At 65.6% G+C, this 56,391-nt stretch carries 57 protein-coding genes and 2 pseudogenes (1 of these 59 only partly in view); 41 read left to right on the top strand and 18 right to left on the bottom strand.

Features of this window, described 5'->3' with window-relative positions; translation table 11 throughout:
- The 3 genes from OGL88_RS05420 to eno form a co-directional block, all read left to right on the top strand.
- A protein-coding gene (locus OGL88_RS05420) for a fluoride efflux transporter FluC (RefSeq protein ID WP_055960823.1) crosses the window boundary here: on the top strand, positions 1 to 176 show its 3' end. It extends 196 nt beyond the left edge of the window; the window shows 176 of its 372 coding nt (coding positions 197-372); the start codon falls outside the window, past its left edge; the stop codon is at positions 174 to 176.
- Between the two features lie 26 nt (positions 177 to 202).
- Positions 203 to 688, top strand: coding sequence for an inorganic diphosphatase (locus OGL88_RS05415; protein WP_055960822.1), 486 nt, complete (start codon positions 203 to 205; stop codon positions 686 to 688).
- Between the two features lie 145 nt (positions 689 to 833).
- Positions 834 to 2,168, top strand: a complete 1,335-nt coding sequence (gene eno, locus OGL88_RS05410) for a phosphopyruvate hydratase (RefSeq protein ID WP_083413811.1) — start codon at positions 834 to 836, stop codon at positions 2,166 to 2,168.
- Here eno and OGL88_RS05405 read toward each other — a convergent pair.
- Both OGL88_RS05405 and OGL88_RS05400 read right to left on the bottom strand, forming a co-directional pair.
- Positions 2,153 to 2,806, bottom strand: a complete 654-nt coding sequence (locus OGL88_RS05405; RefSeq protein ID WP_263090508.1) for a LysR substrate-binding domain-containing protein — start codon at positions 2,804 to 2,806, stop codon at positions 2,153 to 2,155. The genes eno and OGL88_RS05405 overlap by 16 nt on opposite strands.
- Positions 2,807 to 2,875: 69 nt before the next feature.
- Positions 2,876 to 3,085 (bottom strand): annotated as a pseudogene (locus tag OGL88_RS05400) (helix-turn-helix domain-containing protein); the annotation flags it as partial.
- A gap of 165 nt (positions 3,086 to 3,250) precedes the next feature.
- Between OGL88_RS05400 and OGL88_RS05395 the strand changes: the two are divergent.
- From OGL88_RS05395 to OGL88_RS05370, 6 genes are all read left to right on the top strand, one after another.
- Positions 3,251 to 4,315: a TDT family transporter gene (locus tag OGL88_RS05395; protein WP_240614499.1), complete on the top strand. Its 1,065-nt coding sequence runs from the start codon at positions 3,251 to 3,253 to the stop codon at positions 4,313 to 4,315.
- Between the two features lie 140 nt (positions 4,316 to 4,455).
- Entirely contained in the window at positions 4,456 to 4,884 is a 429-nt protein-coding gene (locus OGL88_RS05390; RefSeq protein WP_228506156.1) for a uracil-DNA glycosylase, read from the top strand.
- 140 nt (positions 4,885 to 5,024) lie between these two features.
- Positions 5,025 to 5,627 (top strand): recombinase family protein, encoded by a 603-nt coding sequence (locus OGL88_RS05385; RefSeq protein ID WP_055960814.1) that lies wholly within the window; start codon positions 5,025 to 5,027, stop codon positions 5,625 to 5,627.
- A gap of 6 nt (positions 5,628 to 5,633) precedes the next feature.
- A complete protein-coding gene (locus OGL88_RS05380) occupies positions 5,634 to 7,037 on the top strand; it encodes a Mu transposase C-terminal domain-containing protein (RefSeq protein WP_071301383.1) in 1,404 nt (467 codons plus the stop codon).
- Entirely contained in the window at positions 7,034 to 7,846 is an 813-nt protein-coding gene (locus tag OGL88_RS05375; protein WP_055960810.1) for an AAA family ATPase, read from the top strand. Before OGL88_RS05380 ends, OGL88_RS05375 begins: the two co-directional genes overlap by 4 nt.
- Before the next feature lie 142 nt (positions 7,847 to 7,988).
- The gene (locus OGL88_RS05370; RefSeq protein WP_263090305.1) at positions 7,989 to 8,558 is read left to right on the top strand and encodes a recombinase family protein; all 570 of its coding nucleotides are present in this window, start codon (positions 7,989 to 7,991) and stop codon (positions 8,556 to 8,558) included.
- Positions 8,559 to 8,607: 49 nt separating this feature from the next.
- On the opposite strand, the gene OGL88_RS05365 is transcribed toward OGL88_RS05370, so the two are convergent.
- Positions 8,608 to 9,900: an MFS transporter gene (locus OGL88_RS05365; RefSeq protein WP_263090303.1), complete on the bottom strand. Its 1,293-nt coding sequence runs from the start codon at positions 9,898 to 9,900 to the stop codon at positions 8,608 to 8,610.
- Between the two features lie 56 nt (positions 9,901 to 9,956).
- Here OGL88_RS05365 and OGL88_RS05360 point away from each other — a divergent pair, with 56 nt between their 5' ends.
- From OGL88_RS05360 to OGL88_RS05340, 6 genes and pseudogenes are all read left to right on the top strand, one after another.
- The gene (locus OGL88_RS05360; RefSeq protein WP_263090302.1) at positions 9,957 to 10,913 is read left to right on the top strand and encodes an ArsR/SmtB family transcription factor; all 957 of its coding nucleotides are present in this window, start codon (positions 9,957 to 9,959) and stop codon (positions 10,911 to 10,913) included.
- A gap of 223 nt (positions 10,914 to 11,136) precedes the next feature.
- Positions 11,137 to 11,412 carry a helix-turn-helix domain-containing protein gene (locus OGL88_RS18150; RefSeq protein ID WP_374114424.1) on the top strand — a complete coding sequence of 92 codons (276 nt, stop codon included), beginning with the start codon at positions 11,137 to 11,139 and terminating at the stop codon, positions 11,410 to 11,412.
- Positions 11,373 to 11,816 (top strand): annotated as a pseudogene (locus OGL88_RS05355) (IS30 family transposase); the annotation flags it as partial. The gene OGL88_RS18150 and the pseudogene OGL88_RS05355, both read left to right, overlap by 40 nt.
- Before the next feature lie 51 nt (positions 11,817 to 11,867).
- Positions 11,868 to 12,893, top strand: a complete 1,026-nt coding sequence (locus OGL88_RS05350) for a S66 family peptidase (RefSeq protein ID WP_263090300.1) — start codon at positions 11,868 to 11,870, stop codon at positions 12,891 to 12,893.
- Positions 12,894 to 13,068: 175 nt separating this feature from the next.
- Positions 13,069 to 13,461, top strand: coding sequence for a hypothetical protein (locus tag OGL88_RS05345; RefSeq protein WP_263090297.1), 393 nt, complete (start codon positions 13,069 to 13,071; stop codon positions 13,459 to 13,461).
- Positions 13,462 to 13,494: 33 nt separating this feature from the next.
- Positions 13,495 to 13,884 carry a helix-turn-helix domain-containing protein gene (locus tag OGL88_RS05340; RefSeq protein ID WP_263090296.1) on the top strand — a complete coding sequence of 130 codons (390 nt, stop codon included), beginning with the start codon at positions 13,495 to 13,497 and terminating at the stop codon, positions 13,882 to 13,884.
- 171 nt (positions 13,885 to 14,055) lie between these two features.
- Here the strand turns inward: OGL88_RS05340 and OGL88_RS05335 are convergent, their stop codons facing one another.
- Entirely contained in the window at positions 14,056 to 14,466 is a 411-nt protein-coding gene (locus OGL88_RS05335; protein ID WP_263090295.1) for a MarR family winged helix-turn-helix transcriptional regulator, read from the bottom strand.
- 122 nt (positions 14,467 to 14,588) lie between these two features.
- On the opposite strand from OGL88_RS05335, the gene OGL88_RS05330 reads away from it, so the two are divergent.
- Positions 14,589 to 15,524 carry an alpha/beta hydrolase gene (locus tag OGL88_RS05330; RefSeq protein WP_263090293.1) on the top strand — a complete coding sequence of 312 codons (936 nt, stop codon included), beginning with the start codon at positions 14,589 to 14,591 and terminating at the stop codon, positions 15,522 to 15,524.
- A 542-nt stretch (positions 15,525 to 16,066) separates the two neighbouring features.
- Here OGL88_RS05330 and OGL88_RS05325 read toward each other — a convergent pair.
- On the bottom strand, positions 16,067 to 16,642 hold the full coding sequence (locus tag OGL88_RS05325) for a TetR/AcrR family transcriptional regulator (protein ID WP_263090290.1): 576 nt from the start codon (positions 16,640 to 16,642) through the stop codon (positions 16,067 to 16,069).
- A gap of 125 nt (positions 16,643 to 16,767) precedes the next feature.
- On the opposite strand from OGL88_RS05325, the gene OGL88_RS05320 reads away from it, so the two are divergent.
- The 7 genes from OGL88_RS05320 to OGL88_RS05290 all read left to right on the top strand — a co-directional run bounded on the left by OGL88_RS05320 (position 16,768) and on the right by OGL88_RS05290 (position 25,122).
- Positions 16,768 to 17,790: an alcohol dehydrogenase catalytic domain-containing protein gene (locus OGL88_RS05320; RefSeq protein ID WP_263090288.1), complete on the top strand. Its 1,023-nt coding sequence runs from the start codon at positions 16,768 to 16,770 to the stop codon at positions 17,788 to 17,790.
- 262 nt (positions 17,791 to 18,052) lie between these two features.
- Positions 18,053 to 19,189 carry a low temperature requirement protein A gene (locus tag OGL88_RS05315; protein ID WP_374114423.1) on the top strand — a complete coding sequence of 379 codons (1,137 nt, stop codon included), beginning with the start codon at positions 18,053 to 18,055 and terminating at the stop codon, positions 19,187 to 19,189.
- A 347-nt stretch (positions 19,190 to 19,536) separates the two neighbouring features.
- The gene (locus tag OGL88_RS05310) at positions 19,537 to 19,752 is read left to right on the top strand and encodes a KTSC domain-containing protein (RefSeq protein WP_263090285.1); all 216 of its coding nucleotides are present in this window, start codon (positions 19,537 to 19,539) and stop codon (positions 19,750 to 19,752) included.
- A 388-nt stretch (positions 19,753 to 20,140) separates the two neighbouring features.
- A complete protein-coding gene (locus tag OGL88_RS05305; protein WP_263090283.1) occupies positions 20,141 to 23,299 on the top strand; it encodes an RHS repeat domain-containing protein in 3,159 nt (1,052 codons plus the stop codon).
- A 4-nt stretch (positions 23,300 to 23,303) separates the two neighbouring features.
- Entirely contained in the window at positions 23,304 to 23,507 is a 204-nt protein-coding gene (locus OGL88_RS05300; protein WP_263090281.1) for a hypothetical protein, read from the top strand.
- Positions 23,508 to 23,660: 153 nt separating this feature from the next.
- Positions 23,661 to 24,719 carry a hypothetical protein gene (locus OGL88_RS05295; RefSeq protein ID WP_263090280.1) on the top strand — a complete coding sequence of 353 codons (1,059 nt, stop codon included), beginning with the start codon at positions 23,661 to 23,663 and terminating at the stop codon, positions 24,717 to 24,719.
- Positions 24,720 to 24,777: 58 nt separating this feature from the next.
- Positions 24,778 to 25,122, top strand: a complete 345-nt coding sequence (locus OGL88_RS05290) for a histone-like nucleoid-structuring protein Lsr2 (protein WP_263090278.1) — start codon at positions 24,778 to 24,780, stop codon at positions 25,120 to 25,122.
- Between the two features lie 89 nt (positions 25,123 to 25,211).
- On the opposite strand, the gene OGL88_RS05285 is transcribed toward OGL88_RS05290, so the two are convergent.
- Entirely contained in the window at positions 25,212 to 28,274 is a 3,063-nt protein-coding gene (locus OGL88_RS05285) for an SIR2 family protein (RefSeq protein ID WP_263090276.1), read from the bottom strand.
- Positions 28,275 to 28,493: 219 nt separating this feature from the next.
- Here OGL88_RS05285 and OGL88_RS05280 point away from each other — a divergent pair, with 219 nt between their 5' ends.
- From OGL88_RS05280 to OGL88_RS05270, 3 genes are all read left to right on the top strand, one after another.
- Entirely contained in the window at positions 28,494 to 29,063 is a 570-nt protein-coding gene (locus OGL88_RS05280) for a recombinase family protein (protein WP_263090274.1), read from the top strand.
- Positions 29,064 to 29,091: 28 nt separating this feature from the next.
- Positions 29,092 to 29,715 (top strand): hypothetical protein, encoded by a 624-nt coding sequence (locus OGL88_RS05275; RefSeq protein ID WP_263090272.1) that lies wholly within the window; start codon positions 29,092 to 29,094, stop codon positions 29,713 to 29,715.
- 576 nt (positions 29,716 to 30,291) lie between these two features.
- Positions 30,292 to 34,638 (top strand): beta strand repeat-containing protein, encoded by a 4,347-nt coding sequence (locus OGL88_RS05270; RefSeq protein ID WP_263090271.1) that lies wholly within the window; start codon positions 30,292 to 30,294, stop codon positions 34,636 to 34,638.
- A gap of 409 nt (positions 34,639 to 35,047) precedes the next feature.
- On the opposite strand, the gene OGL88_RS05265 is transcribed toward OGL88_RS05270, so the two are convergent.
- The 3 genes from OGL88_RS05265 to OGL88_RS05255 form a co-directional block, all read right to left on the bottom strand.
- Positions 35,048 to 36,352 carry a glutathionylspermidine synthase family protein gene (locus tag OGL88_RS05265; RefSeq protein WP_263090269.1) on the bottom strand — a complete coding sequence of 435 codons (1,305 nt, stop codon included), beginning with the start codon at positions 36,350 to 36,352 and terminating at the stop codon, positions 35,048 to 35,050.
- Complete coding sequence (locus OGL88_RS05260; RefSeq protein ID WP_263090267.1) at positions 36,352 to 36,630, bottom strand: tRNA-dihydrouridine synthase; 279 nt, start codon at positions 36,628 to 36,630, stop codon at positions 36,352 to 36,354. The genes OGL88_RS05265 and OGL88_RS05260 overlap by 1 nt, the downstream gene beginning before the upstream one ends.
- Positions 36,631 to 37,258: 628 nt before the next feature.
- Positions 37,259 to 38,107, bottom strand: coding sequence for a hypothetical protein (locus OGL88_RS05255; protein ID WP_263090266.1), 849 nt, complete (start codon positions 38,105 to 38,107; stop codon positions 37,259 to 37,261).
- A gap of 92 nt (positions 38,108 to 38,199) precedes the next feature.
- Here OGL88_RS05255 and OGL88_RS05250 point away from each other — a divergent pair, with 92 nt between their 5' ends.
- On the top strand, positions 38,200 to 38,502 hold the full coding sequence (locus OGL88_RS05250) for a hypothetical protein (protein WP_263090265.1): 303 nt from the start codon (positions 38,200 to 38,202) through the stop codon (positions 38,500 to 38,502).
- 234 nt (positions 38,503 to 38,736) lie between these two features.
- Here OGL88_RS05250 and OGL88_RS05245 read toward each other — a convergent pair whose 3' ends face one another.
- Complete coding sequence (locus OGL88_RS05245) at positions 38,737 to 39,045, bottom strand: hypothetical protein (protein ID WP_263090263.1); 309 nt, start codon at positions 39,043 to 39,045, stop codon at positions 38,737 to 38,739.
- 156 nt (positions 39,046 to 39,201) lie between these two features.
- Between OGL88_RS05245 and OGL88_RS05240 the strand changes: the two genes are divergently transcribed.
- Complete coding sequence (locus OGL88_RS05240; protein WP_263090262.1) at positions 39,202 to 39,351, top strand: hypothetical protein; 150 nt, start codon at positions 39,202 to 39,204, stop codon at positions 39,349 to 39,351.
- Between the two features lie 308 nt (positions 39,352 to 39,659).
- Here OGL88_RS05240 and OGL88_RS05235 read toward each other — a convergent pair whose 3' ends face one another.
- On the bottom strand, positions 39,660 to 40,283 hold the full coding sequence (locus OGL88_RS05235; protein ID WP_263090261.1) for a recombinase family protein: 624 nt from the start codon (positions 40,281 to 40,283) through the stop codon (positions 39,660 to 39,662).
- A gap of 218 nt (positions 40,284 to 40,501) precedes the next feature.
- Here OGL88_RS05235 and OGL88_RS05230 point away from each other — a divergent pair, with 218 nt between their 5' ends.
- The 3 genes from OGL88_RS05230 (at position 40,502) to OGL88_RS05220 (ending at position 43,866) form a co-directional block, all read left to right on the top strand.
- Positions 40,502 to 41,599, top strand: coding sequence for a type I restriction endonuclease (locus OGL88_RS05230; protein ID WP_263090259.1), 1,098 nt, complete (start codon positions 40,502 to 40,504; stop codon positions 41,597 to 41,599).
- A gap of 23 nt (positions 41,600 to 41,622) precedes the next feature.
- Positions 41,623 to 42,645 carry a DUF4263 domain-containing protein gene (locus OGL88_RS05225; RefSeq protein ID WP_263090257.1) on the top strand — a complete coding sequence of 341 codons (1,023 nt, stop codon included), beginning with the start codon at positions 41,623 to 41,625 and terminating at the stop codon, positions 42,643 to 42,645.
- A 321-nt stretch (positions 42,646 to 42,966) separates the two neighbouring features.
- Entirely contained in the window at positions 42,967 to 43,866 is a 900-nt protein-coding gene (locus tag OGL88_RS05220; RefSeq protein ID WP_263090254.1) for a helicase associated domain-containing protein, read from the top strand.
- A gap of 82 nt (positions 43,867 to 43,948) precedes the next feature.
- Here OGL88_RS05220 and OGL88_RS05215 read toward each other — a convergent pair whose 3' ends face one another.
- Positions 43,949 to 44,374, bottom strand: coding sequence for an aromatic ring-opening dioxygenase LigA (locus tag OGL88_RS05215; protein ID WP_263090252.1), 426 nt, complete (start codon positions 44,372 to 44,374; stop codon positions 43,949 to 43,951).
- Between the two features lie 58 nt (positions 44,375 to 44,432).
- Positions 44,433 to 44,774 (bottom strand): histone-like nucleoid-structuring protein Lsr2, encoded by a 342-nt coding sequence (locus OGL88_RS05210; RefSeq protein WP_263090249.1) that lies wholly within the window; start codon positions 44,772 to 44,774, stop codon positions 44,433 to 44,435.
- A gap of 106 nt (positions 44,775 to 44,880) precedes the next feature.
- Between OGL88_RS05210 and OGL88_RS05205 the strand changes: the two genes are divergently transcribed.
- The 5 genes from OGL88_RS05205 (at position 44,881) to OGL88_RS05185 (ending at position 49,703) form a co-directional block, all read left to right on the top strand.
- Entirely contained in the window at positions 44,881 to 45,912 is a 1,032-nt protein-coding gene (locus OGL88_RS05205; RefSeq protein ID WP_263090247.1) for a PDDEXK nuclease domain-containing protein, read from the top strand.
- Positions 45,913 to 46,232: 320 nt separating this feature from the next.
- The gene (locus tag OGL88_RS05200; protein ID WP_263090245.1) at positions 46,233 to 46,565 is read left to right on the top strand and encodes a hypothetical protein; all 333 of its coding nucleotides are present in this window, start codon (positions 46,233 to 46,235) and stop codon (positions 46,563 to 46,565) included.
- 21 nt (positions 46,566 to 46,586) lie between these two features.
- Complete coding sequence (locus tag OGL88_RS05195; RefSeq protein ID WP_263090243.1) at positions 46,587 to 46,964, top strand: helix-turn-helix domain-containing protein; 378 nt, start codon at positions 46,587 to 46,589, stop codon at positions 46,962 to 46,964.
- A 920-nt stretch (positions 46,965 to 47,884) separates the two neighbouring features.
- Positions 47,885 to 48,217, top strand: coding sequence for a GntR family transcriptional regulator (locus tag OGL88_RS05190; protein WP_111085177.1), 333 nt, complete (start codon positions 47,885 to 47,887; stop codon positions 48,215 to 48,217).
- A 535-nt stretch (positions 48,218 to 48,752) separates the two neighbouring features.
- Entirely contained in the window at positions 48,753 to 49,703 is a 951-nt protein-coding gene (locus OGL88_RS05185; RefSeq protein WP_263090239.1) for a helix-turn-helix transcriptional regulator, read from the top strand.
- Between the two features lie 91 nt (positions 49,704 to 49,794).
- Here the strand turns inward: OGL88_RS05185 and OGL88_RS05180 are convergent, their stop codons facing one another.
- The 4 genes from OGL88_RS05180 to OGL88_RS05165 all read right to left on the bottom strand — a co-directional run bounded on the left by OGL88_RS05180 (position 49,795) and on the right by OGL88_RS05165 (position 51,138).
- On the bottom strand, positions 49,795 to 50,067 hold the full coding sequence (locus OGL88_RS05180; RefSeq protein WP_263090237.1) for a hypothetical protein: 273 nt from the start codon (positions 50,065 to 50,067) through the stop codon (positions 49,795 to 49,797).
- Positions 50,064 to 50,342 carry a hypothetical protein gene (locus OGL88_RS05175; protein WP_144757307.1) on the bottom strand — a complete coding sequence of 93 codons (279 nt, stop codon included), beginning with the start codon at positions 50,340 to 50,342 and terminating at the stop codon, positions 50,064 to 50,066. Before OGL88_RS05175 ends, OGL88_RS05180 begins: the two co-directional genes overlap by 4 nt.
- The gene (locus tag OGL88_RS05170; protein ID WP_144757309.1) at positions 50,339 to 50,551 is read right to left on the bottom strand and encodes a hypothetical protein; all 213 of its coding nucleotides are present in this window, start codon (positions 50,549 to 50,551) and stop codon (positions 50,339 to 50,341) included. Before OGL88_RS05170 ends, OGL88_RS05175 begins: the two co-directional genes overlap by 4 nt.
- Positions 50,552 to 50,730: 179 nt before the next feature.
- Positions 50,731 to 51,138 (bottom strand): MarR family winged helix-turn-helix transcriptional regulator, encoded by a 408-nt coding sequence (locus OGL88_RS05165; protein ID WP_186322139.1) that lies wholly within the window; start codon positions 51,136 to 51,138, stop codon positions 50,731 to 50,733.
- Positions 51,139 to 51,646: 508 nt separating this feature from the next.
- On the opposite strand from OGL88_RS05165, the gene OGL88_RS05160 reads away from it, so the two are divergent.
- Positions 51,647 to 52,117, top strand: coding sequence for a MarR family winged helix-turn-helix transcriptional regulator (locus OGL88_RS05160; protein WP_263090230.1), 471 nt, complete (start codon positions 51,647 to 51,649; stop codon positions 52,115 to 52,117).
- A complete protein-coding gene (locus OGL88_RS05155) occupies positions 52,114 to 52,326 on the top strand; it encodes a hypothetical protein (protein ID WP_194673838.1) in 213 nt (70 codons plus the stop codon). The genes OGL88_RS05160 and OGL88_RS05155 overlap by 4 nt, the downstream gene beginning before the upstream one ends.
- A 428-nt stretch (positions 52,327 to 52,754) precedes the next feature.
- Here OGL88_RS05155 and OGL88_RS05150 read toward each other — a convergent pair whose 3' ends face one another.
- On the bottom strand, positions 52,755 to 53,846 hold the full coding sequence (locus OGL88_RS05150; protein WP_263090228.1) for a BLUF domain-containing protein: 1,092 nt from the start codon (positions 53,844 to 53,846) through the stop codon (positions 52,755 to 52,757).
- A 372-nt stretch (positions 53,847 to 54,218) separates the two neighbouring features.
- Between OGL88_RS05150 and OGL88_RS05145 the strand changes: the two genes are divergently transcribed.
- The 3 genes from OGL88_RS05145 (at position 54,219) to OGL88_RS05135 (ending at position 56,228) form a co-directional block, all read left to right on the top strand.
- A complete protein-coding gene (locus OGL88_RS05145; protein WP_263090227.1) occupies positions 54,219 to 54,965 on the top strand; it encodes a PP2C family protein-serine/threonine phosphatase in 747 nt (248 codons plus the stop codon).
- A gap of 223 nt (positions 54,966 to 55,188) precedes the next feature.
- Positions 55,189 to 55,719, top strand: coding sequence for a sigma-70 family RNA polymerase sigma factor (locus tag OGL88_RS05140; RefSeq protein WP_263090225.1), 531 nt, complete (start codon positions 55,189 to 55,191; stop codon positions 55,717 to 55,719).
- 47 nt (positions 55,720 to 55,766) lie between these two features.
- Entirely contained in the window at positions 55,767 to 56,228 is a 462-nt protein-coding gene (locus tag OGL88_RS05135) for a DUF4383 domain-containing protein (RefSeq protein WP_205464314.1), read from the top strand.
- The last annotated feature ends 163 nt before the right edge of the window (positions 56,229 to 56,391 follow it).

The following is a 56,391-nucleotide window of genomic DNA, read 5'->3' as shown; positions in this document are numbered from 1 at the left end:
CGGTGCTCGGAACAGGGCTCATGGGTGGCTACACCACGTTCAGCACCGCCAGCTTCGAGACCGTCCGCCTCGCACGCACTGGCCGCACCACCGCGGCTGCCGTGAACGGGCTCGGGATGCTCGTCGTCTCCGTCGCCGCAGCCGCCGGGGGCGTCACCCTCGGCACCCTCACTTGACCATCCGACTGGGAGACGAACAGCTCATGCACTTCGACATCACGATCGAGATCCCCCGCGGCAGCGGCAACAAGTACGAGGTCGACCACGCCACCGGACGGATCCGCCTGGACCGGGCGGTGTTCACCAGCATGGTGTTCCCGCAGGACTACGGCTCGATCGACGACACTCTCGGCGATGACGGCGACCCCCTCGACGCGCTCGTGCTGCTGCCCCGGCCCACGTTCCCCGGCGTCGTCATCGACGTCCGCCCGGTCGGGATGCTCCGCATGGTCGACGAGAACGGCGGCGATGACAAGATCCTCACCGTCCCCGCCGGAGACGTCCGCTTCGACCACGTCCAGGACATCTCCGACGTCGCCGAGCCGGTCCTGGCGGAGATCGAGCACTTCTTCGCCCACTACAAGGAGATCGAGCACGGCAAGCACGTCACCACCAACGGGTGGGCGAACCGTGTCGACGCCGAAGCCATCATCCGCGCCGCACAGGAACGGTTCACCCCGCACCCCTGACCGGCACCCGCGCACCCGACACCATCCAGTGCGCGCCCTGAACCGCCGTGGGGAGGCAACTGGCGCCCAGTGATCGCCAGGAGGTCGTCCCTCCGCCTCCCCGCGGCCCACACCCGCACGACCAACCCGAAAGGCGACAACCGCCGTGAACGACTACATCAGCAACGTCCACCACACCACCCACCATCAGGGCGAGTACGTGACCCACACCAGCCGCCCCGTCACCATCAGCAGCCTGCACGGCTCCCGGATCCTCGACTCCCGCGGCTACCCGACGATCCAGGTGCGTCTCGAGCTCGAGGACGGCACCGTCGTCACCGGTGACGCCCCCGCAGGCGCATCCACTGGCGCGCATGAGGCTGTCGAGCTTCGCGACGGCGGCAGCAGCTACGGCGGCCGCGACGTGAGCCAGGCACTGCACCTCATCACGACGGACGTCGCACCGATGATCACCGGCCAGTCGTGGACCTCGATCGGGCAGGCCGACGCCGCCCTCGCTGCCCTCGACGGCACCCCGAACCACCGCCGGCTCGGCGCGAACAGTGTCGTCGCGACCTCGATCGCGATGGCACGCGCTCTCGCCGCCGCAGCGGAGCTGCCGCTCTGGCGTTGGATCGCAGACGTCACCGGCAGCACGCCCCGCCTGCCCGTCCCGCACTTCAACGTGCTCAACGGCGGAGCGCACGCAGCGAACGCGCTCGACTTCCAGGAGTTCATGATCGCCCCGGTGAACGCCGAGACCATGACCGACGCGGTTCGGATCGGATCGGACGTCTACCACGCGCTGGCGGCACTGGTCCGGGAACGGTTCGGCAGTCTCGGTCTCGGGGACGAAGGCGGCTTCGCCCCGTCGATCGCCGCGCCCGAGGAGGCCCTCGACCTCCTCGTCGCCGCGATCAGTACCGCCGGTTACGAGCCCGGCGTGGACACCGTCGCGATCGCACTCGACCCGGCGGCGAACGAGTTCGCGCTCGGTGACGGTAGCTACCGGGTCGTGGACCGCCGGCTCGACCGCGCAGGCATGGTCGACTACTACCGCGACCTCATCAGCCGGTATCCGATCCGGAGCATCGAAGACGGCTTCTCCGAAGATGACCACGGCGGCTGGAAGGCGATGTCGTTCGCGCTCGGCGACATGCTCCAGATCGTCGGCGATGATCTCTACGTCACCGATCCGCAGCGCATCCGCGACGGTGGGAAGGACGGGCTCTCGAACGCGGCGCTCATCAAGCCGAACCAGATCGGCACCGTCTCCCAGACCCTCGACGCGATCGGCGTCGCACGCTCGCTCGGGATGCGGAGCATGGTGTCGCACCGGTCCGGCGAGACCACCGACACGTTCATCGCGGACCTCGTCGTCGGCACCGGAACCGGACAGATCAAGTCCGGCGCACCCGCCCGCGGAGAACGCGTCGCCAAGTACAACCGGCTCACCGAGATCGCGGAGAACAATCCGGAGCTGCCCTACGGGCTGCGCTGACCCCGACCGGTCACCTCGTGGGCGACGCGCAGGAAAGCAGAACCAGCTGGCTGAGGCTCTCCCGACCAGATCGCCCGCAACGGCCGGGCAAGTGGCGGCCCAGCGAGCGGGACCCGCACCAGCGACCCGTCGTTGATGTCGGCGGCGACCGTGCGAAGGCTCATCACCGCCGGTGCAATTCCAGCCTGCGCGTTCGCCCGGATGATGCTCGTGGTCTCCAGCACCGCGGCCGGAACCGACATGCTCAAACCGGCCTCCCTGAGCCATGCGGCGAGGGTCGCGCGAGTTCCGGAACCTTCTTCCCGCAGGAGCAGAGCCGTCGCCGCCAGGACCTCCGCAGTGATCCCGGTCGACCGAGCCCAGGGATGTTCCGGCGCAACGACGACCGCGAGCTCATCGTCCGCGATCACCTGCGCGGACACACCTGCCGCCGTCACCGGGGTCTCCGTGAACCCGAGGTTCGCGCCACCCGACTGCACGAGGTCCGTCACCGCGGCGGAGTTGCCCGCGATCAGGCGCACCCGCACGTCGGGTTCGCGGCGGCGGAATTCGAGCAGCCAGCCCGGCAGCAGCAGCTCCGCGATCGTCTGTGACGCTGCGACGACGAGCGAACCCGTGGGAGTCCGCAGCGCAGCCACTCCTGCTTCGAGGTGGCGAGACGCGTCGAGGACCGGTCCGGCCAGCCCGACGACGAGCCTGCCGGTCTCGGTCAGCACCGACCCCGTGGTCGAGCGGTGCACCAACAAGTGACCGACCATGCGCTCGGCGACCCGGATCCGAGCAGACACTGCCTGTTGCGTGACGCCGAGCGCTCCAGCGGCAGCGGAGAGGGAGCCGGTCTCGGCGACGCGTGCGAGCACGTCGAGTGTGTCGAGGTCGAGGGTTCGGTCCGTGAGTCGCCGTAGTGCCACAATCATTGATTGTGCCCTGCCAAGAGGTTCCGGGTACCGCCAGAGGCAGGATTCGCGCAGGCTTGGCCCATGACAACGCTCCGCACGGACCCTGCACCCGCGAACGGTAGCCAGCTGCCCCAACGGCCGCAGACGGCGTTGTTCCGTGACCTGGAGCGGCCAGGCCTGATCGTGTCGAATCTCACACCGAACTGGTTCGCGTCGATCATGGGCACGGGGATCGTCGCTGTCGCAGCTGCGTCACTGCCGCTGCAGTTCCCCGGGCTGCGCCTCGCGGCGACGGTCGTGTGGGCGATCGCCGCGGTGCTCCTCGTCGCCCTCACGACCGCGACGGTGCTGCACTGGATCCGCTACCGGAGCACTGCAGCCGGGCACCAGCTCAACCCGGTGATCTCGCACTTCTACGGCGCACCACCGATGGCGTTCCTCACCGTCGGCGCCGGGACACTCCTGCTCGGCAAGGACTGGGTCGGCCTGCCCGCCGCCGTCACCATCGACTGGGTCCTGTGGACCATCGGCACCATCGGAGGACTGCTCACGGCAGTGCTCGTGCCGTACCTGGCGTTCACCCGCCACGAGAACAAGCCCGACTCCGCGTTCGGCGGCTGGCTGATGCCGATCGTCCCGCCGATGGTGTCCGCCTCCACCGGTGCGCTCCTGCTGCCGTACGCCCCCGCCGGGCAGGCGCGGGAGACGCTGCTGTGGTCCTGCTACGGCTTCTTCGGCCTCAGCCTCATCACGTCGCTGGTCGTGATCACGCTGATCTGGAACCGTCTCGCGCAGCACAAGGTCGGGGCCGCCGGCATGGTCCCGACTCTGTGGATCGTCCTCGGGCCGGTCGGACAGTCGATCACCGCGGTGAACCTCCTCGCATCGAACGCCCCCACCGTTGTCGATGCGAGTACCGCGCATGCCCTGCTGGTCGTGGCGCTGGTGTACGGGTTCGCGATGCTCGGCTTCGCGCTGCTGTGGACCGTCATCGCCCTCGCGATCACCATCCGCACTGCCCGCGAACACTTGCCGTTCAGCCTGACTTGGTGGTCCTTCACGTTCCCCGTCGGGACCTGCGTCACCGGCCTGAACGGGCTCGCCCTGCACTCAGGCCTGACCGTCGTTGCCGTCCTCGCCGTCATCTACTACGCCGGCCTCGTCGCCGCATGGATCACCGTTGCCCTTCGCACCTTTCACGGATCCGTCATCCGTGGCACCCTGCTGGCACCGCCACAGCCGGCATGAGTACCCCCGAGGAACTCGCTGACGTTCGATCGCTGAACGGTCTCGCGGAGACGTGGCGGACCGCGCCCGACGGCAGCCGACGGTTCGTCCCGAGCTTCGACCCACGATCCGGCGGCAGATTCAGCCGTGTCCTGGTCCTGATGCAGTCGCCTGGCCCCCAGACCATCGCCGCAGCGCACGCAGCGATCTGCAGCGAGGACAACCCGGGCCCGACCGCGGCCGCGTTCCGAGCAGCCCGTATCGAGTCCGGACTCGCACGCGGCGAGTACGTCCGCTGGAACCTTGTCCCATGGGAACTGCCCGACCGCGTGCGACTCGAGGACATCGACGAGGGGCGGCATGCCCTCGCCACACTGCTCGCGGCCCTCCCCGCTCTCACTGCGATCGTCACGTACGGGGCCGTTGCCCTCGACGGCGTCATGCGACACTTCACCCTGGACGAGCACCCCCGACTCCTTCCGGTCATCGCAGCACCACATCCGTCTCCCGCCAACGGCCGCCACCGATCGGAACAACACCTCCGTTCCGTGCAAGCACTCCGGCTCGCCGCGCGAGCGCGGCAGACGTAACAAATACGAACGATTCCGCTACAACTATCCGTACCGGCGCTCAGTCCGGGTGCGAGGCGCCGTGTCTTGTAGCGGAACCCAGTCCCAGAATCTACGTGCCGCCACTACCCCTCCTGGTCGAGTTTCGCTACGTTCTCTTCATGGGTCACCTTCTCGGGTATGCGCGCGTGTCCACCACAGACCAGGACGCGTCGCTGCAGATCGACGCGCTCAACGCCGCTGGCTGCTACCGCGTGTTCGTCGACACCATGTCCGGGTCGCTCCAACACCGGCCCGAGCTCGACAAGCTCCTCGACCAGCTCCGCCCCGGCGACACTCTCGTCGTCTGGCGACTCGACCGGCTCGGCCGGTCCATCCGGCACCTCATCGATCAGCTGCACGCTCTCGCCGAGCGCGGCATCGGGTTCCGGTCCCTGCAGGAGACCATCGACACCACCTCGCCCGGCGGCCGGCTCGTGTTCCACGTCTTCGCCGCGTTGGCGGAGTTCGAACGGGACCTCATCAAGGAACGCACCAACGCCGGCCTCGCCGCCGCTCGAGCCCGCGGCCGCACCGGCGGCCGACCATCTCGGCTCTCCGCGGACCAGGTGCGCACCGCACGCCGGCTCTACGAACAGCAGGACATGACCGTCGCGCAGATCGGCGACGTGCTCGGCGTTAGCCGCACCACCATCTACCGTGCACTCGCGAAGCACGCCGAGCCCGTCGCGGCGCGACGAACCAAGCCTTCCCCAACGATGTAGCTGGCTATGGACGCGAGCGAGCGGTGGGGCATCCTTCGACTGCACGTCGAGGACGCCATCCCGCTCGCCACCCTGGCCCGCACCACGGGCGTCGCTGAGCGCACCCTGCAACGCTGGTTGGCCCGCTACCGAACCGGCGGATACCCGGCTCTCGCCGACGGCACCCGCACCGATCACGGCGCCCGACGGACGGCACCGGAACTGGTGCGCCTGATTGAGGGGCTCGCACTCACCAAGCCACGACCTTCGATCGCCACGATTCACCGCCAGGTCGACAATTACTGCACCAAACGAGGTCTCTCAGCGCCGTCGTACTCCGTTGTGCGGTCGATCGTGAACGGGCTTGATCCCGGGATGGTGACGCTCGCGCTTGAGGGGCCCGCGTCATATCGGGACAAGCACGAACTGCTGCTCCGACGTCGTGCGGATCGCCCCAACGCGATCTGGCAGGCGGACCACACGATGCTCGATCTGCTCATCGTCGGACCCGACGGCAAGCCCGAACGGCCGTGGTTGACGGTGATCCTCGACGACTACTCCCGCGCGGTCTGCGGGTACATGGTGTTCCTCGGCGCCCCATCCGCCGCGAACACCGCGCTCGCGCTCCGGCAAGCGATCTGGCACAAGCCGGAACCGGACTGGCCTGTCTGCGGGATCCCAGACGTGCTCTACACAGACCACGGGTCCGACTTCACCAGCCACCGAATCGGCGACACCGCCGCCGTGCTGCACCTCCGCATCATCCACTCGCAGGTCGCTCGCCCCCAGGGCCGCGGGAAGATCGAGCGGTTCTTCGGCACCATCAACACCGAGCTGCTCCCAACGCTCCCCGGCCACCTCGCACCCGGATCCTCGGCGCCGGCGCCGACGCCGGCGCTGGATCTCGCCGGTGTCGACAGTGCCATCAACACGTTCATCCGCCGCTACAACGCCCGCATCCACCGCGAGCTCCGGAAGAGCCCACTGGAAGCGTGGATCGCAGACGGGTGGCTGCCACGAATGCCGGACTCCCTCGAGCAGCTCGACGGGTTCCTGCTCACCGTCCCGACCACGCGTGTCGTGCAACGAGACGGCATCCACTTCGAAGGGCTCCGCTACACCGCAACCACTCTCGCACCCTTCGTGGGCAGCACCGTCAGCGTCCGGTACGACCCCCGCGACGTCACCGAGATCCGTGTCTTTCACCGCGACGCGTTCCTGTGCACCGCGATCAGTACCGCGCATCAGACCGAGACCATCAGTCTCAAGCAGATCCAGGCCGCCCGGAACGCGCAACGAAGAGCCCTGCGCGGGCAGATCCGCGAACGCATCGCGATCGTCCGCCCCACACCCGATGATCACACCCCACCAGCACCCGCACCGGCACCGGATCAACCGCGACTGATGACCTACGAGGAGGACCGGTCATGACGAGCCAGTTCATCATCACGAAGGAACACCGTCGGTTCGCGGAGTTCGCCGACGCCGTCCGGAAGCAGAACACCATCGGCGTCTGCTTCGGCCCCGCTGGCGTCGGCAAGACCCTCTCCGCACGCCGCTACGCCCACTGGGACAGCATCGGCCCGTTCATCGCCAGATGGGCCGCACGCAGCGAAGACGACACGAAGATCTACGCCGCCGCCCACCGAGCCCGCACCGTCTTCTACACGCCCGAGGTCTCCGCCACGATGCGCGCCCTGCAGGACGACCTCCGGCACGACATGCTCCGCACCGAACGCTGCATCGAGGAACACCTCCTGCTCCAGGGTCGCCACTTCGACCACGCACACGGCCCCAACCCGTCCCTGCTCGAGCTGATCATCATCGACGAGTCCGAACGCCTCACCGGCAACGCGATCGAGTGGCTCCGCGACCAGTACGACCGCACCGGCATAGCGATGATCCTCATCGGCATGCCCGGCATCGAGAAGCAGTTCAGCCACTACCCGCAGCTCTACAGCCGCCTCGGTTTCGCCCACCAGTACCGTCCGCTCGGCCACGACGAGCTGCTCTTCGTCCTCGAACGTCAATGGCGCAAGCTCGGCAAGACGCTCGACCCCGACGACTTCACCGACGCGCAAGCCATCGCCGCCGTCGAACGCATCACCCGCGGCAACTTCCGGCTCCTTGAGCGCCTCCTCCCTCAGATCCAACGCGTCCTGAAGATCAACGAGCTCGACGTCATCACCAACGACGTCGTCGAGGCCGCCCGCAGCACCCTCGTCATCGGCACCACCTGACCCGACACCGATCGCAGCGAAAACGACGACACAGAGCGAGGCTGCTCACACGAAAACTCAGGAAAGGTCTAGGTTCGGGATTCTCAACAGCCTGTCCCGTGAAACTGCCCGGGGAGGGTACGGCTGACAGTACAGTTGCGTCGTGCTCATCGGATACGCCCGCGTCTCGACCTCCGGCCAGGACCTCGCGGCGCAACGCGACGGCCTACAGGCCCTCGGGGTTGCGGATCAAGACATCCACGTCGACCACGGCATGTCCGGCACGACTCGAGAACGACCCGGCCTCCGATCGGCCCTCGCCGCGGTCCGATCCGGTGACACCCTCGTCGTGACGAAGCTCGACCGGCTCGCGCGATCGCTTCGCGACGCGACCGACATCGCAGACGAGCTCACGAAGAAGGGTGTGGCACTGAACCTCGGCGGATCGGTGTACGACCCCACCGATCCCGTTGGGCGGCTCCTCTTCAACGTCCTCGGCATGGTCGCCGAGTTCGAGGCTGATCTCATCCGGGCCCGCACCCGCGAGGGCATGGCGATTGCGAAGGCAGCCGGCAAGCTCCGCGGAGGCAAGCCCAAGCTCAACAAGGCACAGGAGAAGCACCTGGTCGAGCTGCACCGAGCCGGCACGCACACCACCAGCGACCTCGCCGAGCTCTTCGGTGTCGCCCGTGCCACCGTCTACCGGGCCGTTCACCGCGCCGATCCGAAGTGAGAATCGATCCGGTTCTCGGGTAGCCATCGTCTAATGAGACTGGTTAGCTTCAGTGTTGTCTGTCGGTGCTGGGTTGCTCGACGGCGATGCGCCTGGCGATCGCTGCCACTCCGCCCGCTGCCATCAGAAAGACGACAGCGAGGATCGCCCAACCAACGGTGCCGAGGTTGATCGCGGTCAGCGTCACGACGGCCGGAGCGGCCATAGCGGCGACGGCGTACCCGGTCCCGTACACACCCTGGTACGCGCCGATGCGGTCGGCCGGTGCGAGCTCGAAGGACAGTGCCCAGCCCGCGGCGCTCGACGTGATCTCGGCGAGCGAGTGCGCGACCGCTGCCGCGACGAGCACCGCGGTAGCGATCGCCGCCGGCGCCCAGTCGACGCCGCGCACCCATCCGGCGGCCGCCCACAGCCCGCAGGCCAGCGCCATCACCCAGCCCGCGTGCCGCATCACCCGCGCGGCCCCGGCGACGGTGTCGGTCCCCCGGCTCATCCGGACCTGGAGCATGACCACGCACACCGTGTTCACGAGCAGGAGCGGCGACACCAGGACATCCGGCGCGACGGTGTGCTGCACGACCCACAGCGGCACGGCGACCTCGAACAGGCCGAACTGCATGCCGAAGACCCCGGTCAGTGCCGCCACCGCGAGGAATCGGACGTCCCGGTACGGACTGCGACCGGCGGCCTCCGGGCGGTCGATCGTGCCGGTATCCGTCCGGTCTGCCGGAGCCGGGTCGACCCGCGCCGTCGACAGCCCCGCGACGAGGAACGCCGAGGACACGAAGAACAGCCCGGACACGACCATCGTCACGCGGTACGCCTCGCCCGTGCCGATCACCAGCGGGATCGCAGCAAGCGCCGTCCCAACGCCGATCCCGACGTTCGTCACGGTCCGCATCGTCGCCCGCACCCGGACGCGCTCAGCCCCCGGGAACGCCCGACCGATCGCGGCGCTCCGCACCGATCCGCCGCCCTGCTGCGCGAGCGTGACCACCGAAGCGGTGACGATGAGCGTCGTGACGTCGTGGACGAGCACGTAGGCGACGAGGGCGGCCCCCTGAACGACGTGCAACCAGATCAGCATCCGCCGTGCACTGAACCGGTCGGCGAGGTGCCCGAACGCCAGGGACGAGGCCACACCGACCGCACCGGCAACCGTCAACCCGAGGCCGACCGCGACGGTGGGCATGCCGACGATCGTGATCAGGTAGAGCGTCGTCAGCGTGAAAAACGCGCCGCGGCCGAGGGTGTCGACGAGCGTGACGGTGAGCAGGCGTCGGAGCGTTGTGTCCCGGCGGACGAGGGTGCGGATCGGTACCTGCTGCTTGGTGGTGCTCACCCCTCCAGTTCTGGCAGCGCTGACGCTCCGGACAAACCGATGTAGGTTCAGGCTTCATGATCCGCTACCGACTCGAGCCGTCGGACGTGTCCGCCGTACGGTTCGGCATCTCGCCGCTGTCCGAGCTCGGCCTGGCCTTGCGCGCGTTCCGTGCCCCGGAGCGTTATCCGCTGCAGCGGCCGTGGATCGACCGGATTGCCGGGGTGCTGCCGCTGCTCGACCGCGAAGTCCTGACCGAGCTCGTCGATGAGCGCCTGTGGGTCGCGGACTTCGTGAACCCGCGGCCGGAATCACCGCTGACCTCGTTCGACGACGAGCTCCGCGCGCTCGGTCAGATCCGACCCGAGCGGCTCCAGGGCGACCTCGAACGGGTCCACGGCACCGTCCCTCCGGTCTTCGCCGGTCGACACGACAGCATAATCGAGCGACTGCAGCAGGCCCTCGCGACGACGTGGGAGCTCTGCTTCGCGCCATACTGGCTGCGGATGCGCCGCGTACTCCAGGCCGACGTCGCACACCGCGGCCGGATCGCCACCCACCAGGGTGTTGGTGCGGTCCTCACAGGATTGTCCGACGGCGTGCGGTTCGACGGGCGGTACGTAGACGTACGACTCTCCAAACCCGATGTTCACGAACGTCCGGTGCGCGGGGAGGGGCTCACGCTTGTGCCGTCGATGTTTGTCGCCCGGGCGTCAGCGCCGGTCGACGACGACCTGCCGCCCACGGTGATGTACCCGGCCCGTGGACAGGGCGCGATGTGGTCGACCGCGTCCCACCCCGACGCCGGCGCGGTACGGGGCCTGCTCGGTCGGACACGGGCGGCGCTGCTCGAGGCGCTCGGCGAGCCAGCATCGTCGACGGACCTGGCGATGCGCTTCGGGGTGTCGACGTCGGCCGTGAACCAGCACCTGCGCATGATGGAGCGAGGCGGATTACTCAACCGCACCCGATACGGCCGGGCAGTCCTGTACTACCGGAGCACCGTCGGCGACGCGCTGACCCGGACGGAGTGAACCGGGCCAGAAGCGGCCGACGACGGTGTAGCCCGATGCGGTGAGTCCTCCGCTTCAGGATCAAGAATGCCTGGGTCCGGCCCGGATTCAACGCGAATCCCCGACGACACTTCGGCACACCCCGCCCACCGGACGGCGGTCTAGGAGTAACACGCCAGTCTCGATAGCCGATCCTTGGGTTCAGATGGTCGTTGCAACACCACCGTGATTTGGAGTGTTGCAGATGGGATCGAGGCTGGAACACCGTGCTCGAGAGGCGCGGTTCTGGGAGCTATTGAGACAAGGCCTCGGACGCACGGCGGCCTGTGAAGCTGTCGGCGTGGACCGACGTCAGGGATACCGATGGGTCAAAGCAGCCGGCGGACGGAACCCGTTCGCCCACACGCCCCGCTCCGACAGGTACCTGAGTCAGGAAGAGCGGCTCCAGATCGCGAACCTGCGCCTCGGCGGTGCGGGTGTGCGTGCGGCACCCTCGTCGAGCGCGCCACCCGGTACGTGATGCTGCTGCACCTGCCTGATGGGCACAGCGCCGACGCCGTCCGCGACGCGATGATCCCCACCATCCAGACGCTGCCCGGGCATCTGCGTCGGTCGTTGACGTGGGATCAGGGCACGGAGCTTGCCCGGCACGAAGACATCACCCTCGCCACGGACCTCGCGATCTACTTCTGCGACCCCCACAAGCCCTGGCAGCGCGGCTCGAACGAGAACACCAACGGCCTGCTCCGGCGATACTCCCCGAAATCCACCGACCTCAGCATCCGCGGCCCGGAACGGCTCCTCGAAGTCGCTGCTGAACTCAACGGGCGACCCCGCAAAACCCTCGGCTACCAGACCCCAGCAAAAGCCTTCGAACAGCTACTCTCGGACCCGAAAAAACCACCCGTTGCAACGACCCCTTGAAACCGCCGATCGGCTATCGGGACATGCGTCGGGTGCCATTACGGTCGAGTCATGGCGAGCATCACCTACCCAACGCCGCTCCGAGCAGGCGGGCGGATTGAGGTACCTGCACCGTCGATGGGGGTCCCTACGAGTCTCCTCGAGCGATTGCACGCTGCGGTCGAAGCGCTCACGACACTCGGCTTCGAGGTTCACGTGCGCCCGCACGCGGCCACGGCTGGACTGACCCCGGCGTCTGCCGCTGCCCGCGCCGAGGATCTGCACGCTGCGTTCGAGGCGGCAGACGCGGTTCTTCCACCGTGGGGCGGGGAACTCGCGATCGAGTTGGTCGAGCGGGTCGACTGGGACGCCCTCGCCGAGGCCCGGTCGTGGTTCGTGGGCTGGTCGGACATCTCGACGTTGCTGTTGCCGCTGACTACACGGACCGGGCTCGCGACCCTGCACGGCGCCAATCTCATGGATGAGCCGTACGAACTGCCCACCGAGTTCGAGCGGTGGACAAACGTCGCGGCGCTCCCGTTGGGGAGCACCTTCGAGCAGCACAGCGCACTTCGTCGGCGCAGTCGGCCGTGGGGACCGTGGGCGGATGAGCCGTTGGATCGTGATCAGGCGTACCAAGCGCCCACGAGGTGGCGGTCCCTCGACGGAACGGATGACGTGACAATGCGCGGCCGCCTGATCGGTGGATGCCTCGAAACGGTGTCGCTGCTCGCCGGAACGCCCTACGGCGACGTGCCCGGGTTCGCGCGGAAGTATGCCCCGGAGGGCACGATCGTTTACCTCGAAGCGGCCGAGTCCAACGCCATCACAGTCCTTCGGATGCTCACCTCGCTGCGTCTCACGGGCTGGTTCGACGACGCGAACGGTGTTCTCATCGGCCGCACCGACGGCGCGGCCGTGCCCGAACTGACCCAGGACGAAGCAGCGCGTCGGGCGCTGGGCGACCTCGACGTGCCAGTGCTCCTCGATTTCGATACCGGGCACCAACCGCCGCAGATGCCACTCGTGAACGGCGCCCTGGCCGAAGTCCGCCTCAAGGGGGCGGACGGCTCAATCACGCAGCGCCTCGTCCCGTAGCGCGACCGGTCAGGGATCGGCTACCGGGCCATGCATGCGGCTGGTGGTTGAGGGCGGTGACGCGTATCCGGTTAGGCCGCTCGAGCGATGCCCGGTTCGTCTATAGGCCTGGTTGCGGGCTACGTTCCCGTTGCGCCGGGGAGGTTCCCGGTGTTGGTCGGTGGGGGAGTGGGAGATGTTGACGGCGGTCGCGTGGGAGGTGCAGTGCGCCCGGTATGAGTGCCGGTTGCCGGGTGTGGTCGCGGTGTCGTTTCGCCCGCATGCGGTGGGGCCGTCGGGGTGGGCGTTGACGGTGTGTGCGCATCATGCTGTTCCGGTTCCCGAGAGCGCGGCTGGGCAGGGATGGGGTGTTGGTGGGAACGCGTTGCGGTTGCGGGGTCGGTCGGAGACGGAGTGGGACATCATCGAGAGCCTGACGGACCGGATCGTCGGCCGGGTGCTTCTCGAGAACGGAGCGTTTTTCCTCACCGATGTTGACGGTGAAACCGAGGTCGGCGCGTTCTACCGCCTCGAGCAAACCGTGCCGGCTGCGGCGGACGTCCTCGGGGGACGCTTCCTCGATTCGTGACCGTGGTTCGGAGGTTGGGTCTACGGTCGGTGCATGTCGGCGTCGACGGGCGAGCTTGCAGCGGTGGGGATCGATGTTGGCGCGCAGAAGCCGGCGGTGGCTCGAGCGCTGGTCTGTATCGAAGCGCGGTATCGGGGCCGGGTGACGGCGCCGGAGATCGCGGCGGCGAGCGGCTACAGCAAGCGGGGCCTGCAGGAAGCGTTCCAGCGGGATCTGGGGATGCCGCCCTCCCTCGTGGTCCGGGTGCTGCGGTTGCATCGGGCACGAGCGATGATCCTCGCGAACCCGTATCAGCCGGTCGGAACGGCTGCGGCGGCGAGTGGGATTGCGCACTTCGGCCGGTTTTCCGGCTACTACCGGGCCCAGTACGGTGAGACACCGTCCGAGACCGCACACGCCGCCCGCGCCCATACGCCGGCCTGACAGCTCGGCAGGAATCGGTTTCCGGGCGCCCTGCCACGCACCTTTCGCGCTGACGTCGGGCGGCACGTGCGTCCCGCGGCAACGTCAGCGATGTGGGGCAATAGGGATTCGCAGTTCGGCTAGCTGAATCTCCGGCGCATGGCCTGGTGGCCCGCAGTTCGGGAGGAGCGACTAGCTGAGGAGCTTCGCGAGGAGTCGTTGGAGTTCTGCTTGCTCGTCCGTGTCGAGGCGGACGAGCCATTCGTCGAACTTCGCGGACAAGACTTCGAGGGCCCTGTGGAGCGTCAGCGTGCCCTGTGGGGTGACAGCCAGCCGGTGCCGCCTGAGGTCGGTGGGATCGATCTCCCGGCGGACGAAGCCCTTGGCCTCGAGGTTCTTCAAGTACACGGTCACGCTGGGCTTGGGCAGGACGAGCCGAACGGCAAGCTCCGCGGGATACGGGCAGTCGTCGATCTCGCCGAGGACGAAGAACTCCTTCGCCTCCAACCCGAGTGCCTCGATCTCCGGAGCGCAGTCGTTCATCACCCGAGTCAGCACCTGGTGGTTCAACGACCAGATCCGGGCCGCGCTGGAGTCGTGCATAAGCCTCCAATCAGCAGTGGTACATTTCTGTACTAGTTCCAAACGGAACGTTCGTAGTCTTGGATAACCTCGTCCAGCGAACAGCCTATGGGGCGTCCGGCCCCTTGGAAGGATCGAGCGCCATGTCGACCACGCACGACACCACTTTCTCCAACGACACCTTCGACCTCGCCAGCCAGTTGCACCTACCGGGCAGCTTCAGCGAGGACCGCGCCTACCCGGCGGTCGTCATCGCGACCCCCGGCAGCAGCGTGAAGGAGCAGATCGGCGCGAACTACGGCCGACGCCTCGCCGACCGCGGCTACGTCGCCCTCGCCTTCGACCCGGGCTTCCAAGGCCAGAGTGGGGGCCAACCGCGCGACCTCGAGAACCCTGCTGCTCGAGTCGACGACATCCGCTTCGCCATCGACCACCTCACGACGCTGCCGTACGTCGACAACTCCCGCATCGGCGCCCTCGGCATCTGCGCCGGAGGCGGCTACGCAGTCAGTGCGACCATGACCGACCACCGCATCAAGGCGCTCGGCACAGTCGTGCCCGTCAACGTCGGTCGAGCGTTCCGCCAGGCCGGCACCTCCTCGAAGGGCGCGATGATCGCGATGATCAATGCCGTGGGTGCCAAGCGCACCGCCGCAGCCGCTGGCGAGGACATCGACCGCAACGTCTGGATCCCCGACACCGAGGAACAAGCGGCGGCGTTCGGCATCACCGACGTCGACACGCTCCAGGCGGTGCGGTTCTACCGGACCCCGCGCGGGTACAACGAGCACTCCACCAACCGCCGTTACTTCACCAGCGATGCCATGATGCTCGGGTACGACGCCTTCAACCTCGTCGAGGAACTCCTCACCCAGCCCCTCCAGATCATCGTCGGCGGCCGCCTCGGGACCACGTTCTCCTACTCCGACGGCCTGGCCCTGTGGGAGAAGGCACCGAACGCCGTCGGGTTCCACGTCGTCGACGGTGCCGGCCACTACGAGCTGTACGACGACCCGAAGTACGTCGACGAAGCAGCCGACACCCTCGACGCCTTCTTCCAAGAGCACCTCGCGGGCTGAACCGCTCGACAGCGTGTGCCGCCAACGGTTAGGGTCTGCCGCTCGTGCAGGTCAGCGAGCGGCAGCGCCCGCTGATGGATCGGTGGCTGGGCGTACTCCCCGGACGGGAGCGGATTCGTGGACGCTCTCGACCGCGAATCTTCAGCGGCGGACGAGGTTGGCCGACACTGTCCAGAGCCGTTCCGCGGCGGCCGGGTCGAGCGCCCAAGCTTTGACGCCATGCGGGTGGTCGGCGAGATCGACATCGTTGGGGACGGTGTACGCCTCATGTGCGTCGTCGAGGTAGCGGCCGCCGACGTGTGCGAACTCCGGCCGTACGGCTGCGACGATGGTGGTGGCGGCACCTTGTTCAACCGTCTTGTAGGCGAAGACGCCCGAAGCTTCGGCTGCCTCGAGCGACGCCTTCTGCTCGGGTGTGAAGTTGCGTTGCAGTCCGGTGGCAACTCCACCGGGGTTGACCGCGTTCGCGACGATTCCGTCCGATGCCCACCGTCTGGTCGCTTCGGTCGGTCTCAGGTTTCGATGCGGGCATCGAAACGAGATCAGACGGCAGATGAGACGATTGCTCGCTCCACGACTCCGATAGCTGCCCGGTGTCCATCGAAAAGAGTTTGGGGGTCGGCCGCGTTGGCCAACGACCGGAGGGCCGGGGAGGCGTTGGCCCAGGCCGTGGCGGTGCTGATCGTAAATGCGAGCAGGTTCACGGGGTCAATGGTTGAGGTGATGACGCCATCGCGTTGCGCGTCGGCGATCGCGGCAACTTTCGGCCGGTACGCATCAATCTCGGCGGGTGTGGGTTGCGGCCGTTCCAACTGCGCCCACGTCGTCAGTCGAAGCACTTCCGGGTGGGCCCGCAGGTAGTCGAACAGGCGCGCGCTGTATTCCGGAAGGTCCGCCGCGGTGAATGGCACGACGCGCGCCATGTCCTCGAGCGCTTTGGCGACCACCAAATCGAACAACTCCGCCTTGTTGCCGAAGTAGACGTAGATCGATCGCTTGTTCGCTGACGCGGTGTCGGCGATCCGATCGACGCGCGCGCCTGCGAGACCGTACTGCGCGAACTCACGCAGCGCCGCATCAAGGATGCGCGTCTTAGTTGCAGTCGAATCCGGTGGCACGCCACCATCCTACGCAGACCGGTAACCAACCGGTTGTTGACGTCAGGCGACGACGGACCTACGTTGTAACCAACCAGTTGGATACATCCATGATCGGGCTACCGATCGCGAATTGGAGGCATGCCGTGAAGGCAATCGTGATGACGGGCGAGAACAAGCCCTGGGAAGTCCAGGAGGTGCCGACGCCCACCGCGGAGCCCGGCCAGGTCCTGGTGAAGGTGCACGCTTCGGGCATGTGCTACACCGATGTGTGGGCGACCCAGGGCGCGGGCGGTGACATCTACCCCCAGACGCCAGGCCATGAGGTGGTCGGCGAGATCATCGAGGTCGGCGCTGGTGTGGTCGGCCGTCAAGTTGGCGACCGGGTGGGAACCACTTGGGTGCAGCAGGCGTGCGGCCGCTGTGACTACTGCCGGCAGAACTTCCCCCTGACCGGGCAGACCGCGATGAACTGCCCGAACGCACGCACGACGGGCTTCGCCGCCCAGGGTGGTCACGCGGAATACATCGCGATCGCCGCCGGTGGGACGGTCCTGTTGCCGGCCGGGATCGACTACGTCGACGCAGCCCCGATGATGTGTGCCGGCTACACCACCTGGAGTGGCCTGCGCGATGCCAACCTCCAGCCGGGCGAGCGAGTCGCGGTCATCGGCATCGGTGGGCTCGGGCACCTCGCGATCCAGCTGGCGAAGGCCTCCGGCTTTGAGACGATCGCGATCACGCACTCGCCCGACAAGCACGACCTCGCGAAGCAGCTCGGCGCCGATCATGTGGTCTCCAACGGTCAGGAGCTGGCCGAGTTGGGGGGAGCGGATGTTCTCCTGGTCACCACCAACGCATTCGACGCGGCCGAAGACGCGATGACTGGCCTCCGGCCCAACGGCCGGGTCGTCCTCAGTGGGCTGGACTTCACCCAGCCGTTCGAGATCGCATCGGGCGGCGTGCCATTCCACATGATGCGTCAGCAAGTCATCGGCTCCACGCACGGCGGACAGCACTACCTCAGCGAAGTGCTAGAGCTTGCAGGCACGGGCAAGGTCAAGCCCATCACGGAGACCTTCACCCTCGACCAGGCAACAGACGCCTATGACCGGCTCGAATCAGGCAAGATGCGCTTCCGCGGCGTTTTCACCCCCCACCAGGCCTGATCCGACCAACATCCACGCGGCCGTCGCGGGTCACCAACAGGTGCGCCAGCGGCGGCCGTGCCGCTGTCCCGAGCGGGCACGTCACGACGCGCATATCGTCTCGGACGAGTTCCCTCATCCGGCTCTCCCGCAGGCACCCTGATCGCCGCCGAAGCGTCGACTCCACGAAAGACAAGCTCATGAGCGCACCTACTTTGCCGCAGCTCTCGCCCGAGGCTGGTCTCTGATGACCGCAGATCTGGGTTGGTATCGGCTGCTGCCGATGCGCCCACGCGACCCCGGTGAGCGTGGGCGGGCAGCCAGCACCCTCGAGCTGTTCTTCGACCTCGTCTTCGTGATCGCGGTCAGCATCGCCTCTGTACAACTGCACCACGCCCTCACCGATGCTCACATCGGACAGGGCATCCTGAACTACTTGGTCGTGTTCTTCGGGATCTGGTGGGCGTGGATGAACTTCACCTGGTTCGCGACGTCGTTCGACACCGACGACTGGTACTACCGCCTGCTCACCATCGTGCAGATGGGCGGCGTGCTGGTGTTCGCCTCCGGTATCCCGACGGTGTTCGAACACCACGACTTCACTGTGCTCATCATCGGCTACGTCGTCATGCGACTCGCCATGGTCGCGCAGTGGCTTCGCGCCGCTCGAGCAGGAGGAGCCGCCGGCCGAGCAGCCCGAACCTACGCCGCCGGAATCACCATCGTGCAAGCACTGTGGTTGGTCACGCTCCTGCTGCCGTCACCGGCGTTCGGGCTCGCGCAGGCGGTGCTCATCGGCGCGGAGCTCGCTGTGCCGATCATTGCCGAGAAGCTCGGCAGCACCCCCTGGCACCCGCACCACATCACCGAACGCTACGGGCTGTTCACCCTCATCCTCCTCGGCGAAAGCCTCCTGGGATCCGCCAACGCCATCATCGAAGCGCTCCATGAGACCGAAACGCTCGTGCCGCTCATCGCCGTTGCTGCGCTCGCGCTGATCGCTACCGCCGCCCTGTGGTGGATCTACTTCTGGCCACCGCATCACCACGCCATCGGCACCTTCGCCAGCTCACTGCTGTATGGCTACGGCCACTTCTTCATCTTCGCCGCGGCCGGCGCCTTCTCAGCCGGCATCGAGGTCGAGATTGACGTCCTCACCGACCACGGCGCCCTCCACCCACCCCTAGCTTCACTCGCGTACACGATCCCCATCGCAGTCTTCATCCTCGGCATCTGGGCACTCGCCATCAGACCCAACGGCGACATCTGGGTCAACACGGCTCTCCCCGCAGCCGGGGTCTTGGTGCTCATCGACCCACTCCTGCCCATACCGTTCGGCGTGACCGCAATCATCCTGTCCGCGGCAGTCGCGACACTCGTCTGGAAGCAACCGATTTCAGCCCGGCAACCCCACCAATAAGCAACTCGAAGCTGATCTTCACGCATGGACCACTGCTTGCGGCCGCGAGTGTCAGGGCGAGACATCATGCCCAAAAGCGAGCAGATCATCGTGAACATCCACAATTGAGACACCTGGATCTGTGACCGTTCATGCTGTCCTGCCCGATTCTGATCACGATCTTCTGCATCGTCCGGTCACGGAGCACGCCGACGCCTCGACATCGTGGGTGATGGTATTGAGATGGGCCTCAGCCAATAGGCTCACGGTGTGACGGTGAAGAACAGCTGCAGGGACGAGTGGTGGCCTGTAGAGCTACGGACTGTGGCCCGTTGCGCGGGCGTAGTGGCGGTTGGTCGATGAGGCGCGTGCCTGTGCTGAGTGGCGACGTCGTGTCGGTGGGATACGACGAGGATCAGAGCGCGCTCGAGGTTGAGTTCGTCGGCGGCACCGTACGCCTCTATCTCGATGTGCCGCAATCTGTGTTCGAGGGTCTTGTCGTGACGCAGGATGCCGGAGCGAACGTTGCTCTGTACTTCGAAACCCGCGTCATCCAGGGCGGGTACCGGTACCTCGAAATTTAGGCGGGGCTGCTCTCTCCGGGCTTCACCCTCGATGCTCTGCAGACTTGGTCTGTCGGCGTAGGGACGGAGCGTGGGTATCCGCCCGGCGCAGTGCTGCGCATCTGAGGTCTGCGGGTTTCCGCATATCCCCGTTTGGGAGGTGCGCCCAACTCATGGATACCGTTAGGTTTCGAACAACCCTCATCTGAGCTGACATCGCTGTCGACGGGTGGTGCGGGCGTTCCATGCGTGGCTTCGGGGTGTCTTGGCCACGTTCCATCACCGCGTTAGCGTGCTGCTTCCATTAGGGGAACCCGTGCTTCTTGCTCCACGCCGTAAGGCAGTCCATTCATCATTCGGTTGGAAAGTTGCGCTCGTCGGCGCGGTCAGCGTCGCCCTCGTCGGCGGCGTGACCCAGGTCGCGCACGCCGCGATCCCGACGGGTCCGACGACGACTGGCCTGACCGGGTCGCGGCCGTCGGCGACGACGTTGCCGTTCGCGGTATCGGACCAGGTCGGGGTCAGCGTCGACGTGGCCACGGGGAACCTCGAGGTTACGACCGCTGGGTTGTCGCTGCCGGGTGCGAGCGGGACGAACGCGATCACCCAGACGTACAACTCGTTGGGCTGGCAGACGGCGAACGCGAACACGCATCAGGCGGTGCGCTGGACGACCGGGATCGCCGGTGCCGGTTCCTTCTCGGCCGGCGCGTCCGGATCGGTTATCTACACGGACGCCGATGGTGCGACGTGGAACTTCGCGTCCGCGACGTCGACGACGTTCACCGCTCCGGCTGGGTTCCTTCGCAAGCTTGTCGCCTCTGGGACGACGAACCCGACGTACACGATGACGGATCCGGCGACGGGGCAGGTCATCACCTCGAACACCAACGGGTTCCCGGTGTCGGTTGCTGACCGCAACGGCAACACGACGATGGAGACGAACACGGCGAGCGTGCCGGTGAAGATCGTCAGCACCGCAGGCACCGACGCAGCAAAGACCGCCAACGGCGCGTACGACGCGACCACGCGCGCGTACACGGTGACGCAGGGGAGTGGTTCCACTGCCCGCTCGGTGAAGTGGGTGAAGGACACCAACGGCAACCTCACCTCCTACGTCGATGGCGCCGGGAAGGCGACGACGTTCGCGTACTCCGGCAACGACCTGACGCAGATCACGAGCCCGACGGGTGCCACAACGACGATCAGCTACTCCGGGACCACGCACAAGGTGTCCCAGGTACTGCAGTCCAACACCACCGCTGGCGCTGCCGGCGCGTCAACGACCCGGTTCGACTACGCGTCGGCGACGTCGACCCTGGTCGCGTCCCCGAACACCAGCACGGCTTCCGCGGTGTCCTCGGTGCCGCACACCACGTATGCGATCAACTCGGCGCAGAAGCTCGTGAACACCGTTACCGACCCGGTCGGTCGGGTGCGGTCGAAGACGTACAACGGCGCAAACCTGCAGCCGTCGACCTCGACGATCGGGTCCGGTTCGGGCGCGTCGACGACGACCGCGACGTATGGCGCAAACAGCAGCCAGTCCCTCACAAAGATCGCCTCAAGCGGCGGCGCATCCCAGTCGTTGAGCTACAACGCATCTCCCGCTGCCACTGCCTACCTGCCCGCGTCAACCACCGACAGCGCCGGGAACGCCACCGCACGCACGTATGACGGCGTCGGGAATCAGCTGACCAGCGGCACCGGGAGCGGATCCACCGCCGCGACGTCAACGCTGACGTACACGGCCGGGCAGGTCGCGACCGCGACTGCGCCGGGGAACGGTACGAACAAGACCAGCTACACGTACGAGAACAAGCAGCTCAAGACCGTCACCCCCGTGACGGGCACCAGCCTCGGCGCACGTTCGTACACGTACGACGCCCTCGGCCGGATCGCATCAGCCTCCGACGGTGCCGGCCGGACGACGAACTACACCTACGACGGCAACGACCGGGTCCTCACCACCAGCTTCTCCGACGGCACCCCGACCGTGACGAACACGTACGACAACGCCGGGCACCTGCTCACCCAGGCCTCCGCCGGCGGGACGATCACGAACACCTACGACCAGCTCGGCAACCTCCTCATCACCACCAACACCGCGAACACTCCCGGCCTGAGCGGCATCACCTACGGCTACGACAAGGCCGGGAACCAGACGTCCTACACGGACCAAGACGGCACGCTCACCTCGACTTACGACAACTCCGGCACGCTGACCTCCACCACCACGCCGGCACCGAACAACACCACCGAGACCATCCGGTTCGTCGCCGACCCTGACACCGGCCGTCGGACCGACACCTACGTCGACTCGAACGCGGACAACAGCACCTGGGCTAGCCGCACGCACACCGACTACGACAGCAGCGGCCGCATCCAGGAAGTCCAGGGCTGGGTCGGCCCGTCCTCGAGCAGCAACCAGCGAATCTACGACCTGTACTACTGCTACAACGCCGGCAGCACCTCACCCAACTGCGGCACCACGAGCGCAAATGACCGCGCGGAACTCCAGTGGGTCACCGACAACGTCTCCGGGCAGAGCACCGCGTACACGTACGACAGCCGAGGCCGCGTCACGAAGACCGTGACCACCGGCAACGGTTCCGCAACGCCTGGGACGTGGGAGTTCGGGTACGACATCCGTGGGAACCGCACCTCAGCGAAGTTCACCACCTCCGGCGGCACCGTCCGCACCAACCAGACGTTGACCTTCAACGCTGCGAACCAGATCACCAACACCGGATACACCTACGACGGCGCCGGCAACCTCACCGCAGCGCCCGAGTACACGTTCACCTACAACGCTGCCGAGCAGATGACCCAGGCCATCCACAACGGCTCTGAGGTCACCAACTACACCTACGCCGGCGCCGACCAGAAGTCGCTGCTGTCGCTGTCCACCCCAAACGGCGACACCCGCACATACCAGTACGGCCGCGCCGACCAGAACGGCACCCCCACCCTCACCAGTTCAACGCGCAACGGCAACCGGGCGAACATCGTCAACGACGCCAAGACCGGGCAGCCCATCGCCCTGTCGACCCCGTCCGACGCGCTCGGCCAGTACGCCTACGACGGCTCCGGGAACCCCTTCGCGCTCCTCACCGGCAGCCCAGCAGCGTTCGTGAAGACCGTCGACCCGTACGGCACCGACACCGTCTCCTACGACGGTGGCGGCGATGGTCTGCCGTCCAACCCGTTCAGCTTCAAGGCGGGGATCGACGACATCCACACCGGGCTCGTGAAGTTCGGCCAGCGCTGGTACAACCCGTACATCGGGGCCTGGACCCAGCAGGACACCCTCGACAGCCCGCTCGACCCGAGCAACGGCAACCGGTACGCCTTCGCTGCCAGTGACCCCATCAACAACTCCGACCCGACCGGCTTCGACTGCGGTGGCGCCATCTTCGGTGCTGTCACCGGCGTCGTCGCCACCGCAGCTTCGGTGGCCGTGATCGGCACCGGGGTGGGTGGCCCTATTGGAGCCGTCGGATTCGCAGCCGGTGTGGCAGGTACGGTCTACAGCGTCGGAGACGCCATCAACACCTGCGGAAGTTGATCCCATGAATCGGAAACTCACGTACTGGCTCATCCTCGAAGCCGTGTTCGTCGCGGTCCTCGTGATCGCGATCTTCTTCCTGGAAGATCCGGTGACGCGGATCTTCCTCGGGATCGCCGGCGGCCTCGGCGCGATCGCCAGCATCATCATGGTCACCAGGATCTCGGCTCAGCGGCGCAAGCCGAGCCCAGAGCACGACGGGAAGTAGCAACCGCCAAGAGAGGGCCACCGCACGGTGGCCCTCTTTCGTGCCGGCAGCCACCATCAGCGGCCGCGGTCGTTTCGGATCTGCGCTCCTTCGAAGACTGAGCAGTACTGCAGGTGGACGGTCTGCTCGCCGTGGAGGAACATCATGGAACCTATGAACCGGATCGGAACCACAGCACTTCAGAGACGCCTCGACGGCGTGAGCGTCGCCGCAGCTCAACGGTCGTTCCCTGGCGCATTCGCAAAGTGGCGGGCCGGAGAGTTCCGGCCGTTCTGGATCGCCAATGCGGTCCGCCGTCTCCCTGGCGGCGGAGCAGAATTGGCTGCCGCGCTCGGCCAAAACGAGACCATCGTCAACGGATGGGGAGCTGGCGACCTCTACCCGGGGTGGGACGCCGTGTGCGCGGTAGCGGCCGCGGCGAACCTGTCGGTCGGGGAGCTCGAAGTGCCGGCTGCGGACTATGTCCCCCAGCTCACTGGAGACCACCTTTCCGACGCCGCCGCTGCAATCTGCGCAATGCAGTACCACCAGGCCGTCATCGACGCTGCGAAGCCGTTGCGAGGGCATCTGCTTGGGCTTCCGAGTACGGCGGCGGAGGTGGCACGGGTCGAAGCGGCACGGAAGGCCGCCGGTGTTGACGCGCTGATGGCGGCGTACAAACAGTCCGGTGGGCATCTGTCCGAGTCGGCACCAGAAGACCCTCTCGAGGCCGTCATCTGGACGAACCACGAACCCGAGATTCGAGCGTTCCAGCAAGCTCTGTTCACGGCCGCCGGGGACTCCACGGACATTCTCGCCACGCACGGTGGTAAGCAGGGTACCGAGCTTGCAGAGACGGCCCGGTCGCGGGCTGCGACGATGCCACGTCTCGGGCCGATACAGGCGGTCAACGAACCCAACACTGCCTTCCTGTTCACGGCGGACTTCACCACCGAACAAGCCTGGATTGGAGACGCTGGCGGTGACGGCAAGATCCTGACCGTCTCAGTGTCGGCGCGGCGTCCGGGCACTCATGACAGAGTCCCGGTCACATCGGCCGTCCGCCCCTGGGTGCGAGTTCTTGTCGGGCAGGCGTGGGCCGACAAGATCGTCGCTGTCGACATGAGCGCTCTTAGCGACGCGAACCCACTCACCGCTTACTTCCAAGTTTTCCTCGATGCCTCCGGCGCCGCTATCGACCCGCCTGAAGCGTTTCGTGACATCAAAGCCTGAGAATCGCATACCCCTCTGCCACACTGTCCTCTCGACCATCACGCGATAGGAGCACACAGTGGCACAGAAAGTTACGACCACGCTTGTCGACGATCTCACCGGCGACACCATCGAGGACGGCGAGGGCCGCACCGTCACGTTCGGTTTCGACGGCACCCACTACGAGATCGACCTCGGCGACGAGAACGCAGACGCGTTGCGCGAGGCGTTCTCGGACTACGTCGCCTCGGCCCGAAAGGTAAGCGGCCGCTCGAGTCGCAGCACCAGCGGCAGCACCCCGAAGCGTGGCAATTCGGAGGAGCTGGCGAAGATACGCGAATGGGCGAACGCAAACGGCCACGAGGTTTCTTCGCGCGGCCGCATCAGCCAGGCCGTCCGCGACGCATACGAGGCCGCCCACTAGCATCGACTCGCCCTACGAAACAGCCGGCCACACTCTGAGGTGACCGGCTGTTCGCATTCGCGGGTGTGGCGCTATCGAATAGAAGCCACCTAATCCGCACTCCCCAAGCTGTCCGCCGAGGGCTTGGAGTAGCCTGCTCGGACCCGGGCCTTCAGTCGCCGCTCGTCGATGTCACGCCGCACCGAATCCCGATGCCGCCGACGCTCAGGCTCGTCTTGATACCGGCTTCCGTGCTCAACAATCATCAAACAAAGTTCAAGAAGATCATCGGCATCCGCCTTGTCAACTTGATCCTCAGAGTAGGCATAGGCCAACAAGTTGAGGAAGAAATTCCGGATAATCCAGATATTTCCCCTGTCATGGAGCAACGTCATCACGCGTCCCGGCCAGCCAGGCTCCCCGAGCGAATATTGGAAAAAGCAGGCCACAATAATCGACTCTTCTGATGCTGGATTATCTCGATCAGACATGATCTGATCGAGAATCTTTGTGAGTTTTCGGGAAGCAAGCGTTCCGCCTACTGCACTCATCACAACAGCGGCAGGAATTGCGCGACTATATTCAGTGAATATTTCATCGTGGTCGCTGCCATCGTCGGCGACCAGCTCCAAATCGACAATCAGCTTCCCGATGAATTCAACGAAAGACGCATCGTCATGTATCGCATCCATGGTGTCCGCCCATCGCTCGAGTACCTCGTGTAGTACTTCTCGCTTCAGCGGCAGGTCTTCGATTTGGTCGGAATCCCGTAGCACCGTGGACAGCAGTTCGAGCGTTCGGAGCAGCTGAATCGAAGTCGGCACCTCATCCTCATGTACAGTCGGAAATGGAGGCAGATCAACGTCATCGGCTCTATCGAAAAATTCGTCCGACCAATCGGGTTGTTTCTCCACACTCAAAGGAACATCAGAGTCGCTTGTCGATGGCTGATCATGACTGCTAACACCCTCGGCTGCGTTGGCGGCCAGATCTTCGATTCGCGGGTCCGCGAGTGCCAGTGGTTCAAACACACTCGACCGCTCATGCTCCGCCTCGACACTCAGCAGGGCTCGCAGACGTCTCAACAAATCGTCATCATGACGGTACAACGCCGCGTAATCTGTCAGCGCCGCCGAATAGTAAAGTGGTCGATTGATCAGGGTTTCCCGGAATGCCCTATCATGTGTGGCTCTCTTAGCGGCAAAAATATGCAAAAAGCTACTTCGCGCAAACTCAATGTGATTACCCCGACGCCGCAAGACCCGCCGATCGACAAAGCTCTTCAAGACCTCGGCGGTTGACTCGTCCCACCCAAACTTGTCAAATGTATTCGCAAACGAGGTTTGGACCGCCAGTTCGGACATGCCCCCAACACCAGCCTCCACAAAAGTTTGCGCTAATCCACTGAGGAGAGCTTCGCGTGCGGTTTGATCGAGTCCGAAGCGGGCATCTTCGTGCGGATCCCCCCGCCCGAGGAGTAGTCCGATGTAGTCATCAAGAATAGAGGTCTGCGAGGCATTCGCTGCAAACTTTCCGCCCTGTACCAATACGGATATCAGTAGAGAGACGGTGAACGGGGTGCGAGCGAGGTTCTCGGCTTGCAGCATCACTGTTACCTGCTTGGCGACCTCCAAGTGGTTTCCTGGGGAAGCGAGGCGTGCGTACTCTCGGATGTCGGCCGATGAGAGTTTGCCGAGGTATCTGACCCGCGTGCGCACACCCATACGTTCCAGCCTGTCTACGACCTCCTCCTCCGTGCCTTGGACACACCCAATGATGGTCAGTAGGGCGTCCGAATCACGAACTTCCTCCAGCACGGCGTCTGAGAGCCGGTCCACAAACGGGCTGTAGTTGTCCAAGCCGAGTACGTAGGGCGGCAGCTGGTCCACTCGGTGTTGAATGATTTGACGACTGTGCGCTTCACTTCTTACGGCCTCCAGTAGGGGACCAACTCGTTTTTTGCAGGCGCCGAAAGATACGTATATAGGGCTTGCTCCCACAAGGTAGTTCGCCGCCTCAAGAGTCAACCACTTCAATGCGGTGGTGAGACCTGTGTTCTCTTCTGCGGCGAGGACGAGTACATCGCCCCCGGTTACCTCCTCCGCGGGATCAAGGCGCTCAATTCGTTCACTGTTTTTTTCGGCTTTAGCCTTGATGTACTCCGCGTGTGGTACGGGTAGCAGGACCGGCGGTCGGATCAACTCTGCTACTGGACGGTCCTCGACAGTATCGAGAGCATCGCCAATAATTGAGTCGCCCTTCATATCCTGGGCAAAGTCAACTTGCGCCTCTCCCACGACGTCCCTAGCTATTCCTGCCCCAGAAAGTTCTATCTCGCCCTTTTTCAGAGTAAATTGCTCAAGAAAGGAAGGCAACTCGCTGTAATTGGTGCCGTACGATATTGGAATGATCTGATCGTTGGCGTGAGCTACACGGAGTGTTTCTAGCTCATCTTCTCGGCATAAACGAAAATGATCAACAGCTGACGGAATGAATTGGCTTCGGTGCCATCCAATGAGTTGACTGAAATTCGGGTCGTCAAGGCCGGCTCCAAACCCGACGTACACGAGCGACTTCAGGCTAGAGGCTGCCTTTTGAAGAGCCTGAGCCGCGTCGCTTGCCAAAAGCGCATCGTAGTGCCTGTCGGAGAATATTACCGAATTTGGATTGGACCAGCGACCGTGAAGGTGGCCCACGTCGCGACTGTCTGCACCTGCCAGGAGGCGCTGCATCGCGACTGGATTGGTCCAATCCGTTCCTCGACGATCGTTATTCTCGAGAAGTTCATCGTAATTAGTGGTTAATAGAGGAAACGGTAGTGCGCGAAGCTGCTTTCCAAGGAGTGGATGCACAACCGTCAGCTCCCCGACGGTTTCCTGAAGCCATTTCGGGTAGACGTATTCGCCCTGACGTTTCAGTTCCTTAACGACGCTTGCTGCCGCTGAAAGCACTGAGTCCATATCGTTTTCGTCAAAGCCGTAAGTAAGTGTCCCGCGCACGGTGTCACTCCAGCCAGGCTTCGAGCCAAGACTCTCCGCCTTGGCGATGCCGTTCTCAATCAAGCCTCGCCAAGTCGCATGCTTCTCGCCGCCAGTCGCAGCTGCGCTGTATCCGGTCCCGACGATGAAGACCAAGTTCTTGCGCTCTAGCGCTCGTTGCAGTCGATGATCCATAATCCCCTCCAAGTTGAGCAAAGCTTATGGCACCGGGTTGGCTCGCTTTGAGAGTGCGTGACCCTTGTTCGTGGGTCATGCGCCAATCTGTGGTCCACCCCAACTGGACGTCAGGCATGACGTCGGAAGAGCGTCCGAATAGGGTCCGATTTCGGATTGTCTGACACTTGCTCCCGGAGGTCTTAGACTCTAACTGGACAACAAGGGGTCGGAGGCGACGTGTCGGGTCAGCGGGTCGGGTATGTGCGGGTGAGCACGTTAGATCAGAGCACGGTGCGCCAGCTCGACGGTGTTGCGCTGGATCGGGTGTTCGAGGACAAGGCATCCGGGAAGGACGTCGACCGTCCGCAGCTCGAGGCGATGATCGGCTTCGTTCGCGACGGGGACACGGTGTTGGTGCACTCGATGGATCGGCTCGCGCGGAACCTCGAAGACCTCCGCCGGCTCGTGCGCCGGCTGACGGACAAGAAGGTCCGGGTCGAGTTCGTCAAGGAGCAGCTGACCTTCACGGGGGAGGACAGCGCGATGGCGAACCTGCTGCTCAACATGATGGGTGCGTTCGCTGAGTTCGAACGCGAGCTGATCCGAGAACGCCAACGCGAGGGGATCGCGTTGGCGAAGCAGCGCGGCGTGTACCGCGGTAGGGCGCGATCGCTTGGCGCAGTGCAGATCGCGGAGCTGACTGCCCGCGCCGCCGCTGGTGTGCCGAAGACGGTGCTAGCGAAGGAGTACGGCGTCAGCCGTGAGACGGTCTACGCCTACATCCGCGCAGCGGGTGCTCCCGAGTGATGCGCAGCCGGTCTCCTACGCTGAGGCGATGGTGACGAAAACCGTCGGACGTGCGGAGCGTGTTGGTGCGATCGGGATCGCGGCAGCGGCCGTGCTGGCACTAGCTGCTTGCTCCAGCCAGAGCCTCGATACGGCAGTGCCGTCCGTGCCACCTTCGTCGCGCCCGAGCGCCCCGGCGCCTCGCCCCTCGAGCACCCCGACGTCGCCCGAGATCTGGACAGGCGTTACCGACGGCACATGGGACTGGGGTGACGCGAGCTTCGACCAGCCGGTCGGAGCTCCATCCCAGCAGTACACCGTCGCGGTCACCGGCCCTCCAACGCTGACCGCGTACAACGGACGCACCGTCCAGATGACGAGCCCGCTGTTCGTCGCGCACGTGCAAGATGGCGGTTTCGGCGGCCCCATCCCGGACGCTGTCAGTGTCTTCTTCTCACCGGGCCCCGGAGACACGACCCACACGATGGACGAGTCGTACGGCACGCAGACGACCATCGTGTGTGAGGACGACGAACCACGAGTCGGCGAGGCAGCGGACTGCATCGTGTCGTTCGTCGCCGACGTTTCCGGCGTGCAGGACTCCTACTGGGACGTACAGGGTAAGCGGGCTGCTGCGTGGCCAAGTCAGAAGGTCACCCAGGGCGCGAGCTGACCGCAGCACCCCCCCACGGATGTGCCAAGAAGCGTGAACAGATCCGTGCAACCGAGCGTGACAAGTCACACAAAATCTCGGCTCCTTCGTGCGGTCCCGCCGTCTCGGAAACCGATCGGCTACCGGACGAGTCGACAGTGCTTGGTCCGCGGTATCCGTTTAGCTCCCCGGAGTGTCGATCGGGGGATCGATATGGCTGTTGGTGGGGGAGTTGCGTGTGTCGGCGGACGCGGCGATTGGCCTACTGGAGATGTCGCGTGGGTTTCGACCCCCTTATGTGGGGGTGCGGTGGTGAGAGATGCTCCGTAGTTTCGTGTGGAGTTGCACAGTGCAGCCATGAGGGCTGTGTGTTGGTGCGACGTCTTGAGGGGTTCTTTTCGCGTGTTCGCTGCGTCGTTGTCTGGTCGTGTTCGTGGAGTGATGCTGGCGGTGGTGACGTTGGTCGCCTTGCTGGGTTCGTTGCTGGTGGTGGTGTCGCAGCCGGCACCGGCGCAAGCGGCTGTGACGGGGTCGGGCGGTCAGTACGTGCCAATGCCGTCCAACGCACGTGTGCTGGGTGGCGCGACCGAAAAGGGCGTGTTCCGCACCGTCAAGGTCGCCGGCGTCGCCGGACTCCCGTCGTCGGGGATCGGTGCGGTGACGATGATGGTCACGATCGCTGACCCGTCGGGGTCGGGGCAGTTGCAGGCGCGCGCGGACGATTCGGACGCGGCGACGCTGCTGATGATCTACAACTCCGGGGTCGGTGGGAACACGTCGAACACGGGTCTGCTTGCAGTCGCGGATGACGGCACGATCGAGGTGATGACCCAGACGGCGCAGTCGAAGGTGATCATCGACATCACCGGCTACTACACGTCGACGAAGAACGGCGTCTCGGCCGGTGGGTTCGTCGCGATGTCCCCCTCCCGTGTGCTCGATTCCCGTGGCGGGATCGGTGCCGCGCAGGGGCAGATCCCAGCAGGTTCGCAGCGCACCATCCAGGCGACCGGCTCGAACGGCATTCCGGCGGGTGCGGCGGCGGTCGCGGTGAACATCATCGTGATCAACCGTGAGGCCAAGGCTGGCTACGTCCGTCCCACCCCGACTGGTGAGACCCGCAGCACGGGTGTGCTGAACTACAACTCGACCGAGGGTCAGACCACGGCGATGAACGCGCAGGTCGCGTTGAACGCTGACGGGAAGTTCAGCATCGACACGGCCGAGGGCGGCGGGAAGATCGACCTCGTCGTCGACATCCAGGGCTACTTCCTGCAGTCCAACCCGGGTGGCGGCTTCACCCCGCTGCAGGGCCGGCTGATCGACACCCGTAACAGCTCCAGCATCGCCTCGGGTGCGTCGTTCACGCTGCAGGTCGGCGGTGTCCAGGGCGCACCGACCGTCGAGGGTGGCCTGTCTGCGGTGGCGGTGACGTTCACCGCCGTCAACGACAGCGGCGCTGACTCGTACGCGAAGATGTGGGCCGATGGTGCGGCGGAGCCGGAAGCATCCGCGATCAGCTCTGACGCAACGTCGAAGGTCACCAACACGGTCGTCGCGCCGGTGGGTGCGAACGGCAAGATCCGCATCAAGAACATGGGCACGGCGGCGATGAACTACCTCGTCGACCTGCAGGGTGCGTACAACTCGCTCCCTGGTGGCCCGGGCAACACGAACCGTACCGGTCAGCGGAAGTCGGCGACGACGTTGCCGTTCCCGATCACGGACCAGACCAACGCGTCCGTCGATGTCGGAACCGGCAACCTGCTGGTCACCACGTCGGCGATGAGCTTGCCGGGGGTGACGCAGAACACGACGATCGGTGCCGCGTACAACTCGCGGAGCACCACCGTTGGTGACGCGAACACGATGGACGCGAACCGCTGGCAGTACGCCCTCGCCGGCGCAGGAGACCTCACCGCGAACGCAGCCGGTGTCATCTACACCGACGCTGCCGGTACGGCGTGGCAGTTCCGTCCGTCCGGGGCGCAGGGCGCGTTCATCAGCCCGGCCGGTCTGCAGCAGACCCTCACCCGAATCGACAGTGGGACCACGCACGAGTACACGCTGAAGGGGTGGACGTCGAACTCGACCACGCACTTCAACCTCGCCGGTCAGCCGACGTCGATCGTGGACCGGAACAAGAACCAGATCAGCTTCAACTCCGACGAGCCCGGCTTCACCCTGGAGTCACTCGTCTCGACCGCGGGTGTCTCCGGGGCGCGGACGGCGAACTCGTCGTACGCGAACGGGGTGCAGACGTTCTCCCAGACCTCCGGCTCGAGCAAGCGGAGTGTGTCGTGGACGAAGAACAGCACCGGTGACATCACCACGTACACGGACGCGCTCGGCAAGAAGACCACGTTCGGGTACACCAGCGGTGACCTCACATCGATCACCGCACCCGAGGGCGGCGTGACGGCGTTCACGTACGACTCGTCCGACCGGATCACGAAGGTCGAGCAGCGCAACACCACGACCGGCTCCCCGGGCACTGCGGTGACTCGGTTCTCCTACGCTTCTGACACGTCGACGCTGGTCGCGGACCCGCGGTCGAACCAGTCGCAGGCGGTCGCGGACGCGGCACACACGACCTACACCCTCGATGGCAACGACCTCGTCACGAAGGCCGTAGACGCGGCCAAGCGGGAGCAGTCCCGGACGTACAACTCGGCGAACAACGGGGTCGCGACGTCGCAGGTTGGCGCGGCCGGTGATGCCGGCGCGAGCAAGACCACGAACACGTACGGGGCGAATAATGGGCAGTCGCTGACGCAGTCCGAGTCCGGTTCGGGCACCAAGGGGACGGCAACGTATGGCTCCGCTGCGCCGACGGCGTACCTGCCAGCGTCCACCACGGACAGCTCGAAGAACAAGACGGGCTTCAGCTATGACGGGCCCGGCAACCAGTCCGGCACCGACACCGGCACCGGTCCGGAAGCAGCAACCGCGACCCTGACCTACAACGACAAGGACAAGGGCGACAAGTACGCCTGGGGTGCGGTGAAGACCGCGGTCGCCCCGGGGAACACCGCCGGAACGGTGTACGCGTACGACACGAACAACCAGCTCGGGTCGATCACGGCGCCGGCGAACACGGTGGGTGTGCAGAAGTACTCGTACGACGACTTCGGCCGCGTGCGGAACCACACCGACGGCGGTGGTGGTGTCACGACGTACACGTACGACAACGACGACCGTCTCCTGACGACCGCGTTCGATGACGGCACCGCGACCGTGACGAACACGTACGACGGCAACGGCAACCAGCTCACCGAGCAGTCCGCGACCGGCACCATCACCAACAGCTACGACCAGCGGAACCGACTCACCTCGACGGTGAACACCGCTGGCGGCGGGCAGGTGTCCTACGGCTACGACCTCGCCGGCAACACAGCCAAGGTCACCGACGCCCACGGCACCGTCACGCACGACTACGACGTCGCCAACGTCCTGACTCGCACCACGTACCCGACCGCCAACGGCGGCACGGCGAAGCAGGTCTACAAGAACGACGACCACGGCCGCCGCACCGATACCTGGCTCGGTGCTGTTGAGAACACGGACCCGACCAAGGACCCGACGTCGTGGCAGGCGCACCAGACGATCACCTACGGTGCGTCCGACCACGTCACCGGCGTCAGGGCTGTGAACGCTGACGATCCGACGAAGCCCGTGGTGAGCTTGACGTATTGCTACATCACCGGGATCGCTGCCGGTGGTGACTGCTCGGCGGTGAAGAGCGCCAACGCGACCGACAAGATCCAGTGGGTCAAGGACAACATCAGCACCCAGACGACGACGTACACGTACGACTCCAACAGCCGCCTCACCAAGGCCGCACAAGCCGGCGGCGCGACGAACGTCACGTGGGCGTACACGTACGACGTGGCAGGGAACCGGCTCACCGCCAAGCGGAGCGGGGATGTTACGAGCTCGCAGACGCTGACGTACAACACGGTCGGGCAGATCACGTCTGACGGGTACGCGTACGACAAGGTCGGCAACCTCACCACGGCGCCGGGTCAGACGTTTACCTACAACGGTGCGCAGCAGATGACTGCGTCCACGAAGGACGGTGTGAAGACGAGCTACGAGTACGCCGGTGGTGACATGAACAAGCTGCTCTGGCAGTCCACGGACGGGGGAGCGGAATACGGTTACACGTATGGCACGTCCGACTCCAGCGGTGTCCCCGTGGTGACCAGCCGCAATATCGCTGGCACCGGGACCGCGTCGGTGATCAGCGACCCGTCGACGGGTCAGCCGTTGGACCTGCAGACCACGGACGGGACCACGAGCATGTGGGTCATCGACGGCACCGGCAGCCCGGCCGCCGCGATCGCGGACACCGGCAAGACCGCGTACACCGTCTCTTACGACCCCTACGGCGTCGAGGGCATCACGGCTGATAGCGCGTCGAGTGCGCAGTGGCAGCAGAACCCGTATGGGTTCAAGGGAGGCCTGCGCTCGAGCAGCACCGACAACGGGCTGACGAAGTTCGGATACCGGTGGCAGTCCAGCACCACGGGAGCGTGGATCGAACGTGACACTCTCGATGCGGCTCTCAGCCCGAGTAACGGGAATCGGTATGCCTTTGCAGCCAGCGATGCGATCAACAGCGCGGATCCGACCGGCCGTGCCCAGGTCGGCGTAGGGGTACAAGGCTGTTACGTTGTCTGCCTCGGGGTGAGCGTGTCGGTAGATGAAAGCGGATCGATTGGACTCGGCGGTTCGTTAGGGCTCGGAAGTCCTGGGGTGTCAGGATCAGTCACGGCTGCTTCGGGCGATGTCGGAACGGGTGTTGGCCTTGAGGCAACGTGTGCGGCAGGGCCGGCATCGGTTAGTGCTAACACCAGCGGCGGGGTCGCCGCGAGCGTCGGAACGTCTTATTCCACCCCGGGCTGCAGTGGTGCAGTAACCGGATCTGTTGCCCTGAGCTAGGAGAAAATAATGCAAATGATTACTCTCGCCGCGCTACTCGCTACTGGTGGTGCCAATTCCCAGAACGGCGTCTCCGCGCCCATCTGGATCATTGTGCTTGCAGTTGTTGTGATTGTTGGGGTGGGCATTACGGTATTTGCTCGCCGGCGGAAGTAGGCATTGATATCGCTGGATTGATTTTCAATCCTGGCGAAAGCGCCGGAAAGCTGGTCTACCTGGTCGCTCTCATCGTCCCAGGAGTGATTTTCATCATTGCCGGGGTGCGAGCCTTGGGTTGAGGTGAGGGTTCTTAGCCCGACGCCGGACGCACGAGAAGGACCGTCATGCTTACCCAACTGGGTTAGGCGCGGCGGTCTTTCCGTGTTCCGGTAGACAGTCTCCGATGCGATCCTGGGAACGTCTGTCCCGCTCAGCTCCGAATGATGTTCGGCGTGAACCGGCACCAGTAGTCGGTGATCGGGCCGTCGGACTCGCGGATCCCGACCCCGTAGGATTCGCCGTTTACGACCCAGGAGCCGAGGACCGGGTGGTTGTGGCCGCGTGACCCGGGGAAGTCCGGCAGCTCGTGGTACTGCTGCCACACCTGCTCGGCACCGGTGCCGGCGCGCCGGTACTCGGTGCCGTTCGACGTCACCGAACCGTCGGCGCGGTGGACCGCGATGCCGCCGCCCTCGCGACCGAAGACCGGTTTTACGACGAAGTCCGTCATGCCGTGGGGTCCGTCCGCGTACGCCGGTAGGAGGTTCGCGTGTCCGGGGAAGAGCCGCCAGAGCGCGACGAGCAGCAGCTTGTTCGACAGGAACATCTTCCACGCCGGCTCGTACCACCGGCCCAGCCGACCACGGTCGCGGGTGAGGAACGCGCCGAACTCATGGTCGCCCTGCGCACGGTCGTCCCCGGATACGAGGTCCTCCCAGGGGTACAGCTTGAACAGGTTCCGGATCACCGGGTACTGCGTGCCGTCCTCGTCGCCGGGCAGCGTGAAGACGCTCCGAGACGACCCGGCGGGCTCGGGGTTGCCGACGAACTGGCGTGCGGCACCGTGCCAGCCGATGTCCTTCATCTCGATGCCGGTGTGTTCCCACCCGGCCTCGGCGGCGAGGTCGCGCATGTAGGCCACCGTGTTCCAGTCCTCGCCGGCGGTGTCCACGTCGGAGTGCGCGACGAAGAGGCGGCCGCCTTCCTCCGCCCGCAGCGACTCGTGCAGCAGGGTGCGCCAGCGGGCGACCATTGCCTCGTGGATGCCGTTCCACTGGTCCGTCCCCGCGGGCAGCGAGCCGTCGGCGAGACGGTCCTGCAGCCAGTGCCACTGCGTGACCGACGCCTCGATGAGCCCGGTCGGGGTGTCCCCGTTGTACTCGAGCATCTTGGCGGGGGAGCCGTCACCTGCGTACGCCAGGTCGAACCGGGCGTAGACGTCCGGTTCGCCCTGGTCGAGCGACCATGCGGCGAGCTCGAAGCCCTCGCGGGTGAGCCCGAGGGTGCCGAGCGCGCCGGAGGCCAGGTAGCGCGCGGCCTCCAGCGACATCCGGTGCAGTTCCTCGGTCTGCTGCTCGAGCGCTTCCACCTCCGGCAGGGTGAAGACGTAGGCTGCGCCGTCGTTCCAGTACTCGACCTCGGTGCCGTCATCGCGGACGGACCGCGAGTAGATCAGCCCGGTCTGCTGGATGCGGCGCTTCCAGTCCGGTCGTTCGGTGAACTCGACGCGTTCCATCAGCCGCCGAACCCGCCGTGCTCGCCCGAGCCGCCGAACCCGCCCTTCGTGACGGAGCTGCCGCGTGACGAGATACCCGACTTCGCGCTCTTCCCGGACGGCAGCGTGCTCGTCCCGCCCGACGCGGTGTCGCCCACGGCCGGCACCTTCGTCGCGCGGTTGCTGCCGATCGGCAGGTAGTACCAGCCGGCGTGACCGCCGTGGTTGTTGCAGTCGTCGTCCGGCAGACGCTTCTGCGTGCTGTTGTCGCGGCAGATCTTGGCGTAGTCGCTGTCCACGCCAGCGCCCTCGCCGCAGCCGGTCAGCGACGCTGCCAGAGCGGCCACTACCCCGATGGAGACGACCCGAGACGCGCGACGACGAACACTCATGAACTCGACACTACCGATGTGTTCCGCCCTCCCACGACGGTCACGGGCCGCCGCAAGCATCACCTCGAGACGCCGCCGTCAACATCGCGGCCTATCCCGCTTCCACCCCCGCCGATACGCTCCGAGAAGAACTATTATCGGAACTGACTCCGCTTCCGCACATGGTCGAGGCCGGCGCAGCGGACGGTTCGTTGTTCAGGTGCGTCAGCGTGTCTGCGGGGGCTTGGTGGGGGAGGGCGTGGACTGTGCGCATGCCGCCTCGTATTCCGAAGCTCCCGTCCACGGTGTCGGTGCACGGGCACCGTTTGCAGCTCGAATTGGTGCCGTCGCATGCGGCGCGGAAGACGTGGCGGGTGACCGAGCAGCTCGGCCCTCACCTCGTAGGTCATGCGCCGCTGCTTTATGAGCGCGGGCAGTTCAGTACCGAGACGTCGACGGGGACGGTTGAGGATGCGGACTGGGGTGTGGTGCTGATGCATGCGTTCGGTCGGAGTTGGTCGCCGCCGAAGTAGTGCGCCACCGGTAGGTGGATGGTTCAGGTGGTTGGGCCGGCGGTGTGGTGGGGTGTCTGCATGGTGGCGCTGCTGATGAGGTGCTGCTGCTGGAGGTCGTTGCCGCCGGTGAGGGCGGTGAGTTGCACGGTGCCGATGGGGGTGGTGCTGTCGAGGATCGCGACGAGCTGCTCGAGGGGGAGGCGGCTGGTGGTCCGGAGGGTGTGGAAGTGGCGAGCGATCACGTCGCGGAGCTCGGATTGCACGGCGTTTTCGAACGCGGCATCGGGCAGGCCGGTGAGTCCGGCTTCTCGGTAGATGCGGCGGGTGAGGTAGACGGTTCGTGCGGTGAACACCAGTAGCGCCGCGCCGCTGCACAGCCACGCGACGGGCGTACCGATCAGCGCCAGGCCGCCGGCGATCACGACGCCGATAAGAGCGGTGATGACCGCTTCTGGGACGGCAGCGCGCGTTCGGACGTCGGCGAGTTCACGGGCTCTGGCTGAAATGGCGCGGACTTCGTCGGGTGCTGGTTGTGGGATCGGTGCTCGGGCGACGGTGTCGTAGGTTCGCGCGGTCCGGCTTCTGGGCGTGGTGGTGCGGATGCGGAAGAAGTCGTCGTCGATGCTGCGTTCGGAGACGGGGTCGCCGCCGATGTCGGTGAGGTAGCCGCGAGGGACACCGTAGAGGTCCGCGATCGCGGCGAGAGTCTGCGGGTCGATGTCGTCGACAGCTGTGGCGTGCGGGGCAGCGTCCGGGTTCACAGGCTGGCCGCCGTGCTCGACGAGCGACCACACCAGCCGGGCCCGCGGCGGCTGTGCTGCGCCGTCGAGGGTGACGGCCATCATCGCGATCCGGTGCCGCAGTACTCGTTGTGCGGCGCCGCTGGTCATGGGATCACCGTAACCGGCTCCGCACTTCGGCTGCTCGCGCAGCCCGGGTACTGTGCGGGCAGCGGTTGCTCGTGATCCAGTAGCGTCGGAGTATGCGGTTGCGTCTGCGACTGCATGGGCGACGGAGCGTTGCCGTCCTGGCGCTGCTCACGGTGCTGGCAGGGTTGGTGGCGTTTGCTGCGGACCAGGTTGCGTTCCCGCTGGCGCCGGCGTTCCCGTTCTTGCACCTCGGCGTGTACTCGTATGCGGTGTGGGACGACGGGCAGAACACGGTCGCGTTCGCCGCGCGGGCTGTCGCGTACGCGGCTGCGGTGTTGTGCGTGCTCCTCATGGTCGCGACCGTGATCGCATTGGTGCGATTCCACCGGTCGCGTAGCCGGCGGCAGATCCGCTGAACAGACGCTCGCTGAGCGCTTCGCACGGAACCGTTGCGATAGCGGTCCCCGCTGCGTCAACGCGCATCCGATGCGGTGACGGTTCTTCGTTCGGACATGCCGCAGAAAGTCACGACCGCCTCGTCGATGACCTCACCGGCGAGCACGGCGTCTCGTTCGATGGTAGCCACCACGAGATTGATCTGATCCCCGAGCCGCGTTTGAGTACTGTCCGGCAGAGATCGGCGACCGGGCTCAGGTCGATGGAGCGGCGTCCGGGCCGAGCGCGGTCACTGTCCCGATGAACCGAGCCTGTTCCTCGTCGTCAGTGAAGGTCACGGGAGTGAGTTCAGAAACCGGAATCAGCCCACGCGCTCCTTCATCTGTCCTGAACCACACCGCGGGAACGGGTTCGCGGTCCTTCTCTGCTGCCAGCATTGCATCGGCTGCGAGACGCGGCCATTGCGCCTCCTGCTCCGCGGAGACCCCCATCGCTACCGACTGAATCGTCAACACACGCACTCGTTCATATTGCGCCGGAACATGCTCGAGCGCCTCCCTCATGCTGATCCGCCAACGAACATGTTGAGGCGTGAAGCCGCACGAGTTGGTCGCTGACGTCTTTTCTGTCGCCGCCGGAACTGCGCTCGCGGCGTGAGCGATGTTGACGAGCGTGACGATCCCACGCCACAGACGTGGACCACGAGATATCGGATCCCGATGGCAATCGGAACCGGCTTCTTGACCGCGCTGTGCTTCTGGCTGCTGTTCACCGGAGCAGCGACCGAGAAGTGGGTCGGTGGGGTTGGGTTGGCTGCCCTCGTGGCCTGGGTGTTCGTGTTTCGAACGCTCTACCGCCGAGGCTACTGAGGGTCCTCGTCGGCGTACGTGGATCGTCCCGCTGGCCGATGACTGCTGTAAGGAGCCGCCGGACGCACCGGTTCCTCCGCGGGAAGCTGCCGCGCCGCCCGAGCTCGGCACCGTGACCGACTCGTTGTCCAAGTCTTGGGGCGCCGGGTCACTTGCTGGCTTTGTCGATCAGTACCGTCAACACGCTGCGATTGATCGGCCGAAGGATGTGGGCGCTCACTCGGCCCTCCTTGTCGAGAACGATGCTTGCCGACCTCGAGTTGGATGCATGCGCACCGGACGCGAGCTGTAGTGAGGGGTGCAGAACGTTACACGCCGACGACGTCGCCAGGAGCCGTATTGATGGCAGCGGGGGAGATGGGTGTCGCGAGCATCCGGTAGAGGGTGGTGCGGTCGACGCCGAGCCCTCGAGCGACGGTGGACTTGGGGACGCCGGTGCTGATGAGCCGGCGTGCTTCGGTGATTTGGTCGTCAGTGAGTTTGCGACCCCGGCCCTTGTACTTGCCGGCGGCTTTGGCAATGCGGATGCCCTCGCGTTGGCGTTCGCGGATCAAGGTGCGTTCGAACTCGGCGAACGCGCCGAGGAGGTTGAGCATAAGTCGGCCGATCGCGTCGTCGGTGTCGCGACTGTAGGTCTGCTGTTCCTTCACGAACTCGACCGAGGCGCCCTTCGCGGTGATCTCGTCGACGATGTCGCACAGATCACCGAGGGAACGGGCGAGCCGGTCCATCGATGCGACCCGAACGGTGTCACCGTCTCGGACGTAGCCGATGCAGTCGGCCAGGGCCAAGCGGTCGCCGCGTGCACCGCCGGAGATCTTTTCCTCGAACACGCGGTCGACGTCGCCGATCGCCTCGAACTGCCGGTCGAGGTTCTGATCGATCGAACTCACCCGGACATAGGCGACGGTCTGCGTCTTGTGTTGCACCACTCCTAGACCCTCGCACACTCCTGTGGCAAAAGCACCGAACAGGACCCTAGAACAACGCGAACTGACCACCCGAGGCACCGTTGCGCTGGGGTATACGCCAGCACTACACCTGTGGCACAACGGGCGAGGGGTGAGTCCTCGTCCCTCAAAGTGGCGACATCGAATGAACCTGAGACGGCTTCATCTGCAATAACGTCTGTGTAGACAGAGGAGGAACAGTGGAGTTCGAAGAACGTCTCGCCGCCCTGGCCACGAAGGTGCAGAACCAGCGAGAGGCCATCCAGACCGAAGAGGCGACGAAGAACGCGTTCGTCATGCCGTTCATCTCGACGATCCTCGGCTACGACGTCTTCAACCCGTTGGAGGTCGTGCCCGAGTTCACGGCCGACGTCGGGGTGAAGCGCGGCGAGAAGGTCGACTACGCGATCATGCGCGACGGCGAGGTGCAGATCCTCATCGAGTGCAAGAAGTCGACCGAGCCACTGAAGATCGAGCACGCTTCGCAGCTGTTCCGCTACTTCTCCGTCACGAACGCCCGGATCGCGGTCTTGACGAACGGCGAGGTCTACAACTTCTACACGGATCTCGATGCACCGAACAAGATGGACGACCGTCCGTTCCTGGTGTTGGACCTCGCCGACATCGATGAGACCCTGCTCCCCGAGCTGAGCAAGCTCACGAAGGACGTCTTCGACCTCGACTCGGTGATCAGTGCTGCTGAGGAACTGAAGTACGTCGGGTCGATCAAGCGGGCAATCGCTGCGCAGTTCCGTGAGCCGGAGGAGGACTTCGTGCGTCTCTTCACGTCACGTGTCTACGACGGGCGGTTCACGCAGGAGGCGCGGACGCAGTTCACGGCGCTCGTCGCCAAGGCCTCGAAGCAGTTTCTCAACGAGCAGGTCAACGATCGACTGAAGACGGCCCTCGGCGCTTCGTACAGCGCACCCATCGGCGCGGAAGCACCGGCGGAGGCCATGACGAGCGCAGCCGTCGCCGAAGACGACCTCGATCGTGACACAGAGATCGAGACGACGCTCGAGGAGCTCGAGGGCTACCAGATCGTCAAGGCCATCGCCTGCAGCGAGGTCAAGCCGGATCGCATCGCGCACCGCGACCAGAAGTCGTACTTCGCGGTACTGCTCGACGACAACAACCGCAAGCCGATCGCACGCCTCTGGTTCAACGGCAAGAAGCAGAAGTACCTCGGCCTGTTCGACTCAAACAAGGTTGAGACGAAGCACGTCATCGAGAACGTGGATGACATTTACCTACACGCGGAGTTCATTCGAGCTACCGTCGCCCGGTATGAGGCATGAGGGATCCACCTCACGAAGACCCGGTGCTGGCGCTGCAACTTAATAGTGATCTCGACCAGCAAGGTGTGCTGAGTGTTACGCACGTGCAGGTCAAACGGGGTCCCAGGGCTTGGAAGACGGCATCGTTGTTCCGCTATGGCGATGATGACACAGGCGAGATCACTAACGAGAAGCTCACTGTCAAAACCTGGATTCGCAAGTCAGACAACGACAGTTATAACTTTGAGGAGCAGCCCAAGCATACTTGGACATGCGAAGGCGCCGAGATTGAGGCGGTTCTGGCCCTAATCACAGCTGAATTGCCCCACGACGGAACGTTCTACTTCGCTCCCGATCGGGCTTCCGCGTTGCTTGCGCGGACCTTGGCCAGCGAAGGTGATACCGCGGTTGCGGTGGTGAGTGAGTTACTGCAGAAGCCTGGAGTTCGCGCTGCACTGGTGGGGAGTGACGCGGTGTCCTCCGCTACGGCGCTTCTCACCCATCAGAGTAGGTCAGCGGCGCTGGATCGATTGGAGGCAGCCGCCCTCGACCCAGCAAGTAGCGAGAACGACTTGCAGAAAGCTTTGGAGGGCCAGTGGTGGTTGTTTGGCGGGCAGTACATCGGTGAGGCTGGCCGTCGCTCTTTTCTTGTGCTAGATCAACTCGATATCCCTTTGCTTCGCGCCGACGGGTCGCTTCATGTCGTAGAACTCAAGAGGGCACAGATACCCGCCCTAATCAAGAAATACAGAAATCATTACATTGTAGGCTCCGAAGTTCATGAGGCCGTGGGGCAGGCAATGAACTACCTTCGCTCCTTCGATGAGAGCTCCCCGTTGATCTCACAGGATTTCGGGGTTGATGTGAGGCGATCTTCGGCTACGGTCGTGATTGGGCACAGCGGCTTTGTCTCTGGCGAGGTCTCTCGCAAAGATGTATCTACTACACTCCGGACCTACAATAGTCATCTGTCGCGCGTGCAGGTAATTACATTTGACGACCTCATCGATGGAGCCCGCGCGGCTCTCAAAGCGTCTGATTTGGCCGAAAATCCTGAGCTGACATAAGAGCGCGCTATCGGCCTCGTTTTCGTAGTGTGGGGACGAGGATGATGACGCCGGCCGCGGTTGTGATGGTATTTACCCACGTCCAGATGGTGCCGGCAACCAGGGCCCGATTGGTGCTGCCGATTGCGGTCTGGGTTGCGGGGTTGAAGGCGTTTGCTTGGGCCACGGCGGCGTATTGCAGGGGGAGACCGACCGCTGCGGCAACGGTGCCGACGATCAGCCATCCCGGATGCGGGCCGTTTCTCGGGGAGCGTCGACCGGGTGCAGGCTGGAGCATGTGGCGATCGTCGCTTGCGTTCGTAGGTCGGCACAATGGTGAGCGTGGACGTGCTGGCGGTGCGGTGGGAGAGCATGTTCGCGGCGCTGGTGTCGTTCCGTGATGAGTACGGGCACGTCGACATCCCGCGGTCGTTCTGCCGCGGCGCGGGAGCGTCTCTAGGAGCGTGGGTTCATCGGCAGCGGTCGTTGGCGGCCGCGGGCAAATTGCCGGCGGACCGGCGAGAACGACTCGAGGCAGTCGGGATGCGCTGGTCGTTGTCGGAACGCACCACTGGCATCGCGGCGTTCGCGGCATTCCAGTGCACAGAGGGACATGGGTTGGTCCCGCACGTTTTCACGACCGCGGACGGGTTCCCATTAGGGACGTGGGTGCAGTCCCGACGTCGGCAATGGGCGAACGATCCGGTGAACACGGTTCGGTTGTGGCCGGAGTTGGTGGATCTCGGCTTCGTTTGGCAGGTGCGTGACCGCGACGCCGCTTGGGATGCCGGCGTTGCAGCGTTGACGCAGTACAGCCGTGATCACGGGGACCTGGCGGTGCCGCACTGGTTCACAACCGCGGACGGATTGCAGCTGGGGCGGTGGGTGGACTCCCGCCGCGTCGAATACCGCACGGGTGCGCTGCTGGCGGCCCGGGTGGAGCAGCTCGAACGAATCGGGATGGTGTGGCGGCTCCGCCTCCCGGCAGATGACCCCGCGCGGCAGCGCCGCGAGGATGCGCACTTCGCCCAGATGCTGCGCCGTGTCCAGGCCTGGTCGACGCAGCACGCGGGACAGCTGCCCGCTGCGCGCGTTGTCGATAGTGACGGGATTGCGATCGGGCGGTGGCTGATCCGTCAGCGTCAACTTCACCGGGACCACCGGCTCGCTACCGACCGGGTCACGCAGCTCAACGCATGGAATCGCGCTTGGAGCTGCCCGCCAGGGAACACATCGACATAAGTGCGCCGTAGCGGCAGTCAAAATGATGCAGCCGGATCGTCACGTGGATGACGATCCGACCGTGGGCTGTGCCGAGGAGGGGTTACTTCCCGAGGCGGCGGAGGGCGACGCCGAACAGGGAGGTGACGAGGCCGAGGCCGATGGCGAATGCGGCGGTGCCGAACGAGACCACGGAGGTGAACAGAGATGCCCGCAGGAACGATGCGTTCATGATGACGGGCCGGTTCGGGTCGTTTTGGGGGAGTTCGGCGAAGGTTTTCCCGTCGCTGATCGCGGTGGCGTGCGTGTTGATGATCTCGGCTTGCGCGTAGGCGGTGAGGGGGCCGCGAACGGGGCGTTCGGGGAGGAGCTTGCTGTCGGGGGAGACGGTGATCTTCTGCGCGGTGAGCTCGGCAGAGATCAGGCCCCACACGACGGCGCCGGTGGTGCTGAGGATGCCACCGGCGAGGATACCGACGGTGCCGATGTTCCGAACGGTGCGGACGTGTTGACGGCGAGAGCGAGTCATACGAGGAGTTCCTTCTGCGGTATCGGACAAGCGCCACCCGTTGCGGGCGCTGAGGGAGTTAGTGCGCCGCGGTGTAGGCGTCGCGGACGGCTTGGCTGATCCGGCCACGGGAGGAGACGTCGTGGCCGTTCGCGGCGGCCCATTCGCGGATCTTGGCGAGCTCGTCGGGGTTGCTGCGCGGCTTGCTGCTCGAGCTGCCACGCCCACCGCGAACCGAGACCTTGCGTGCGGCGGCGACGTAGTCAGAGAACGCTTCGCGGAGGGCGTCGGCGTTGTCGTCGGTGAGGTCGATCTCGTAGTGGCCACCGTCGAACGAGAACTGCACGGTCTTGCCGGTTCCGTCTTCGATGGTGTCGCCGGTGAGGTCGTCGACGAGGTGCGTGGTGACTTTCTGCGCCATGATGAGGTCGCCTTTCGCTTGGGGTCATCTCCACCCTGGCATAGCTGATCAGTAGAACGCTTTGTTCGTGGTTCTTGCTGCGGTAGGTCGGGCAGACTGGGTGGTGATGTCTGATTCGTTGCCGGTTGTGTCCGGGTATACGGCTGCTCTTGCCGAGCTGAAGCAGCAAGTGCGCGATGCCCGCTTCACGGCACAGCGCCGCGTCAACACGGAACTGATTCGCCTCTACTGGGGGATCGGCGCGACCATCCTGCAGCGCCAAGGCGACGAGGGGTGGGGGAGTAACGTCATCGGCCGGCTCGCGACGGATCTGCGGGCGGAGTTCCCGGAGATGAAGGGCTTCTCGCGGGCGAACCTGTTCTACATGCGCCGGTTCGCGGGGGAGTGGCCGGCGGATGCAGTTGTCCAACAGCCTGTTGGACAACTGCCCTGGGGGCACATCACCGTCCTCCTCGACCGACTCGCTGACCATGAGCTCCGGAACTGGTACGCCGCCCAGGCTGCAGCGAACGGGTGGTCGCGGAACGTGCTCGAGCACCAGATCCGCTCTGACGCGCACACGCGGCTGCAGGCGGCGCCGACGAACTTCGCCGAGGTCCTCCCGCCGGGGGACTCGGACCTGGCGCAGCAGATCACAAAAGACCCGTACGTGTTGGACTTCCTCGCCCTCGACGGCGACGCGAAGGAACGCCACCTCGAGCAGGCACTCGTCGACCGGATCATCGACACCCTCCGCGAGCTCGGCGAGGGGTTCGCGTTCGTCGGCCGGCAGGTGCACTTCGACGTCGACGGGGACGACTTCTACGTCGACCTGTTGTTCTTCCACGTCGAGCAGCTCCGGTACGTGGTGATTGAACTCAAGACCGGGAAGTTCAAGCCCGAGTACCTCGGCCAGCTCAGCTTCTACGTCGCGCTCGTCGACGACAAGCTCCGCCGACCCCAGCACGCCGACACGGTCGGCTTGCTGCTGGTCGCGGACAAGAACGACGCCGTCGTCCGGTACTCCCTCGCCGGCCAGCAGACCCCGGTTGGTGTCGCCAGCTACGACCTCCTCCCACCAGCGGTACGCGCTGCCCTGCCCTCGGAAGCCGACCTCGCAGCCGCACTGACGACGGAGACCGACACCCCCGAGCCCTGACCAGGAGCGCGTGCACCAGAAGCCTCCCCGCTGTGTCTCACGGAGGGAACCCCGGATTCTCGCAGGAGCTCGACTTGGCCGTGGGCTGTGCGGTAGCGGATCGGCTTTCGGGCGGTGTTGCTCGAGGGTGGGGACGGGTGGTGGTGGCGTATCCGGTTAGGTCGGTGTGGTGCTGCCGGGTTGGCTCCGAGTGCTCGCGGCGAGTTACGGTCCGTCAGGGACGTGCGATGTCGTACATGACGGGGAGTGGGGGTGGGGCGGTGGTGACGGGAGTGCTCTGGGAGGTGCGGTGTGCTTGGCATGATTGCCGGCTCCCGGGAGTGGTCGCGGTGTCGTTTCGTCCGCACGCGGTGGGGCCGTCGGGGTGGGCGTTGACGGTGTGTGCGCATCATGCTGTTCCGGTTCCCGAGAGCGCGGCTGGGCAGGGATGGGGTGTTGGTGTGAACGCGTTGCGGTTGCGGGGTCGGTCGGAGACGGAGTGGGACATCATCGAGAGCCTGACGGACCGGATCGTCGGCCGGGTGATTCTCGAGAACGGAGCGTTCTTCCTCACCGATGTCGACGGTGAAACCGAGGTCGGCGCGTTCTACCGCCTCGAGCCAACCGTCCCGGCTGCGGCGGCCGTCCTCGGGGGACGCTTCCTCGATCCGTGACCGTGGGTCTACGGTCGGTTCATGTCGACGCCGTCGGACGAGCTTGCAGCGGTGGGGATCGATGTTGGCGCGCAGAAGCCGGCGGTGGCTCGAGCGTTGGTCTGTATCGGGTCGCGGTATCGGGGGCTACTGACAGCGCCGGAGATCGCGGCGGCGAGCGGCTACAGCAAACGGGGCCTGCAGGAAGCGTTCCAGCGGGACCTGGGGATGCCGCCCTCCCTCGTAGTCCGGGTGCTGCGGTTGCACCGGGCACGACAGATGATCCTCGCGAACCCGTATCAGCCAGTCGGAACGGCCGCGGCGGCGAGTGGGATTGCGCACTTCGGCCGGTTCTCCGCCTACTACCGGGCCCAGTACGGTGAGACACCGTCCGAGACCGCACACGCCGCCCGCGCCTAACTGCCGGCTTGAGGGCTCCAGCGAGTGCCCTGGAGTTGGGGCTGCCGGGGCAGATGCGCAGACCAGTGTCGCGTCGAGTCCAGTGCGAGAGAACGGCCGTTCCCCCTGTTTTGGGGATGGATCCGCGTGATGAGGGCTGTTTGACTCTGGTCATGAGCAGGTTCGGGTATCTGCTCCGCAGCTGAAACCGCGTTTGCGTGGTGTCGCTCCGGGATGTCTGGCCGCCTTCGGGTGGCGGCCAGACATGCCCCGTTCGGTCCGTCGCCGAAGCGGGGTCCTCTGTAGTGCCGACTTGTCAGGACATGCGCGTGGTCGCATCGTTGATGGTGCGCCCCCTGTTCGGGTCAGGATGTGGCGCGTGCGGGATGTCGGTGGCGTGTGGTGCGTGGCCGACATCCCGAACCTCTTCCGGGGAACTGGACAGAGGGTTCCGCCGGCGATGGGTCGGCCCTATGCTGTGCGGAGCGCTCCGCGGCAGTGATGCTTGCGTGACACTCGTTTCCCGTTCGAGAGACTTGCCGTTCCTGCCTTGAGGCTGGTGGGGGAGTGCGCTATCCCGGGGGTGGCGGGATGACCCGAACGTTCCACCGCTCCCGGGAACCCACTTTCGCTGGTAGCGGCATGCCGGACCTATTTGAGCGTCAGCGCGGCCACCAGAAGCGTTGCCGTGACGGCGGCAAGGGTGCCGAGGAGTGCCCATTGCCACCAGTGCATGCGCAGGCTCCCGCGTGGCCGGCGAACGGGAGCGGGCTTCCGCCGTCGAGAAGATGGGTGGCACATCGGTTGCACGGTACGAGCCGTCGGTTCGTGCAGACTGTGTGGCAGCAGCTGGGTGGTTCCCGTTGCTAGCGGGGTGGGCTGCTACCTGATCCGGCAGCCCACCCCGCGGTTCGACCAACGGGGCGAAGGGAGGCCGGCGTATGAGTGATGGTGACGTGACGCCGGCATCGCCTGGCGCGTTCTGCCTAGTACTACCGGGCCCGCGTCGAGTGGGAGGGTTCCTGCAGCAGCGGGTCGAGCAGCTCATCCGAGACGCCATCGCCGATGGTGTCCTTCTGGAGGGTGATCAGTTGCCGCCGTACCGGGTCGCTGCGGTGACGTCTGGGTTGAGCATTCACACGATCCTGAACGCGTATCGGGCACTGATCGCCGACGGTGTGGTGCGGTCGGTGCCCGGTGACGGCTACTTCATCGCCGGCCCTGTTCGTTACCGCGACTTCTTTACCCCACCGAACGAGCGACCGCCGGTGTGATCAGTGGCAGCTGGGAAGCGGGCGGCGTACGCAGTAGGGTGCAGATGTCGTCCGGTAGAGCATGCTCTCAAACGGCACACGGGCCCCTTTCGGCAACACTGGGTGCCCGGCCGGGGTGGTGTTTCAGGGACAGCACCCCGGCACCAATCCCACCCGGAAACCGCCCGGCGGAGGACCCCCGCCGGAGGGCCTCAAAGGCCCAGCGCGGCTGTCGCCGCCACACCCGTACACCCTGGCAAGGGCCGCACGGGCGGTCACAGGACCTGCACCGGCCTGATCAAGTACCAGTCCGGGTCTTGCGCCAGGCACTCGAGGTGCCCTTCCGGCCGGTCCGGTATGTCGTACCAGCTCTCAAGAAGCTCGCGAAACGCACCGCACCGCACCCGAGTTCGTTGACCTGTGGTTCGCGGCGTGCGTTGACGCAACGTCGGTGGGGACCGTGATTCGGACGGATCAATCATGCCCAGGCAAGCGGCGTCCGGAACCTCGCTCCCGTGTCCGCGTCTTTGAGGGTGTGTTCGACACAATCGACGATGTGAACGAATTGATGATGGACCGCACGCGTTTGGCTGTGCGGACCAAGGAGATCGCGGCGGCGCGTGATGCTGTGGCGCGGACCCATCTGACCTACGGGTTGCAGGTGGGCGCTGTTGATGATGCGCCGTTCGTGTTCGAGGAGACCGTGTCGGGGACGGAGCTGTTGTCGTTGGAATCGACGCGGTGCACGGGAATCGTTCGTGGGGAGGTCGAGTCTGGTGACGCCGTGATCGTGACGTGGTTGAAATCCGGCTGTGGCGCCGTGGATGGGAAGGCGCTGCTGCGGGGTCGGCCGGTGCTGTATCGGGAGGGCCGGCAGTCGTTTCGGTGGGCGGGGTTCCAGAAGGATGTGATGCGCATCGACCGGGAAACCGTCGAGCAGGTCGCCGCGGAACGGGGCGGGTGGAACCCGGCACCGTTGGAGTTCAAGCCCCATCACGTGCCGGAAGGGGCGCCGCTCGCGGCGTGGTGGCTGGTTGTGCGTGCGATCGCTCCCGAGATCCTGGGCAGCACCGGACCGGTGTCGCTGGAGCGGGAGCGGGAGCTTGTCCGATTCGCGGCCGCGGGCTTGTTGACCGCGGTCCCGCACTGGCCGGTCGGGCAGGGCCGTGAGGCACCGGCGCGCACCCGGTTGACGAAAGCCGAAGCGTTCCTGCTGGACCACATCGCGGAGCGGATCACCGTCGACGACGTCGCACAGGCCGCGGGCATGAGCGTGCGGGGACTGCAGGGCGCGTTCCAACGCATCCACGGGGTGTCGCCGCTGTTCTATTTGAAGGGCATCCGGCTGCTGCTGGCGCGGGAGCAGCTCGAGTCCGGCGAAGCCGAGTCGGTGGCAGCGGTGGCCCGGTCCGTCGGGCTGACGCACCTCGGCCGGTTCGCGGCGTCCTACAAGGCAGAATTCGGCCAGCTTCCGGGCGACGCGCTGCGGGCCGCCGCCGAGGGTTGACCGCCGAGCGGTTGCTGCCGGAGCGCGGTATCCAGTTCGACAAGTCGGTAGAACACGGTTCGGTGCGCGTCTGTGAGCCCGCCGGGGTTGGTCAGCATGGCGGCTCGATTGGGGCGGTCTGGACGTGGCGGTCGAGTGCGGTCTGCGCGTCTGGCAGGGTGCGGTAGTCGCCGAGGTACTCGCCGAAGCCATTGCGGACGAAGAAGTGCTGGCCGTGCTGGTCGATGCTGCCGGCGAACGCGCCGCCGCTGTCGGCAACCCAGAAGCCCGCGTCGGCGGCAGCCCACCGCAGCATGGTGGATGGGACGGTGACGGTGACGGTGAGGGCGGGAGAGGTTTTGGGGTGGTGCAGCAGGATGCTCATGCGCGGGGCTTTCTGAGGAAGTCGCCATAGGTCGGCTCGGTCGGGGAGATCAACTCGTCGCTTGTTGCCGGGGTGGTTGTGACGATGGTGGGGAGGTCGTTGATGCGGGCGACGACGATCGCGTGGACCTCAGCCGGCGTCAGCAGACCGCGGCGATGCCACTGTTGCGGATCCGCCCGGGGGCCTGCTTCCATGAGCGGTGCCGTCGTGGGTTCTTGCAGGAGCGGCCCCATGTCGATCGGCTCAGTCGGCGTCGCCGCCGCCCCGGCGCTCACCAGGCACTCGCGACGACGATGGCTACCGTCGCGACAGTCACCGACACAAGCCCGGTCGTGACCGCGACGACGGCGAGGCGCCGGGTCCAGCGTGCGTGCTGCACTTCGGTCAGCGGTGATCGCTGTGCGCCGTAGTGGGCGGTGAAGCTGAGGTCCGCGCGGGGCGCGGGCGCAGGTGTAGCAGTGGGAGGAACGAGGGTGTGCGTCATGCCGAGCGGCCTTCCCCGTGGCAAGGCTGGCCACGGTGACTGGTCAGGCACCACCTCCGTCGTGCTGCTGGCGAGAAGCGCCGGCGTCGTCGCGACCGGGGCGCGGGAGTCCTGACAGCAATCAGGGTACGAACCCGGACCCTTGGCGTCTAACTTCCTTAACTAGAAGCGTTATTTGGTTACTGCGCCGAGGTGCTGGTGTGTGTCGCGGTGCGGTCGACAACCTGCTGCACGGCGGCAGCGAGCTCAGCGATCCGCTGGGCTTCCGCGGCCGGCACCGCGTCGAGCAGCTCCTGCACGGCTGCGGGTAGCCCTTCGTACGCCTCGACGAGGCTGCGTTGTCCGTCCGGGGTGAGCCGCACGATGCGGGATCGACGGTCGTCTGGGTCGGGTTCACGCACTGCGAAGTCACGTGCAGCGAGCCGGTCGATCGTCATCGTCGCCGCCGCACTGCTGACACCGAGCGCCTCCGCGAGGTCTGCTGCGCGCGCGGGGAAGCCGCCGGCTTCTCGCGCGGCGAGGAACTGCACCGTCTGGAAATCATTTGCCTTCAGGCCCATCCGAGCGCGTGCACGGTTCTGGAGCATCGTCTCCGCGACGCGAAGCCGGTTCACTGATTCCAGTAGCAGCACCCCTGCAGGAATGTGCGCACCGTCCTCACCCATCAGGCCCTCCAACCTGCAGCTGCCGGCCGCCTAGCGGCGGCCCGTCCGCATGTCAGTGTGCCAGCCGAGGCCCGGACAGACGTCCGGGCTTCCCGCGCCCTGCAGGGAGCACGCGCCACGACGACGTATCCGTGCTGCGCAAGAACCGTGACCGTGTGAGGTTTGCTCGGCGTAGGACGTGAGGTGTGGGCGCCTGCCCGTGGTTCGGGTCAGGGGGCAGGCGCCCTCGCGCTACGACGTCCGCTGGTGCGCGTGACGATTCCAACCCGAGCAGCAGCTCGGACGGCCAGCGGCTAGGGTTCCGCGGCGCAGCCCCGTAAACGGCACCGAGCACCACCCGGGTTCGGTCAGGTAGTTTGTGAGGTGCGGGATGGCTGTTGTAATTCGTCGCCCGAGCGCCGCGGAACGGCCGATTTTGGACGGTGGGGGCATGTCGGAGACGCCTGTTGTACCCGTGGCCGCATTGCTCGATGCGGTCGAGCGGTGCCGGTATGCGGCTGCGCGGCTTGAGCGCACTCGGGCGGCCGCAGGACACACGTCGATCACGGAGCGGGAGGCGCTCCGGTACCTCCGGGCTGCGTCGGCGCGGGATGAGCCGTGCACGCCGAAGCAGCTCGGCGAGCACCTCGGCATCACCACGCCGTCGATGACGAGCCTGCTAGACCGGTTGGAGGCGTCCGGATTTCTCACGCGAGTGCCAAACCCCACCGATCGACGCTCCAGCTACGTGCAGCTGACTCTGGCTACACCGGATCGAGACGACACCGACCCACTTGCCGCGCACATCGCCGCCCTCTGTGCCGCCATTCCCCTAGCGGACGCGGAGATCATCACCCGGTTCCTCAACGACCTCGCAGCCCTCCACCCCACCACAACCGGAACAGTGCAGGAGACACAATGAGCAACATCACCCCACCCTCCGTCCCAAACGATGACGGTGCCCTCGAGGGGCCCGACGTGGAAGTGGCCACCACCGACTCGGATGGCACGGTGAAGCCCGCTGGTCTCGGTGACGACAGCACCATCCCGAACCACCCGGACGGGCTCGCCGCCGGTTACTCCGATACCGACTCGCACTTCAACCCCGAAGAAGACACCCCCACGCAGTAACCCGGTTCTGATGGGTCCGCGATGGTGCGGACTGGTCACAGACCCACAACTGTCGGATAGTGGAAGGTCCGCCGGGCAGTTCGGGTCCGCACGACGCACCTGGGGTACCGCCGAGCTTCAAGGAATCGGCCGGTACCCCGCACCCCTGGAGATTGACCCCGCTCAGGTCCATGCAGACGGTGCGCTCCGCGGCATCGACGCCGCGGATCTCTCATCGTCGTCTCGGTTCGCGTTCTCCGCGGAGGGGAGTTGAGCGGTGTGCACTATCCCGGGGACGTGCGGGATGACCCGAACTGTCCGCACACCTCCGCGAGCACGAGCCGGGGGTGGGTGCAAACTGTGGAGCAGCAGCGGGGTGGTTCCCGTTGCGAGCGGGGCGGCTGCCACCTATCCGGTGGCCGCCCCGCGCCTCCAACGGGAGCGCGAACCTACTGGGAGCCGAACAGGTCGGGGCGTGCAGTGTGTTCGCGGGTGCGGTCGAGTGGGATCTCGAAGAGGTCAGTACGGCGGTAGTCCTCGGACCAGCCTCGGCGCATGCGTGATGCTGCACGGTCGAAGGCTTCGATGATGTCGAATCCGGGGACGAGGAGCGACTGCACGCGGAGGCCGTCGTAGAGGGCGAGGAGCTGTTCCGTGGCGCGGGCGGGCTCCATCGTGTTCGGTTCTCGACCAGTACGGATGTCGTGCTCGAGGGCGGTGCGGATGGTCTGCCGGAACCGGAGGTACAGGGTGCGGTAGTAGTCCGCACCCTCGTTTGCTGGGTCGGAGCTTGCTGCAAGGGTTGATGCGAGCAGCCGCATCAGTGCGGGTTCCTCGGCATACGCGACGATCAGCGCGTGCAGGTATGCGACCGCGCCGTACTGCTCGGCGATGGGCAGCAAGGGCCGAGACAGGGTGCTGGACCACCGGTCGACGGTGGCGGTCAGCAGGCTCTGCCGGGTCGGGAAGTGTTGTCGGAGTGCGTCGACGCTGATCCCTGCGGTGTCGGCGATCTGGTCCATGTCGGCCCGTTCCACGCCGACATCGTGCAGCACCATGATCGCGGCGCTGATGATCTGCAGACGCGGCTCGATCGCATCGCCGACGCCCTGGTCGGTCAATGGTGCGAGGGGGTGCTTCCGGAACCACTCCAGGAGTGCTTTCGCCCGCGAACCGCCACTGCCGCCGGGGACGGCAGCCGGGTGGTCGGAGAACAGGTCGAGGAAACCTGGGATGTCTTTGATGAGGGGGTCGGTGGGTTGGAACGCCATCCACCACTCGGGGAACGCCCGTTCACTGATCTGGTCGGCGGCGACTTCGCGGACGTTGATGTGGCGTGGGTCCTGCCGGATCCCGGCGAACCGCTCCCGGACGACGTCGTCGTCGCCTTCGATGATCCCGAGACAGTTGCTGCCCTGATGGGCCAGGATCCCGGTGATCCCGAGCTGCAGGTTCTTCTCCCGGGCGATCACGAGGATCTCCGCGAGTTCCTCGTCCGTGACCGGGCGAGCCATCGTGCTCACGTACACCAGTGACAACATTCGGGACCCCTGTTTCCCTCGAGCGCGTCTTCCTGCACCTCAGACTGACCCACCGACCATCAGAACAGCAACCCACGCCGTCCTCCTGCGCCAGCCGGATCATGAACTGTGTCGCCAGACAAGCGGACGGTGGTCGGTGGAAATGCCGACATCGTGGCAGCGCCGATCGGGGGTATGTTCTCCGCAGCCCGGTTAGAGCAAGCTCCTGGGTCAACAGGGTGCCGCCGCTGTTGCTTGCGTGGTGTCCCACCGGGATGGTGTCGCAGGGGCACCATCCCGGACCCCTCCCGCTCCGTGCTGCTTTCAGGATCTCGGGAGTTGCATGCCGGCGAGCAGGGGGAAGCAGATGAGACGACGCATCGCGTGGGTGAGATGACGACCGACACGCGCGCCCCACGCGAGGCCGGCGACGACGAACTCGACAGCGCTGACTCCTACTGGATCGACGCGGTCCAGCGAGCGATGCGTCCTGCACCCGCCGTTCTCGACGAGTACACGATCGCGACCACGGCACGGTCTGCGCGAGGGATCTCCGGAGACCTGTCTGATGTCACTGTGGACAGCCAACGCGGATACGCCACGGTCACGGTGGGCGACGTCATGGGCAAAGGCCTTGCCTCAGGGGTGCTCGCTGCGAACCTCCTCGGCAGCCTCGAGGTGTTCCGCCAGGAACCACCCGGCGAAGCCGTCGACGCTGCGGAGACCGCGACCCGAGACCACTTCGAACGCGCATCCGCGTTCGCGACCTTGTTCCACGCCCGGCTGCGATTCCGGGATGGACGGATCGAGTTCGTCGACGCGGGCCACGGCCTCACCGCGCACGCCCACACAACCGGTGCCGTTGAACGGATCCCATCGGCGGACTTCCCGATCGGCCTGCAACCCGCCGGGATACCTCGCCTGCCCCGTATCCTCCATCTCACCCCCGGGGAGCTGCTCCTGATCGTCAGCGATGGCCTGTTCGAGCTCCCCGACGCGTCCATGCACACACTCACGCAACTCGCCATCGAACTGCGAACAGCGACGCACCTGCAGCTTGCGCTCACCGCCTTCCTCGAAGCCGCGGGCCCAGACCTCGACGACGACACCACCCTCACCGCGATCCGCCGCCACCCCTGACACAGTGTTGTGGCCATGCGGCGCGTGATGCCATCGCCTCGCTGAGAGATCGATCGGTGCAGGGCAGCGCGCGAACGGCAGGTGCCTGAAGAGGCGTCGGGCTCCAGTTCGACCGCGGAGTACCCGGACGACGTGCGACGCGGTCCCCGGACTGGGGGAAACCGGTCGTGATCCGAACGCCTACGGTGAACCCATCACCAGTAGAAAGATCGGTACGCCCCACATGCCCGGCAACCAACCAACAGCTATCGACCCGTTCACGGCCGCCTACCGGCAGCACGCGTCCGGGTTGCGCGGTTTCGTGGGAACGATCATCATCGACCGGCACCTCGCTGAAGACGTCGTCCATGAAGCGTTCCTCGAGTGGTGGCAGCATCCGGCCCGGTACGACCCGACTCGCGCCACGCTCGAGTCATGGCTGCGCACAATCGCCCATCGACGAGCCATCGATCGGATCCGTAGCCGTGAAGCGTCCCGCCGGCGGGACTTGCGCCTCGGGATCCGCGATCACCACAGCACCGACTACAGCCTTGACCAGTTCGACGCTCACTTCTCACGAGCTCAGCTCCGGGAGGCCTTGTCTGAGCTGACCGACAAGCAACGCGACGCGGTTCTGCTGCGGTACCTCGGCGAACGCAGCACCGCGGAAGTCGCCAGCGACCTCCACACCACGCTCGGGACGGCGAAAACGCGCGTCCGAGACGGCCTCATCGCGCTCCGTCAACGCCTGCAGGCCGACCCAGCAGCCGCCTGACCGCTCACGCACTCCGGCACTACCCCCTTCACCGAAAGGCACTTCTCATGACCAGCAACGCAGCAGCTCCGCGTACCGGCTTCGCCGCCACCCTCACCCAGAAGGGCGCCCTTCTGTTCGGCGTGGTCTTCCTGATCGTCGGCATCGCCGGCTTCATCCCCGGACTCACGATGGACATGGGGTCCATGTCGATGGCCGGTCACGGATCCATGGCGCTGCTCCTGGGCCTGTTCCAGGTATCCGTCTTGCACAACATCGTCCACTTGCTCTTCGGCATCGTCGGCGTCGCCGCAGCCCGTTCTGCCGGCGGCGCACGGCTCTACCTGCTGGTCGGCGGCATCATCTACGCGGTGCTGTTCATCTACGGCCTCTTCACTGCCAGCATGACCGGCGCGGCGAACTTCGTTCCGCTCAACAGCGCTGACAACGTGCTCCACGCCTTCCTCGCCGTCGCGATGATCATCCTCGGCATCGTCCTGCCCCGATCCAGCGCACGTGAACGCGCCTGATCTCGAAGCGATGACGTGAAGGGCACCGATCACACGATCGGTGCCCTTCGTTCATTCCTCCACAGCGACCGACATGATCAGACGATCGGACCGATGACCGACCGCACGTTCCACCAGACGTATCTGACTCCGATCGACGGAACGACTCTGGAAGTCGGCGCAT

It is taken from the genome of Curtobacterium sp. RIT-PI-V, assembly GCF_025642935.1.
Lineage (GTDB): Bacteria > Actinomycetota > Actinomycetes > Actinomycetales > Microbacteriaceae > Curtobacterium.
This window is presented reverse-complemented; position numbering and strand designations above follow the sequence as displayed.

Excerpts from the sequence above, each read along its gene's own strand:
- OGL88_RS05255 (WP_263090266.1), bottom strand. The coding sequence starts at position 38,107 with ATGACCAGCGGCGCCGCACAACGAGTACTGCGGCACCGGATCGCGATG.
- OGL88_RS05340 (WP_263090296.1), top strand. The coding sequence starts at position 13,495 with ATGTCGGCGTCGACGGGCGAGCTTGCAGCGGTGGGGATCGATGTTGGC.
- OGL88_RS05275 (WP_263090272.1), top strand. The coding sequence starts at position 29,092 with ATGGTGACGAAAACCGTCGGACGTGCGGAGCGTGTTGGTGCGATCGGG.
- OGL88_RS05330 (WP_263090293.1), top strand. The coding sequence starts at position 14,589 with ATGTCGACCACGCACGACACCACTTTCTCCAACGACACCTTCGACCTC.
- OGL88_RS05165 (WP_186322139.1), bottom strand. The coding sequence starts at position 51,138 with ATGCTCCAGAACCGTGCACGCGCTCGGATGGGCCTGAAGGCAAATGAT.
- OGL88_RS05295 (WP_263090280.1), top strand. The coding sequence starts at position 23,661 with ATGAACCGGATCGGAACCACAGCACTTCAGAGACGCCTCGACGGCGTG.
- OGL88_RS05150 (WP_263090228.1), bottom strand. The coding sequence starts at position 53,846 with ATGTTGTCACTGGTGTACGTGAGCACGATGGCTCGCCCGGTCACGGAC.
- OGL88_RS05380 (WP_071301383.1), top strand. The coding sequence starts at position 5,634 with ATGGACGCGAGCGAGCGGTGGGGCATCCTTCGACTGCACGTCGAGGAC.
- OGL88_RS05205 (WP_263090247.1), top strand. The coding sequence starts at position 44,881 with ATGTCTGATTCGTTGCCGGTTGTGTCCGGGTATACGGCTGCTCTTGCC.
- OGL88_RS05240 (WP_263090262.1), top strand. The coding sequence starts at position 39,202 with ATGGCAATCGGAACCGGCTTCTTGACCGCGCTGTGCTTCTGGCTGCTG.
- OGL88_RS05170 (WP_144757309.1), bottom strand. The coding sequence starts at position 50,551 with ATGACGCACACCCTCGTTCCTCCCACTGCTACACCTGCGCCCGCGCCC.
- OGL88_RS05265 (WP_263090269.1), bottom strand. The coding sequence starts at position 36,352 with ATGGAACGCGTCGAGTTCACCGAACGACCGGACTGGAAGCGCCGCATC.
- OGL88_RS05375 (WP_055960810.1), top strand. The coding sequence starts at position 7,034 with ATGACGAGCCAGTTCATCATCACGAAGGAACACCGTCGGTTCGCGGAG.
- OGL88_RS05390 (WP_228506156.1), top strand. The coding sequence starts at position 4,456 with ATGCAGTCGCCTGGCCCCCAGACCATCGCCGCAGCGCACGCAGCGATC.
- OGL88_RS05300 (WP_263090281.1), top strand. The coding sequence starts at position 23,304 with ATGAATCGGAAACTCACGTACTGGCTCATCCTCGAAGCCGTGTTCGTC.
- OGL88_RS05155 (WP_194673838.1), top strand. The coding sequence starts at position 52,114 with ATGAGCAACATCACCCCACCCTCCGTCCCAAACGATGACGGTGCCCTC.
- OGL88_RS05210 (WP_263090249.1), bottom strand. The coding sequence starts at position 44,774 with ATGGCGCAGAAAGTCACCACGCACCTCGTCGACGACCTCACCGGCGAC.
- OGL88_RS05190 (WP_111085177.1), top strand. The coding sequence starts at position 47,885 with ATGAGTGATGGTGACGTGACGCCGGCATCGCCTGGCGCGTTCTGCCTA.
- OGL88_RS05250 (WP_263090265.1), top strand. The coding sequence starts at position 38,200 with ATGCGGTTGCGTCTGCGACTGCATGGGCGACGGAGCGTTGCCGTCCTG.
- OGL88_RS18150 (WP_374114424.1), top strand. The coding sequence starts at position 11,137 with ATGGGATCGAGGCTGGAACACCGTGCTCGAGAGGCGCGGTTCTGGGAG.
- OGL88_RS05360 (WP_263090302.1), top strand. The coding sequence starts at position 9,957 with ATGATCCGCTACCGACTCGAGCCGTCGGACGTGTCCGCCGTACGGTTC.
- OGL88_RS05135 (WP_205464314.1), top strand. The coding sequence starts at position 55,767 with ATGACCAGCAACGCAGCAGCTCCGCGTACCGGCTTCGCCGCCACCCTC.
- OGL88_RS05245 (WP_263090263.1), bottom strand. The coding sequence starts at position 39,045 with ATGAGGGAGGCGCTCGAGCATGTTCCGGCGCAATATGAACGAGTGCGT.
- OGL88_RS05415 (WP_055960822.1), top strand. The coding sequence starts at position 203 with ATGCACTTCGACATCACGATCGAGATCCCCCGCGGCAGCGGCAACAAG.
- OGL88_RS05215 (WP_263090252.1), bottom strand. The coding sequence starts at position 44,374 with ATGACTCGCTCTCGCCGTCAACACGTCCGCACCGTTCGGAACATCGGC.
- OGL88_RS05345 (WP_263090297.1), top strand. The coding sequence starts at position 13,069 with ATGTTGACGGCGGTCGCGTGGGAGGTGCAGTGCGCCCGGTATGAGTGC.
- OGL88_RS05160 (WP_263090230.1), top strand. The coding sequence starts at position 51,647 with ATGTCGGAGACGCCTGTTGTACCCGTGGCCGCATTGCTCGATGCGGTC.
- OGL88_RS05350 (WP_263090300.1), top strand. The coding sequence starts at position 11,868 with ATGGCGAGCATCACCTACCCAACGCCGCTCCGAGCAGGCGGGCGGATT.
- OGL88_RS05315 (WP_374114423.1), top strand. The coding sequence starts at position 18,053 with ATGCGCCCACGCGACCCCGGTGAGCGTGGGCGGGCAGCCAGCACCCTC.
- OGL88_RS05195 (WP_263090243.1), top strand. The coding sequence starts at position 46,587 with ATGTCGACGCCGTCGGACGAGCTTGCAGCGGTGGGGATCGATGTTGGC.
- OGL88_RS05285 (WP_263090276.1), bottom strand. The coding sequence starts at position 28,274 with ATGGATCATCGACTGCAACGAGCGCTAGAGCGCAAGAACTTGGTCTTC.
- OGL88_RS05180 (WP_263090237.1), bottom strand. The coding sequence starts at position 50,067 with ATGAGCATCCTGCTGCACCACCCCAAAACCTCTCCCGCCCTCACCGTC.
- OGL88_RS05140 (WP_263090225.1), top strand. The coding sequence starts at position 55,189 with ATGCCCGGCAACCAACCAACAGCTATCGACCCGTTCACGGCCGCCTAC.
- OGL88_RS05385 (WP_055960814.1), top strand. The coding sequence starts at position 5,025 with ATGGGTCACCTTCTCGGGTATGCGCGCGTGTCCACCACAGACCAGGAC.
- OGL88_RS05145 (WP_263090227.1), top strand. The coding sequence starts at position 54,219 with ATGACGACCGACACGCGCGCCCCACGCGAGGCCGGCGACGACGAACTC.
- OGL88_RS05335 (WP_263090295.1), bottom strand. The coding sequence starts at position 14,466 with ATGCACGACTCCAGCGCGGCCCGGATCTGGTCGTTGAACCACCAGGTG.